This window comes from Ralstonia sp. 25mfcol4.1, assembly GCF_900104095.1.
Lineage (GTDB): Bacteria > Pseudomonadota > Gammaproteobacteria > Burkholderiales > Burkholderiaceae > Cupriavidus.
The window spans coordinates 1-43,387 of sequence record NZ_FNJO01000026.1; the positions used below are offsets into that span (position 1 = coordinate 1).

Sequence of the window (43,387 nt, forward strand, 5' to 3'; positions counted from 1 at the left end):
GTGATCTTGTCGGCGATCGACGACACCACGTTCATGTTGTGCTCGACCATCAGGATGGTGCGGCCAGCCGACACCTTCTTGATCAGCTGCGTCACGCGGTCCACGTCCTCGTGGCCCATGCCCTGCGTGGGCTCGTCCAGCAGCATCAGCTCGGGCTCCATCGCCAGCGTGGTGGCGATCTCCAGCGCGCGCTTGCGGCCGTACGGCAGGTTGACGGTGGTGGTCTCGGCGAACTCGGTCAGGCCCACCTGATCCAGCAGGTCCATGGCGCGCGCGTCGAGCACGTCGAGCGACCGCTCGCTGCGCCAGAACTGGAACGCGGTGCCCAGCTGGCGCTGCAGGCCGATGCGCACGTTCTCGCGCACGGTCAGGTGCGGGAACACGGCGGAAATCTGGAACGACCGGATCACGCCGCGCCGCGCAATCTGTGCGGGCTTCTCGCGCGTGATGTCGATACCGTTGAAAAGGATGGTGCCCGTGGTGGGCTCCAGGAATTTGGTGAGCAGGTTGAAGCAAGTGGTCTTGCCCGCGCCGTTCGGTCCGATCAAGGCATGGATCGAGCCGCGACGCACGCGCAGGTCCACACCGCTGACCGCCGTGAAGCCCTTGAAGGACTTGGTCAGGTTGCGGACTTCCAGTACGTTGGTAGTCATTGGAAAGGGGAAAAGAGGACGCTTGAAAGGCGTCGGTTTTTTCCTCTCTCCCGCAGGTGCCGGAGAGAGGAGCAGCGCGTCGGCCGGTTACTTCTTCACCAGCGGGCAGCGCGATTGCGACAGCGGCTGGAAGGCTTCCTCGGCCGGCACGGTGGCCACGAGCTTCAGGTAGTCCCACGGCGACTTCGAGTCGGCGGGCGTCTTCACTTCCATCAGATACATGTCGTGCATCATGCGGCCGTCGGCGCGGATGTAGCCATTCCTGGCAAAGGCGTCGTTGATCTTCGCCTTCTTCAGCGCGGCCATCACGGTGTCCGAATCGTCGCTGCCGGTGGCCTGCACGGCCTTCAGGTACTGCATCACGGCCGAGTAGGTGCCGGCGTGGACCATGTTCGGCATGCGCTTCATCCGGGCGAAGAAGCGGGTGCCGAACTCGCGCGTCTGCGGGTTCAGGTCCCAGTACCACGCGTCGGTCATCTTCATGCCCTGCGTCAGCTTCAGGCCCAGGCTGTGCACGTCGCTGATCGTCATCAACAGGCCCACCAGGGTCTGGTTCTTCGGCAGGGCGAAGTCGTTGGCCGCCTTGATAGCGTTGATAGTGTCGCCGCCGCCGTTGGCCAGCGCCACGACCTGAGCCTTGGACGACTGGGCCTGCAGCACGAAGGACGAGAAGTCGGACGCGTTCAGCGGATGCTTGATCTGGCCCACCACGCTCCCGCCCGAAGCCTTTACCACATCGGCCGTGGCGGTCTCCAGCGACGCGCCGAACGCGTAGTCGGCGGTCAGGAAGTACCAGCTCTTGAGGCCCTGCTTGACCATCGCCTTGCCGGCCACGTTGGCCAGCGCGTAGGTGTCGTACACGTAGTGCACGATGTACGGCGAGCATTCCTCGTTGGTGTGGCGCAGGTTGGCGCCGCCGGTGATCAGCGAGATGCGCTTCTTTTCCGAGGCGATGCGCGACACGGCCAGCGCGACCGACGAATTGGGCAGGTCGACGATGGCGTCCACGCCGTCACGGTCGATCCACTCGCGCGCGCGGGCGCTACCGATGTCGGCCTTGTTCTGGTGGTCGGCAGTGACCAGTTCGATCTTCTTGCCGGGCAGGCCGTTGCCAAAGTCCTCGATGGCCATCCTGGCGGCTTCGACGGATCCCTTGCCGGCGTAGTCCAGATAGACGCCCGACAGGTCGGTCATCACGCCGATCTTGACGACATCGCCCGAAATGGCGGCGCTGGCGGCGCCGGCAAAGGCGGACAGGCTGCACGCCAGGGCGGCGGACAGCAGGGTGGCTCGCTTCATCTTCTTATCTCCGTGGTGGTGTGGCTCGAAATCAGTCGGGGCGGCGGTATCAGGCCGCCATGTGCGGGTAGCGGTAGTCGGCCGGCGGCACGAACGTCTCCTTGACCGTGCGCGGCGACACCCAGCGCAGCAGGTTCAGCGGGGACCCCGCCTTGTCATTGGTGCCGCTGCGGCGCGCGCCGCCAAACGGCTGCTGGCCCACCACGGCGCCCGTGGGCTTGTCGTTGATGTAGAAGTTGCCGGCGGCAAAGCGCAAGGCGTCGGATGCCTGCGCAATGGCGGCACGGTCGTTGGCGAAGATCGCCCCAGTCAGTGCGTACGGGCTGGTGCCGTCCACCAGCGCCAGCACTTCGGGCCACTGGCGGTCGGCATAGACGTAGATGCTCAGCACCGGGCCAAACAGTTCGGTTTGCATCAGCGTGTGGTGCGGATCGTCCACCTCGAGCACGGTGGGATCGATGAAGTAGCCCACGCTGTCGTCGGCGCGGCCGCCGGCCACCCGCTTCACGCCGCTGTCCTGCGCCGCCCGTTGCAGGTGGCCGGCGATGCGGTCGAAGGCGCGCCGGTCGATCACGGCGCCCATGAAGTTGGCGAAGTCGGTCACGTCGCCCATGCGGATCGTCTCGACCATGGCCACCAGGCGCTCCCGTACCTTGGGCCAGAGCGAAGCCGGGATGTACGCGCGCGACGCGGCGCTGCATTTCTGGCCCTGGTATTCAAACGCGCCGCGCAGCAGCGCCACGGCCAGCGTTTCCACGTCCGCGGACGGGTGCGCCAGCACGAAATCCTTGCCGCCCGTTTCGCCCACCAGGCGCGGATAGCCGCGATAGCGCGACACGTTGCGGCCGACCTCGCCCCACAGCGTGTCGAACACGGCGGTCGATCCCGTGAAATGGATGCCGGCCAGTTCCGGCCGCGCCAGCACGGCGTTGCTGACCGCTACCGGGTCGCCGGGCACGAAATTGATGACCCCCTTGGGCAGGCCGGCGGCCTCCAGCAGTTCCATGAACAGGTAGTTCGACAGCGACGCCGTGGCCGCCGGCTTCCACAGCACGGTATTGCCCATCAGCGCCGGAGCGATGGCCAGGTTGCCGCCGATGGCCGTGAAATTGAACGGCGTGACCGCGTAAACAAAGCCTTCCAGCGGGCGGTATTCAAGGTGGTTGCGCAGGCCCGGCGACGAAATCGGCTGACCGGCGGCCAGTTCGTGGGCGAACTGAACGTTGAAGCGCAGGAAGTCGATCAGCTCGCAGGCCGCGTCGATTTCGGCCTGGTAGGCAGTCTTGCCCTGGCCGAGCATGGTCGCCGCGTTCAGCCTGGCGCGCCACGGGCCGGCCAGCAGGTCGGCCGCCTTGAGGAAGACGGCCGAACGGTCGGCCAGCGTGGCGTGGCTCCAGTCGCGCTGCGCCGAGATCGCGGCGCCGATGGCGGTGTCGATCGTGGCCTGGTCGGCGTTGTGGATGCGGCCCAGGCGCTGTGCATGGGCGTGGGGCGCGCATACGTCAGTGGTGTTGCCGCTGGTCACGCGCTCGCCGCCAACCACGGCGGGAATCTCCTGGATGCGGGTCTGCTGGGCGCCCAGTTCGGCCACCAAGGCCTGCCGCTCAGGGCTGCCTGGCGCGTATGACAGGACGGTTTCGTTGATGGCTTTCGGATAAAGATTGTTTGCTGACATATACGTCTGTAATGCTATTGGATATGTGTTTAAGAAATTGGATCCAATATAACAGCGCAAATATTCAGGCACAATAGGGACCTCACTCGAATCGCACACCGATCTCCAGCACTTCCCATGTCCACACCAACGGGCCGCGCAAGCGCCCCTACCAAGGGTTTACCCCAGATCATTCGCGACCAGCTTCGCTTCGACATCCTCAAAGGCACGCTGCCGGCCGGCGCGCAACTGCGCCAGGACGCACTGGCCGAGCGTTTCAACGCGAGCCGGATTCCGGTACGCGAGGCGCTGCGCCAGCTTGAAACGGAGGGGTTGGTGACCTACCAGCGCAACCGTGGCGCGGTGGTGTCAGGCATGGACGTGACGCAGATCTGCGAACTGCTTGATATCCGCGTGGCGCTGGAATGCCATGCGGCGCGGCTGGGCGTGCCGAACATGGTCCAGCAGGATTTCCAGCAGATGCAGGAAATCCTCGATGCGTACTCGCAGTCGGAATCGCTGGTGGAGTGGGCCGAATACAACAGGCGCTTTCACCTGGCGCTGTGCGCGCCGGCCAACAACCGCAAGCTGCGCCGGCTGATCGAGGAGTTCTGCCTCAATACGGACCGCTACACGCACGAGCAGATGTCGCTGGCCACCGGCAAGGAAGGGCCGCAGGCCGATCACTACCGCATCCTGGAAGCGTGCAAGGCGCGCGATGCGGAAGAAGTGGCGAAACTGCTGGAGGAACACATCCTCGAGACCAAGCGCAACCTGCTGGCCAGCGAGCGGATGAAGGAAGAGGATCTGGCGGATTGAACGCGAGCCGGCGCGCGGGCAGGAAGGCGCAGGGCGAGGGCGGTCGGCCTCCAGCCGGCCCGGCGGCTTAGCCCGGATGCACGACGACCAGCAGCGCCGTCGCCACGCTCTTGCCCGGATTGGCAATCGCATGGGTCACATCCGCGCCGTAGCGCGCGGTTTCGCCATGCTTCAGTTTCTTTTCATCGCCGGCTGACCGCACGGTCATGGCGCCGCCCAGCACCGACAAGTGCTCTTGCGTGCCCGCCTCGTGCGGCTCGGACGCCAGCACGCCGCCCGGCTGGATCGTCAGTTCATACCATTCAAAGCGCCCGGCCAGGTCGATCGGACCCAGGATGCGCAGTTCGCAGCGCCCGTCGGGGCTCTTCAGCGCCGGCACAGCGTGCGCCTGAACCACCGTCACGGCGGGCGCCGGGGCGGATTCCGACCCCTGCGCAAGAAAATCGGTCAGGCTCACGCCGAGCGCATTGGCCAGCCGCCACAGCACCGCCACGGTGGGATTGGCCAGGTTCCGTTCGATCTGCGACAGCATAGACTTGGAGACACCGGCGCGGCGCGACAGGTCGTCCAGCGACAGTTGCTGGCTTTGCCGCAGCGCCTGCAGGGCGCTGCCTACCGCCGGCGGGCCGTCGACGGCCGCGGGCGGCTTGGCGGGTGAGGGTTGCGTCATCGACATCTGTTCGTTATAGTACACGTCACGTTCGATATATAGAACACGTTCGATTTATCGATCGAACGATCCGAGACACTACCACCGGGAGTCTGGCCATGTCGAGTGCCGAGGCTTTTTATGCGTCGATCCGTGCCGAAGTCGATGCCATCCGCGCCGCGGGGCTGTACAAGCGCGAGCGCATCATCGCCACGCCGCAGGGCGCCACCATCCGCACGGCGGACGGGCGCGAGGTCATCAACCTGTGCGCCAACAACTATCTTGGGTTGTCGTCGCACCCGAAGGTGATGGAGGCCGCCCACGCCGCGTTGCGCACGCATGGCTACGGGCTGTCGTCGGTGCGCTTCATCTGCGGCACGCAGGACCTGCACAAGGAACTGGAAGGCCGCCTGGCCAGCTTTCTCGGCACCGAAGACACCATCCTGTACGGTTCGGCCTTCGATGCCAACGGCGGTCTGTTCGAAACGCTGCTGGGCCCCGAAGACGCCGTGATCAGCGACGAACTGAACCATGCGTCGATCATCGACGGCATCCGCCTGTCGAAGGCGCGCCGCTACCGCTACAAGCACAACGACCTGGACGACCTGCGCGCGCAACTGAAGCAGGCCGATGCCGAGGGCGCACGCTTCAAGCTGGTGTTCAGCGACGGTGTGTTTTCGATGGACGGCACGGTGGCGCGCCTGGAGGAGATGCGCAAGATCTGCGACGAGCACGGCGCGCTGCTGGGCATCGACGAATGCCATGCCACCGGCTTCATGGGCCAGCGCGGCCGGGGCACGCACGAGGCGCGCGGCGTGTTCGGCAGGATCGACATCATCACCGGCACGCTGGGCAAGGCGCTGGGCGGGGCATCGGGCGGCTTCACCTCGGGCCGCAAGGAAGTGATCGAGCTGCTGCGCCAGCGTTCCCGGCCGTACCTGTTCTCGAATACCGTCGCGCCAGCCATCGTGGGCGGCAGCATCGCCGTGCTGGACCTGCTCGAAGCCAGCACCGAACTGCGCGACAAGCTGGAGCAGAACACGAAGTTCTTCCGCGAGGGCATTGTGAAGCTGGGCTACGACATCAAGCCCGGCGACCATCCGATCGTCCCGATCATGGTGTACGACGCCGAAAAAGCCCAGAAGCTGGCCGACCGCCTGCTGGAACTGGGCGTCTACGTGGTGGGCTTCTTCTACCCCGTGGTGCCGAAGGGGCAGGCGCGCATCCGTGTGCAGATGAGCGCCATCCATGATGAAAGCACCTTGCGTCCCGCGCTGGACGCATTCGCCCAGGCCGGGCGCGAGCTGGGACTGATTCCATGACCGATGCAGCGGACAATGCGGTGCCGAAGATCCTGATCATCGGCGCCAACGGGCAACTGGGTTCGGAACTGGCGCTGGCGCTGGCCGAGCGTTACGGCCGCGAGCAGGTGGTGACGTCGGATGTGGTGCCCACCGGGCGCCACGTGCACATCGCCCATGAAATGCTCAATGTCACCGACCGGGGCGAACTGACCACGGTTATCGAGCGGCACGGCATCACGCAGATCTACCTGCTGGCGGCGGCGCTGTCCGCCACTGGCGAAAAGGCGCCGCAATGGGCCTGGAACCTGAACATGACGGGCCTGCTGAACGTGCTGGAGGCCGCGCGTCATCATGGCATCCAGCGCGTGTTCTGGCCCAGTTCGATTGCCGCGTTCGGGCCCACCACGCCGCGTGTGAATACCCCGCAGAAGACCGTGATGGAGCCCACCACGGTCTACGGGATCTCCAAGCAGGCCGGCGAGGGCTGGTGCCGCTGGTACTTCGAGAATCACGGCGTGGACGTGCGCAGCGTGCGCTATCCGGGCCTGATCTCGCACAAGACCCCGCCCGGCGGCGGTACCACGGACTATGCGGTCGACATCTTCCACTACGCGGTGCGCGGCGAGCCCTATACGTGCTTTCTCGATGCCGACGAGCGGCTGCCGATGATGTACATGCCCGACGCCATCCGCGCCACACTGGAATTGATGGAAGCCCCGCGCGATGCGGTGAGCGAGCGCGGCAGCTACAACCTGGCCGGCATGAGCTTCACGCCGGCCGAGATCGCCGAGGCGATCCGCAAGCGCGAACCGGGCTTCGAGATCCGCTACGAGGCCGACTACCGGCAGGCCATCGCGCAAGGCTGGCCCGATTCGATCGATGACAGCGCCGCGCGGCAGGATTGGGGCTGGCAGCCGCAATATGGCCTGCAGGAGATGGTCGACGACATGCTGGAAAACCTGCGGGCAACGGCTGGCCCGGTGGCTACGCCGGCCGCCGCGGGATAACGGCGGGGCTGATTCACTCGGTGCCCGACTGTCCGGGCCACCAGGCGAAACGCCAGTCCGCGTAGCTGCTGGCCTGGGCAAAGGCAGTTTCCTCGGCCGCGAAGTTGTCCTGCCTGAGCGGCCGAAGCGCCGACGTGCTGTGCACGCCCAGGAAGCCGTCGCCGGGCGCCGGCAGATATTGCCAGTCGTCGCCGGTCATGGGGTCGCGCCAGGCGCGACGCAGCCATCGGCGTGGCTCGCTGCCGCGCTGATCGTCCACCAAATCGTCGAGCGTGCGCGGGTAGCTGCCGTCGCCGTTCTCGACATATCGCTGGATGGCCACCCGGATCTCGCGCCCAACGTGGTGCAGTTCGAACTCCCGCTCGCGCTGGGCGCGGGTCTGCCAGACATCCCCCACTTTCATCAGGTAGATGCCGGTCACTGCCACGGCTGCCAGGCATAACACCAATGCAAAGCCGGCCGGGCGGCCGATGCTAGAGATCCTGGAACGGCGTGCCATCGCGGGTCTGGCCGGGCGCGGTACTGCGGACATCGAAAACGCCTTCGGGCGCCTGGCGGCTGTAGGGTGTGCTGTCCGACGTCGGCGGCGAGACCAATCGCCAGGCCGTGGTACTGCGCAGGATGGGGTCTACCGGAATCTGGCGCAGATACGACTTCGCCACCAGCGCCTCCAGCGAGGGCGGGTAATCGCCATGATCGGCGTGGAATCGGTCGATCGCCTCGCGCATCGCCAGCAGGTTGTGCCGCAGCACCACCTCTTCGGCGCGGTCGGTCTGTGTGGCATAGCGGGGCACGACCAGCGTCATCAACGCGGCCATGATGGCCAGCACTACCAGCAGTTCGATCAGCGTAAAGCCGGCCCGGCGTTCGTTGGCGAAAATACGACGTCCCATCTACCAGTCCTTGTAAGGCACGCCGTTGGTGCCGACATCCACCGATGTCGAATAGACGTCGAAGACGTCGTCACCGGCTTCGGGCGCATCGGGTGGGCTTGCGTAGGCGCGCAGGCCCCAGGTATCCGCGTCGGGCGTGCCAGGACAGCCACACATCGGATCGCGCGGGATGCGGCGCAGAAAATAGAGCTTGGCGCCGGCCGGGTTGCGAACGTCGGTCACGCCCTCGACCAGCGCGGCCAGCGTGGGGGGATAGCCGCTGGCGCCGACCATGCGGGTCAGGCGGCCGCCGTCCATGGCCGCCTTGTGAGCGTCGATCGCTTCACGGATCTGCCACAACGCCCGGCGCAATTCGGCCTCGCGATTCTGCTGCGCGGCGATGCGGGCCAGTGGCCACGCGATCATGGCCAGCGTGGCCAGCAAGGTCAGCGTCACCAGCACCTCGATCAGCGTGAAACCTGCGGACCGTGCGTTGGCCGATGCGCCGGGGCGTGTTGCAGCGCGTCTCATTGGCTGAACTCGAAGGTCGGCGCTGGCTTGGCGGGTACGCGCGGCGCGGCAGCGGGCGCCGGCTGCAGCACCAGCGGGGCGGTGGTGATTGCGCCCTGGGGCCCGCTGTTGAATTCGGTGACGTGCGCGGCCGGCACGGGAAGATTGCGCACGATGCGCGGCGTGATCAGCAGCACCAGCTCGGTGGTGGTTGTCTTTGTCTCGCGGGTGCCGAAGACCCGGTCGAGAATCGGAATATCGCCAAGTCCCGGTATGGCGTGGCCGCGCGCCTGCTCATTGCGGTTGATCAGTCCGGCCAGCACCTGGGTTTCGCCGTCGCGGGCAGTCATGTTCGTCTCGGCCTTGCGCGTGCCGATCTGGTAGGCCATCAGCCCGGTCTGGGTCTTGATCGTGCTGACGACATTCGACACTTCCAGCGCCACCTTGACACTGATCTCGCCGTCCTGCGACAGCGTCGGCGTGACATCGAGCTGCAGGCCCACGTCCTGATAGCTGACCGATTCGGTGACCACACCATTGCCGTTGACGGTCGTCACCACGGGCAGCCGGTCGCCAATCATGATCTTGGCTTTTTCCCGATTCTTGACGCGAATGCGTGGATTGGCCAGCAGTTGGCCCTGGCCTGTCTCGCGCGCCAGGTTGGCGGTGACCACCGGATCGCCAAGATTGACGCCCACCTTGTCGCCGTTCAGATGCCGCAGTTCGTTCCATGTCAGCGTGCCGGCCTTGCCGGCGGCCCCGGCGACCGATGCGGAGATGCTCGATGGATAGCGAATGCCAAGGTTCAGGGCGTCGGAATTGTTCACTTCCAGAATCTGCACATCGAACATCACCTCGGATTGCGGCAGGTCATGAGCGATCACCAGACGCTCGGCCACTTCCACGGCTTCGGGGGTGTCCCGGACCACCAGCATGCCTAGCCGTTCGTCCACGTAGACGTCTTTCGTCTTCACGATCTGCTTGATCATGCTCATCACCTGCTTGGGATCGGCGTTGCTCAGGTAGAACGTGCGCGTGGTCAGATCGCGGTATTGCTGCTGCTTGTCGGCCACCTTGGGGTAGATCAGCAGCGTGGTGTCATTAAGAATCTTCTTTTCGAGGTGGTTGGTGGCCAGCACCAGGTCGACGATGGCCTCCACCGAGGTGTCGTTGGCGGACACCGTGGCACGCAGGTCCTGCGGCACATCCTTGTCCAGCACGAAGCTGAGCTTCGACAGCGTGGAGATGGTGGTCAGCACCGTGGACAGCGGCTGGTCGCGAAACTGTACGGAAATGGGCTGGCGCAGCGACGCGGCCAGTGTGCGCGCCGGGCGGCCCCGCTGGCGTTCCTGCGTCACCACCAATTCGTCGCGCAAGGCGCGCGCCTCGGCGTGCCGGGCATCGGTGGCCAGCGCGTCGTTCAGCGTGTCGATGGCGCCGGCCGGGTTGACGTCTGCCTTTGCCTGTGCCCGTGCCGCTTCGACCGCTGCAGCCATCGGCTGCGCGCTGGCGGCGCGCTGGGCGCCCTCCAGCGCACGCGCGTTGGCGGGATCGATCGACAGGGCTTCGGCAAACGACGCCGCCGCCGCATCCACGTTCCCGAGATCGAGCTGCGCCGCGCCTTGCTGCACGAGCGTCCAGATACGCCGTTCGCGCTCCACGCGATAGCGAAGCTGGCTGGTGACATCGTCTGGCGCCGCGACGGCGTCAGCGGCGGCCTTTTCGAGCGCCGCGCCGGGGTGCGGTGCCGCGCCTGGCGCTGGGCCGGGCAAGGCCGCGCAGCCGGCGAGCAAGAGCGCGCTGACTGTCATGGCGCTCAACTGCATGGGGACATTCAAGGTAGGACTCTCCTGGGGTCGGGGGCGTCAGGCGGGTACGCCCAGATGCATGCGATTGCCTGTCGACAAATCGGTCACGGTGGCACCCGACGCGTCGATGGCGTCGAGCCGGTATCCCTTCCATCGTTCGCCGGGACGTAGCCGGCCCGGCGTCGCGCACTGCTCGCAGGCGATGCGGGTGGCCTCGCCGAGTGTGAGCACGACCATCACCCCCCGGGTGTCGCGCCAGATCGCGCTGGCCTCAAGGGAGGCGCGGGCCGTGGCGCCCGCCGATTCCGCCGCCCGCGCGGGATCGGCTTCCGCGTATGGCTCCAGCGAAGGCGTCATCGCGCCAAGTCGCCAGCCTGGTGGTGCGAAGAGATCCACCGATCGGCGCGGTTCTGGCGTTTCGACTACGTGGCCGGACGGCGTCTGCGGGGCGCGTGCCGGCGCCGGCTGGCGTCTCGCGGCATCCGTCGCATTGGCGGCTTCGTCGGACTGGCCGATCCAGGCCGCGTACAGCGATGCGCAGACCGTGGCCACCAGCAGGTACTGCAGTGATCGGGAAAGCTTCATGGTCCGGTCTCCACGAGATAGCTGAGCTGCACCAGCGCGTTGACCGTCCGGCTGGCGTCGGATTGGCGCATGAACGATATCGATTCGACCCGTACCCCCGCGATCTCCTCCAATGTCGCGAGGTAGTCGCGCAGTTCGGGGTAGCGGCCTTCGACGGTGTAGCGCATCGTATGGCGCAGCAGCCGCTGGCCGGCTTCGGCGCGGGACGTGTAGTCGATCTCCGTCAGGGCAATCGAGCGGGCCGTGGCCAGGGCCGCGTGGGCGCGCAGGAATTCGGTGTACGTGGAGGCGTCGGGCAGGGTGTGCTGGCGAGCCGGCTTCACCCTGGTCGCCAACTCGTGCGCCAGCCTGGCAACGTGCTGGGTCTCCTGCTGCAATGCGGCGGTTTGCGCCGTGCGCTCTGGCCGGATATGCGTGGCGACGGCCACGACACACCCCATGGCGAGTGCGAGGCCGGCCGCGCCCAGCCATCCGCATGAGTGCCGCCAGCGGCGGAGCATCCAGACGACGCGGTTCATCGGGCGGGCTCCTGCCAAGCCTGCCAACGCAGCCGAAGCTCGGCCTCGACGGCGTGGTCGCCTTGCCGCTGGCGGGTCAGCGATACGGTGCCGACGGCGGGCGTGGCCGACAGGCGGTCGACCAGCATCAGCAGCGCATCGGCATGCTCGGCTTCCAGTTCGATCCGCTGCGTGCGCGCCGCGCCGTCCACGTCAAGGCGCGCGATGGCCACGTCATCGGCCCAGTTCTGCTCCAGCCAAGCCAGGGTCGGCACGAGCTTTTCCGCCTGTCTGGCGACGATGTCAGTCTGCTGGGCCGCCGTGGCAGGGGGCCGGGCTGCCAGCTTGCGGCGCAGCGTGGCGCTTTCGGCTTCCATGGCGACCACTTCGGCGCGCAGCGTCGCGAGGGCGCGGTGTTCGTGCATGGCCCAGGCGGCAACGCCGATGCCGAGGCCGAGCAGTCCGGCGCCGAGCGATACCCGGTGCAACCAGCCGCGCGGCGTCGCGGCCAGAAGGTTCGGCGGTCGCGCCATCATGCCGAACCTCCTTCGCCGGCAGGGCACAAATGGTCGCCCAACCAGCGGATACGGTCGTCCGGCTCTGCCGCGCCGCCGATCAGGGCGACCGTTTCGGGCGCCGGCGCCGACGCCGACAGCGCGAGGCAGCGCAGCACGGCATGGATTTGTGGCGATAGGTCTGACTGTGCGGCCACCGTGGTAATCGCCGTGATGGAAGGTCCGTCTCGCAACGCGCATGTCAGCATGCCGCGTTCATGCACCGCCAGCGCGCAGCCACTGACCGCCAGCTCGCATCGATAACGGTGCAGCGCATAGGCGAACGTTGACGTCGCGGCGGTCAGGCGCACGCGATGCGATTTGCACTGTGCGATCAGGGCGGTCAGCAGTGGTGTATTGCCAATGATGGCCAGGCGTGGGGCGCCATGGCGGGCTGGCGTCAGCGCGATATGCTGGTTGTCGAGGCCATCGCCAAGCCCTGCGCCGGGCTCCGCGCCGGGTTCGTCGCAGGCTGCGCGAGCCCACGTCAACCATTCGGCTTCGCCGATCAACCGCGGATGCCAGGGTACGACGACATGCCGCGTCCACGGAAAGCCCAGGCGTACCGTGACGCTGTGGCCTGATAGCGGTGCGAGCAGGGCATCGGTGGCCTGCAGTGCGTCTTCGATGCCCGCCGTTTCGCGGTAAGGGGCCGGTGCCTTATGCACGGCCGTGCCACCTTCGGCGCGCAGGAAGACGGCGTCACGCAGAATCCAGAGGCCATGTTTATTCGACAAACGTGACACGGTTTGCCTCCTGTAGGGTGGTGACGCCCTGGGCCACCAGGGCCAGCGTGGACTGTCGCAGCGAGGCAAAGCCGCCCGCCCGCGCCAGGGCACGTTGTTCGCCCGAGGGCGCTTGTCCGAGGATGGCGTCGCGCAGTGCATCGTCGATGCGCAAGACTTCGGCCACCGCGCGGCGTCCGCGATATCCGGTGCCGTGGCAGGCGTCACAGCCCCGGCCGGCGCGAAAACGCCAATTGGCAACCGATGAAGCAACCAGACCCGAGCGCGCCAGCAGTTCGGCGCCCGGCCGGAAGGATTCGCCGCAATCGGGGCAGATCGTCCGGACCAGTTGCTGGGCCACGATGCCGATCAGCGATTCCACCAGGCTGTGGGCTGAGATGCCCATGTGCAGAAACCGGTCAACCACCGAGAACGCGCCATTGGCGTGGACGCTGGTCAGTACCAGGTGGCCGGTCAGCGCGGCCTGGACGGCAATGCTGGCGGTTTCGCCATCGCGGATCTCGCCCACGAGGATCTTGTCGGGGTCGTGCCGCAGGATCGAACGCAGCCCGCGCGCGAAGGTCAGGCCCTTGCGATCGTTGACCGGAATCTGCAGCACGCCCGGCAGTTCATACTCGACGGGGTCTTCGATCGTGATGATCTTTTCCGCACCCGTGTCGAGTTCGGACAGCGTGGCGTAGAGCGTGGTGGACTTGCCCGAACCCGTGGGGCCCGTCACCAGCAGGAGCCCGTGCGGCATGGCGGCCAGCGCACGGATGGCCGCCACTGCCTGCGCGTCATGGCCGAGCCGGTCCAGGCTCAGGCGGCCGCCTGCCGCATTGCCGCCCCGCTTGTCGAGCACACGCAGCACGGCATCCTCGCCATGGATCGACGGCATGATCGACACCCGGAAATCGATTTCGCGGCCATCGACGGTTGCCTTGAAGCGGCCATCCTGCGGAATGCGGCGCTCGGCGATGTCCAGCTCCGCCATGACCTTGAGGCGCGATATGGCCTGTTCGGCGATATCGATGCCGGCCGCGGTGGCTGCATCGAGCAGCACGCCGTCGATGCGGTATCTGACCGCCAGCGCGTCTTGCCGCGTTTCGAGATGAATGTCCGACGCGGCCATGCGCAACGCATCGTAAAGCGTGGAGTTGACCAACCGGATAACCGGGCTGGTGTCCTGTGCCAGGCTGGCCAGCGAGATGCCGGCGTCGGGTAACGCGTCCACAGGCGCCCCGGGGGCCGTGGCAACATGATCGAGCGCGCGCTGGCGCTCGCCATGGTTGTCGAGCATCGCACGCACGCGATGTGTGGCGCCCAGGCATTCGGCGCAGGACAGGCCGCCCAGCGCCAGTCGCCGGGCGACATGCTGACGCACGGCCAGGCGCGTGGGGTCGGTCAGGATCAATGTCAGGGCGGGCGACGCAGGTTCGAGCTGCGCCAGCACGCAGCCGCCGGCGACGGCATCGGCGTAGGGAAACAGGTCGAAGCGTGGCACGGCGGCGGCCAGCGCCACGGCATCGACCAGCGGCAAGCCGAGCAGGTTGGCGACGTGCGCGGCGCAGGCGTCCGGCGGCAGGCCGCTGGCTTGCGCAACCACGTCCTGCAGGTCCCGTCCGGGGGCGGCATCGCGCATGGCCTGCAGAGCCTGCAGGGTCGGCGCGGGAGGGGATGCTGGCGTATGCGGCGTCATTGCATGCTCCCGGCAAGCTCGAAGATGGGCATGTAGAGCAGGAAGACGATGCCGCCGACCAGGGCGCCAACCACAAGCATCAGCAGCGGTTCCACCAGTTTGGTGGCGGTGTCGATGGCGCGGTCGATGGCCTCGTCGCAGAATTGAGCGGCGCGTTCGCACATCTCGGGCAGTTCGCCGCTGCGTTCACCCACGCGCAGCAGCCGTTCGGCCACGGGTGTGGTCAACTGGTGCCGGGCCAGGGTGTCGGCCATCGGCTTGCCGGCTTCGATCTCTGCAATGGCCCGCGACATGGCGCCGTGCAAGTGCCCCGGCAGAAGCGGCGCGGCCAGCCGCAGCGCCGGGATGGCGGCCATGCCGCCGGCCAACAGCAGGCCAGTGGTCCGGTATAGCCGGGTCAGCGCCAGCAGGTGCTGGAACGCGTGGAGGCGGGGAACGTGCCAGCTCAGTGCGGCCATCCGGCGAGCCAGTTGTACTTGCCGGGCGGCGACAACCAGCAGCAGGGCCGAAACCACCATCCCCAGCGCCATCGTGCCGCCGTGCGCATCGACGGTCTGGCCCCACCCCAGGAGCCAGCGCGCGGCGGTGGGCAGCTCGCGCATCGATGCGTAGACCTGGCTGAAGCGCGGAATCACGAAGAACAGCAGGAACGCCATGATGCCCGCACCGATCGCAATGACCACGGCGGGGTAGATCATCGCACTGGCGACTTTCCGGCGGACCACGCCGAGGCGGGCCTGGTAGTGGTGATAGCGCGCCAGTGCGTCGGCAAGATGCCCGGTCCGCTCGGCCGAAGCGACCGTGGCCACGTAGAGCGACGGGAAGTGGCCGGGCAGGCCCGCCAGCACGCCGGAGAGCGGCAAGCCTTGATAGAGGCCGTCGACGATCCGGTCGAGCACGGTGCGGGCGGCGGTCTCCGACGCGCCGCCGGTCTTGTCACGCAAGGCCTCGACGGACTCGACCAGCGACAGCCCGGCGCGCAGCAGGGCGATCAGTTCCTGCGTGAACAGGGCGATGCCGAAGGGCGCTTGCCGTCGCAGCGTCAGGATGCGGCGGCATGCCAGCACGTGGCCGCCATCCATCTGCGCTTGCCGCCGGGCATCGGCCGCGGTGGGAGCGAATATCCGGATGTCGTGGATATGGCCGTCGCGGGCCACGGTGAGGCGGAACTGCATCGGACACCCTTACCAGGCAATGTCGCTGGCGTAGCCGGTGCCACCGGGCTTGCCATCGGCGCCATGGGAAAACAGGTCGTAGTCCTTGCCGTCGCTGCCGGGCTGCCGGTACTGGTAGGGCTGTCCCCAGGGATCGGCGGGGATGTCGCGGGTCAGGTAGGGCCCGTGCCAACGGTTGCCGGCGTCCGCCGGCGGTTCGACGAGCGCGGTCAGGCCGGCTTCTGTCGAAGGGAAATGTCCGGTGTCGAGCCGGTAACGATCCAGCGCGTCGCCCAGCGCCTTCAGTTGTCCGGACGCGGTCTTGACCTTGGCTTTGTCGAGTTCGCGGAACAGCCTGGGGCCGACGAAGCCCGCCAGCATGGCGATGATCAGAAGGACCACCAGCAGTTCCAGGAGCGTGAAGCCACCCGGTGGGCGGCGGCGGGATGCGATGTGCGAAAGCGAGGACATGGACAACTCGGAAGAATCGGGGGCGCCGCCGAGGCAATGTGTTGTGACGGCCGCGGCGGCGGGTGAGGCGAACCGCTTGTGGCGGTTCGCCTCGGGCAATGCGCAGGTTCAGCGCTTGATGCGTTCCATGGTGTTGATCAGCTCGGCCTTGTCGTCCGCGCCGAGGTCGCTGGCGTACATGCCGGCAGCCCGGGTCTTGCGCACGGCGTCGACCTTGGCCTTGACGATGGCGGGCGTGTCGTAGGACCAGAAGGTCCAGCCGTCATAGCGCCAGGCGCCCCGGGACGCGGCATCCGAAAACAGCTTGCCGTTCGGCATGCGCTTGATGTCGCGATAGTCACGCCGGGCTGGACCATGGCGGACCGGCGCACCGGCCATCCACAGGCCGTTGCTGCGTCCCGGCTTGACCGACGTCCAGCCGTGGCCATGGAATGGCACGCCAAAGACCTGCTTTTCCTGCGGGATGCCGAACTCGTACGCGTCCCAGATGGTGCCCATCAGGCTGCGCTGCTTCATACCCTGGACGCGGGTCCATGGCGAGTCGCGACCGACCTGCAGCGCGGAGGCGTGGCCGGTGCTGGCATCCCATCCGCCCGTGAAGTCATAGGCCTGGATGTTGACCCAGTTCAGCTCGGCGGCGATGGCGACTGCCGTCTTGGCGTCCGGCGCGCTTTCGGCGAGGTTCATGGTGGATGTCAGCAGGTGCCGGCTGTCCTCGCGTTCGAGCGCGTCGCGGAAAGCCCTGACCAGCGCCAGATAGTTGCCCCAGTCCACGGCATCGGCCTGGCCGTCACGCACTTGCGCCGCGCGTGGGGCCAGCCATTCCAGGTTGATGCCATCGAAGACACCCTTCGCCAGCCCCTTGCCGCCCGCGCTCGACCGGCTGGCCGCGAGGTTGCCCTTGATATAGACGTCCACGCAGCTCTCGGCCAGCGCGTTGCGGCCTGCCTCGGTCCGGGCAGCCTGGTTGAAGCGGTCGCTCAGACCTGGGCCGCCAATCGAGATCAAGGTCTTGACCGGATAGGTTTGCTTCAGCTTGAGGATCTGGTTGAAGTTGCCGCGCAGCACGTGCTTGCCTGCCGGGTCGGCCTTGCCGTCCACCGATTCCGTGGCGCTGAATCGCTTGCCATAGTCGGCAAACGGATCGCTCGGGCCGCGTGTGTCGCCGCTCTGGCAGCGGTAGAGTCCATCGTCGCCGCGATGCAGGTTGGCGCTGCCGTAGTTCAGGTACGTCAGCTTGCGCGCCGCGCCAGACCGCGCCACATCGCGGATCAGGTAGTTGCGCCGGTAGATGCTGGCTTGCGTGTAGGTGCCGCCAAGCTGGCCGGCCTTGGGCGCCGGTACTGCCGAGCGCGGCGTGACCTCCGGTCCGTCCGCGGGATCGCCCGGATCGGCCGGATCGCCCGGATCGCCCGGATCGCCCGGATCGCCTGGATCGCCTGGATCGCCTGGATCGGCGGGGTCTGCGGGATCGGTCGGGTCAGGGTCGGCAGGGTCGGTGGGGCCTGTCGGGTCGGTAGGGTCCTTCGGGTCCACCGGAGCCTTTGGGTCCACCGGGTCCTTCGGTTCCACCGGGTTTTTCGGTTCCACCGGTTCCTTTGGATCCTTCGGGTCGACAGTGGGCGGTACGGCCTCCACCTTTTCGACAGTCATGTCGAGCTTGATGTCGAGGGTCTGGTAGGACTGGTCGGCGTCCTGTCCCGCTGCGTTCCGCACGGCAATCCGGTACGGGAACGCGTTGCGGATCCTGTTGCCCACCGACGTCGAGAAGAGTGTCGGGTTGTCCTCGGGGCGAAGCTCGAACACCAGCGATTCGGTACCAGTGGTGCTGGGCAGGCGGCAGGCGACCGTCGTGCCTGTGCCGGTGCCGTCTGCGCTGGCTGCCTTGTAGGCGCGCAGCATCACCGGGAACGGCACGTTGTTCTCGTCAACCGCGGTCACGCGGAAGATATCGGTGGCGTTCTCGGGGCAATGGCCCGTGCCGTGCTCGCGGCCCGTGGTCTGCTGGTGCGTCGTGGCATACCAGGCGCTGCGGCCCTGGTCGGTCCGCAGAGGCAGGACAAAACGTGCCTGCTTGCCGTCGAACTTCACCGTGGTTGCCTTCGGCGCGCGATGGACGATATCGATGCCCAGGGTGAAGGTCTTCAGCACCGGGCGATTCGGCAGATCGTTCCCCACGGCCTGGATGTTCACGCGGTGCATCGTCGGCGTGCGGTAGCGCGTGCCGGGCGTCAGACGCGGGTTGTCGGCGGGTTCGTACCAGACCACCAGCGCGCCGGGGCCAGCAGGGCCGCCGTTGCCGTTGATCTGCGCGCGGGTGCCGTCGTAGCCCGTCCCGGTCATATTGCGCTGGGCGCGCAGCCGGACGGGCGCCAGCCGGCCCGGCATCGAAACGTCTTCCGCCATGACATCGATGAAGGAAAACTCGCCTTCGAGGGCCGGCCGGTTGCTGTGGCGCGTATTGCCGTGCAGCGGCGTCACGAAATGCACGCTGGTCTTTTCCTTGTTCGGCACGACGTAGACCACGGGCTTGCCCGGGTCGGCGGCCTGAATTGTCACGAGCAGGTCCGGCGTGGCGGACGGCGGCACGTAGTCGCCGATATCGAACCAGAGCTGTGCGGTGGGACTGCGGGGAGCGCCGAAGTAGATCGCATGATCCACGCCGGGGCGTTGGCCGGGGTGCGCAAAGCGGTCGTTCGACCAGACGCGTTTTTCGTATGCCACGCAGCTTTCGGGCGGATAGCGCTCGAAGCCGGTCCATTCCGAAATCGTGCGACAGGCATCCGGAGTCGTTGGCCGGGCGGCGTCGGCGCCGCCTGCGGTGGTCAGCAGCAAGGCGAAGGCGGCAGACGGAATGGCTGCGCGCCGCAGGGATGTGCTTTTCATGTCCATGGTCCTTGAAAAGTTGTTTTCAGGTCGCCGGAACCGGTTCGGCGACCAGACTGTGGGCCATGGACGAAAGGCCGGAAATCGTCGTTTGCTGAAAGTGGGGGCCGATTGCGCGCGGTTAGCTGAATCAACGACGTTTCTGGGAACGGCGCGACAGGGCGGGACCTGGAGGGCCTTCAATGTGCCGACTAAAACACTCAATGTGAACTAGTTCGTAAAGAAATCATTTGCATCCTAATTAATTCACGTCTATCATTCGGCCCATGCCACAAATCGATGCCCTCCGATTCGCCTTCACCGGCCAGCTGATGCTGTCCGGCCGTCAATGGCGACAGATCAGCCAGGCCGCTGTTACCGCCCACGGCATTTCGGCCGCGGCCGCCGCGCCTTTGCTGTTTATCCGTCGCCTTGGCGGCGGCGTACGCCAGGTCACGCTGGCCGACTACGTGGGCGTGGAAGGTGCCACGCTGGTGCGGCTGGTGGATCAGCTTTGCGCGGCCGATCTGGTACGCCGCGAGGTGGACCCCAGCGACCGCCGCGCCAATGTGCTGTCGCTGACCGATGCCGGCGAGCGCATGGCCGAGCGTATCGAGGCGGAACTCAAGCAGCTGCGCGCCAAAGTGTTCGCAGACGTGAGCGAAGCCGACATGGCCGCCGCGCTGCGGGTGCTTGACGCACTGTCGCGCGCCGCTGCGGCCGCTTCGGCATCGGGCAAGCAGGAGTCCTGAGCGCCATGATGAGTTGGCCGTCCGCCCGGGACTGGGTGTTCTCCTTCAAGGCGTTCATCGCCGCGATGCTGGCGCTTTACATTGCGATGTACCTGGGACTGCCCCGTCCGTACTGGGCGATGGGCTCCGTCTATATCGTGGCGCACCCGCTCACGGGCGCCACGCGCTCCAAGGCGCTGTACCGCGTGCTTGGCACGCTGCTTGGCGCCGCTGCCGGCGTCGCCATGGTGCCGCCGCTCGTGAATTCGCCCCCCTTGCTGATGGGCGCCGTTGCCATCTGGGTGGCATGCCTGCTCTATGTGGCGCTGATGCACCGCACGCCGCGCAGCTACGTCTTCATGCTGGCCGCCTACACGCTGCCGCTGGTGGCACTGCCGTCGGTCGATAATCCGGTCGGGATCTTCGACCTGGCCGTGGCCCGTTCCGAGGAAATCTGCCTGGGTATCCTGTGTGCGGCCGTGGTGGGCGCCGTCATCCTGCCGGCCAGCGTGGCCAACGTGCTGCGCGACAAATCCCGCCAGTGGATGGCCGACGCCACGCTATGGGCGTCCGACATGCTGTCGCCGGCGCCGGGCGCATCGGTGTCGCGTCATCACAGCCGCCATCGCCTGGCCGCCGACATCCTGGCGCTGGACCAACTGATCAGCCAACTGAGCTACGACGCCGAGAGCGCCGCCCGGGTGCGTGCCGCGCGCGAACTGCGCGGCCGCATGACCATGCTGCTGCCGGTGATGGCGTCGTTCGCGACCATCGTCGAATCGCTGCAGGCCGCGGGCGGCCTGCCCCCGCCGCTGGCCGCGCAGATGCGGGCCGTGAAGGACTGGATCGAGGCAGGCGCTGCCGCCGACGCGCGGCCGGTGCTTTCGGCATCGCCCGTGCAGGCCGGCTGGGACGCCGCCCTGGTGACGGCGGCGGAAGACCGGCTGCAGCAGATGCTGGCGCTCTGGCACGACTGCGTGACGCTGTGCCGGCGCCTGGGCGACAAGCACATCGAAGGGCAATGGGTGCCCGAATTCCTGCGCTGGGAGGTGGGCCGCGCGCGTCACTACGACCACGGCATGCTGCTGTTTTCGGTAGTGACCGTGGCCATGGCGATCTACGCGATGGGCATGGTGTGGATCCACACCGGCTGGGCCGATGGGGCTGGCGCGGTGGCACTGGGTGCGATTTCCTGCTGCTTCTTCGCCGCGCTGGACGAACCTGCGCCGATGATCCGGTCGTTCTTCAACTGGAACGTGGTCTGCCTGCTGATCTCGCTGGTGATGCTGTTTGCGGTGCTGCCCGTCGCGCATGATTTCGAGATGCTGGTGCTGATGTTCGCCGTGCCGTACCTGATCATCGGCCTGCTCGTGGCGCAGCCGCGCCTGGCGATGATCGGCATGCCGCTGGCGGTGGTCACGGCCAACGACATCGGCATCCAGGGCGCGTACAGCGCCAATTTCCAGTCGTTCTTCAACAGCAATGTGGCCGGCATCGCGGGCATCGCGTTCGCGCTGGTGTGGACGCTGGTGGTGCGGCCGTTCGGCACCCGGGCCGCCACGCGCCGTCTGGTGCGGGCCGGCTGGAGCGATATCGCCGACAACGCGCTGGGCAAGAACCCCGACTCGCATACCGTGCTGCGCGCCCGCATGCTCGACCGCCTGGCGCAACTGGTGCCGCGGCTGGCCGCCAGCGACAGCGAAGTCTCGACCGATGGCTTCAGCGAAGTGCGCGTGGAGCTGACTGCGCTGGCCCTGCAGCGCGAGATGGCCGATATGCCGGCCGACGAACAGCATGCCGTGCGCCGCGTGCTGCGCAGCATTTCCACCTACTACAAGGCGCGGCTCGATGGCACGGCCGATGTGCCGCCCGCCGCGCTGCGCACGCGCCTGGCCAACGCGCGGGACAAGGTGCGCTCGCGCGTGGCGCTTGCCGCGCTGGTCGACATGCAGGTGGCCCTGTTTCCGCCGGCGCTGCCGGCAACCGTTTCCGGAAAAGCATGATGCCCGGTGAAATCAGTATCTATGGCGTGTTCATCCCCAGCCTGCTGGTGTGGATGCTCGCGGCCTTTCTCATCACGAGTGCCGCACGCGCGGTGTTGTCGCGCGTGGGCTTCTACCGGCTCGTGTGGCACCGATCCCTCTTCAATCTGGCGCTGTACGCGATCATCCTCGGTGGGGTGGTGGCCATGGTGCCGTGGCTGCAATCATGAAACTCAGACTCTCTTCGCTCGGGCCGGTCGTGTTGACGCTGGCCGTCACGGCCGCTGGCGCGGTCGTTGTCAAACACCTGTGGGACTACTACACGGTGGCCCCGTGGACCCGCGACGGGCACATTCGTGCCGACGTGGTGCAGGTGGCACCTGACGTTTCGGGGCTGGTCACGCGCATCGCCGTCAAGGACAACCAGCACGTGAAGGCCGGCGACGTCCTGTTCGAGATCGACCACGAACGCTATGCGCTGGCGCTGCGCCAGGCCGAAGCCACGGCCGCGGCGGTGCGCGCCAACCTGTCCCAGGCGCGCCGCGAGGCGTCGCGCAGCCAGAAGCTGTCCGACGTGGTGTCGAAGGAAATCATTGAAGAAGGCCTGGCCAAGGTGCAGCAGGGCGAAGCCCAGCTTGCCCAGGCCGACGCGGCCATCGGCGTGGCGAAGCTGAACCTGGCGCGCACGAAGGTGCTGAGTCCGGTGGAGGGCTACGTCAACGACCGCCTGCCGCGTCTGGGCGACTACGTGGTGACTGGCAAGCCGGTGCTGTCGATGGTGGACTCGAACTCGTTCCACGTGGAAGGCTATTTCGAGGAAACCAAACTGCAGGGCATCCATATCGGCAGCTCGGTCGACATCCGCATCATGGGCGAGAAGCGCGTGCTGCAGGGGCATGTGCAAAGCATCGCGGCCGGCATCGAGGATCGCGACCGTACCAACGGATCGAACCTGCTGCCGAACGTGAACCCAACGTTCAACTGGGTGCGACTGGCCCAGCGTGTGCCGGTGCGCATCCAGTTCGACCAGATGCCCGAGGATGTGCGCCTGGTGGCGGGCCGTACCGCCACGGTGTCCGTGAAGGCGGATGGCCAGTCGAATGACAAGCCTGCCACGCCGGCGGCGGCTGAGAGGACTGCCTCGCATGACAAGGTCGCGCTGGCCGGCAAGGGCGCGTCCACAACCGGAGTGCTGCAGTGAAACGCTTTGCCCGTGCCACGCTGGCGGCGATGTTGCCGCTGGCGCTGGCCGCCTGCATGACCGTCGGCCCCGACCACAAGGTGCCCGACGACGCGGCCGTGAAGTCTGCGGCGGCCAACGGCCCGTTCGCCCACAGCGACAGCGACGCCGTGTCCATTGCCGACGTGCCGAACGACTGGTGGCGCCTGTACGACGATCCGCATATCGACGACCTCGTGCAGCAGGCGCTGGTGGCCAATACCGACCTGCGCGTGGCGGCGGCCAACCTCAAGCGGTCGATCGCGGTCTACCACGAGGTGGAAGCCGAGAACCTGCCCGAAGTGAAATTCAAGGCCAGCGCCGAGCGCGGCCAGATTGCCGGCGAGCCGCTGCTGCACGAAGAGAAGATCCCGGCGATGAACTTCGGCGACATCGGTTTCCAGGTGTCGTACCTGATCGATTTCTGGGGCAAGCTCAAGCGTGCCGACGAGGCCGCGCTGGCAGCCGCCCAGGCCAGCCACGCCGCACTGGACCAGGCACGCGTGGGTGTGGTGGCCGAGACCGTGCGGGCCTATGTGCAGGGCTGCACGGCCACGCATGAACTGCACGTGGCCCAGCATCAGCTTGACCTGCAGGAACGCGGCGCGCAACTGGCGCAGAAGCTGGTCGATGCCGGACGCGGCCAGCCAACCGATGTGCTCCGTGCCCAGGCCCAGGCCGACACGCTGCGTGCGGTGCTGCCGAAGTATCGTGCCGAGCAGGAGGGCGCGGCATACCGCCTGGCCGTGATGCTGGGCAAGCCGCCGATGGCACTCGATGTGAAGAGCGTGGCCTGCGAACACGTGCCCGCGTTGAAACAGCCGCTGCCCGTGGGCGACGGCACGGCGCTGCTCAAGCGTCGCCCCGACGTGCGGCAGGCCGAGCGCGAACTGGCGTCCGCCACGGCCAAGATCGGGGTGGCCACGGCCGACCTGTTCCCGCAGATTCGCATTGGGGCATCGGCCGGCTTCACCGGCATTCTCGACCACCTGGGCCAGGCGCCGACCGCGCACTGGGGCTGGGGTCCGGCGCTGTCGTGGACCATCCCGACCAGCGGCACGCGGGCGCGTATCCACAACACCGAGTACGGTGCCGAGGGTGCGCTGGCGCATTTCGACGGTGTGGTGCTGAAGGCCCTGCGCGAGACGCAGACGGCGTTGTCGGCCTATACGCATGAACTGGAGCGCAACCAGTCGCTGCGCGCGGCGCGCGACAAGGCCGACGAAGCCGCGCGCCAGAACCGCTTGCTGTGGCAGGCCGGCAGGTCGCCCTATCTGCAAAGCCTGGACGCCGACCGCACGCTGGCCAACACCGACGCCGCACTGGCCGCATCGGACGCCCAGGTGGCCATGGATCAGGTGAATCTGTTCCTGGCGCTCGGCGGCGGCTGGCAGAACGCTCCGGCCATCGCCAGCCGTCCGGTGGTCAAGGAAGCCGGCACAAAGGTCGAGCATCAACCGGAAGCGCATTGAGGTAAGCTTGCGCCTCGGCCGTGCCTACCCGGTGCGGCCGCTCCTCGATTCCCAGGACAACAATACCTATGAAGATGCTCTCGATCACGAAGACCCTGGCTGCCGCTACCGTGGCACTGGGCATGGTAGCTGCCGGCAACGCGGCGGCACAGGAACAGACGGTCCGCGTGGGTACCGTCAGCGGCCCGGACGCCGAAGTCTGGCAAGTCGTGCAGAAGGTGGCGAAGAAGAACGGACTGAACGTGAAAGTCGTGGAATTCAACGACTACGTGCAGCCGAATGCCGCACTCGATGCCGGCGACCTGGATGCCAACAGCTTCCAGCACCAGCCGTATCTGGACAGCCAGATCAAGCAGCGCGGCTACAAGATGGTCAGCGTCGGCTACACGTATATTTCGCCGCTGGGCATCTATTCGAAGAACCTGAAGTCGCCGAAGGACCTGCCGCAAGGCGCCAAGGTGGCCGTGCCCAACGATCCGTCGAACGAAAACCGTGCGCTGCTGCTGCTGGCCGCCCAGGGGGTCATCAAGCTGAAGCCGGGCGTCGGCACGAATGGCGTGAACGCCACGCCGCTGGACATCGCCGAGAACCCGAAGAAGCTCAAGATCGTGGAACTGGACGCCGCCCAGCTGGCCCGCGCGCTGCCTGACGTGGCTGCCGCCGTGATCAATACCAACTACGCGCTGGCTGCCGGCCTGCAGCCGACCACGAGCGCCATCGCGCTGGAAGACATCCACAGCCCGTACGCGAACATCATCGTGGTCCGTACGCAGGACAAGGACAAGCCGTGGGTGAAGAAGCTGGTGGCCGCCTATCAGTCCGAAGAGGTACGTCAGTTCATGAAGGCGCAGTTCAAGGGCGCCATGGTGCCCTCGTTCTAAGCCGGCTCGTGCCATTCGCGCAGTTTGCGCAATGGCGAACGGCATTGCTGCAGCAAGCGAAACGGCAGCCCGGATTCACGGCCGGGCTGCCGTTTTCGCATCTATGCATATTTGAATTGGTTCGTTCGCATCGGCGGACGACGGCGCTAAGGTACGAGGAATGCCTTTTCGCCCCCGGAGATAGATAGTGTCCACGCCGCTGAAAGTTGTCGCCGTCAATGGCAGCGCCCATCAACCGTCGCGCACGCTGGTACTGATCCAGGCGCTGCTGGCCGAACTGGAGCAGCGGCTCGTCCTCGATACACGGATCGTTGACCTGAGCGAGATCGCGCGCCCGCTGGGTGCCGCGCTGACGCGCCAGGAACTGCCGGCGGACATCGAGGCGCAGGTCGCGGCCATCGAATCGGCCGATCTGCTGATTGCCGCGGCCCCCGTGTATCGCGGCTCGTTCCCGGGGCATTTCAAGCATCTGTTCGACCTGGTGGGCATGGATGCCCTGGCCGACAAGCCGGTACTGCTGGCGGCCACCGGCGGCAGTGACCGCCACGCGCTGGTGCTGGAGCATCAGCTGCGGCCGCTGTTCAGCTTTCTGCAGGCGCTCACGCTGCCGATCGGGGTGTACGCGTCGACTGCGGATTTCGATGGCTACCAGGTGGGCAGCGGCGCGCTGGCCGATCGCATCAAGCTGGCCGCAGACCGGGCCGCGCCGCTGTTTGGCGCGTCGGCACGGCAACTGCGGCGTGTGGCCTGACGCGTTGCCGTCTTAACCGTCGATGGCCGGCGGCAGCCGGTCGTTGACCCAGTCGCGTGCGCGCTCGTAGGCCGCTGCCAGGCACAGCACGCTCAGGTCGTCGCGTGGGCGGCCGATCAGTTGCATGCCCATCGGCAAGCCCTCCGCATTGAATCCCACCGGCACGCTGATCACCGGGCAGCCCGACAGCGTCCACGCCACCACCACTTCCATCCAGCGGTGATAGGTGTCCATCTGCCGCCCGGCGATGGCCTTCGGCCAATGCTGGTCGACATCGAACGGAAACACCTGCGCGGTCGGTACGGCGATGTAGTCGAACGTCTCGAACGTGCGCAGCAGCGCCTGATACCAGGCACTGCGCTGCGTACTGGCGGCGTAGAGATCGCTGGCCTTGAGGTCGAGCGAACCCTCGATTTCCCAGATCGCCTCGGGCTTCAACTGCGCGCGCGTTGCCGCGTTGTTGTAGAGCGCCAGCCGCGCATTGCCCGTCAAAAAGTGACGATGCACGAGCCACGTCTGCCAGATTTTCTCGGGCGGGTAGGGCGGTTGGATCGCGTCGACCGTCACGCCGAAATCGGGGAAAAAGCGCAGCGCCTGTTCGCACAGCGACAGGATGCCGTCTTCCATCGGCAGATAGCCGCCCCAGTCACCCAGCCACGCCACGCGCTTGCCCGACATGTCCGCATCGAGTACGTTGCCGACGTTTTGCGGCGTCAGCGTGGCCAGCGTGGGGTCTTGCGGCAGTGCCTGCGGCGTGCGGGCGTCCGGGCCGGACTGGGTGGCCAGCAGCAGCGCCAGGTCGGCCACGTTGCGGGCCATCGGACCCTCGCAGCCCAGTTGCGGCAGGAACAGCTCCGGCGCCGGGCCATAGGGAACACGGCCCGCGGACGGCCGGAATCCGAAGACGTTGCAGTACGCGGCCGGATTGCGCAGCGATCCACCAAAATCGCTGCCATCGGCCACGGGCAACATGCGCAGCGTCAGCGCCGCCGCTGCGCCGCCACTGCTGCCGCCCGCCGACCGCGTGGAATCGTACGGATTGCGCGTGGCGCCGTAGACCGGATTGAACGTGTGCGAGCCAAGCCCGAATTCCGGCGTGTTGGTCTTGCCGATCAGGATCGCTCCGGCCTGGCGCATGCGTTCGACGATCACCGAATCGCTGGCCGGCACGTTGTCCTTGAAGATCGGCGAGCCGAACGTCGTGCGGATGCCGCGCGTCATCGCCAGATCCTTCGGCGCCTGCGGCATGCCGTGCATCCAGCTCTTTGATTCCCCACGCGCCAGGGCATCGTCGGCAGCCTGCGCGGCCTGCATCAGCGTGGCGTCGTCCTGCTGCGCCACGATGGCATTGCATGCCGGATTCACGGTAGCGATATGCGCCAGATAGGCCGCCATGACTTCGCGGCTCGATACCTGCTTCGCGTGGATCGCCTCGGATAGCTGGCGGGCGGTCAGCATGACGATGGGGTTGGGGCGGTAGGGGGTCATGGCGGTATTGTGCTGGGTCCAAGGCGTCACGGGAGCCGGTCCGTCGGCCTCGCGGAAAGGTCGGCCGCATGCCGTATCATGGCGCGCAAAAGCAAAAAAGAACAACTCAGGGAGAATCCATGCGCAAGCTGATGCTGGTCGCCGTGCTGTGCGTTGCCGGGTATTACTACTACCAACATCACCGGCCGGCCCCGCTGGAACAGATGGCCGACGCGGTGGCGGAGCAGCCAACTGCACCGGTCGTCGCGCCGCGTTCACAGCCGGTCAGCGCGCCGGCCTTCCGCTGCGAAGGCAAAACCCGCTGCCACCAGATGACCTCATGCGAGGAAGCGAAGTTCTACCTGCGCAATTGCCCCGGCGTGAAGATCGACGGGGACAACGATGGCGTGCCTTGCGAGCGCGAGCACTGCAGCGCCGGCTAAAGTCGGCTCGCCCGGCGTTGCAGTCCTTACAGCCGTTCCGCGTGATGCCGGATATGGTCGGCCATGAAGGTCGAGATGAAGTAATAGCCGTGGTCGTAGCCCGCGTGCCGGCGTAGTGTCAGTGGCTGGCCGGCTTTCTCGCAGGCCGCCTCGAACGCTTGCGGGTGCAGCTGATCGGCCAGGAATTTGTCGGCGAGGCCCTGGTCCACGAGGATACCGGCGGGGAACGGTGCCGATGCCTGTCCGGCCATCAGCGCGCTGGCGTCGTGCTGCGCCCAGCGGCTGCGGTCCTCGCCCAGGTAGCCCGTGAATGCCTTGACGCCCCACGGACATTGCGATGGCGCGGCGATTGGCGCGAACGCCGACACCGATCGGAACCGTTGCGGGTAGCGTTGCGCCAGCACCAGCGCGCCATGCCCGCCCATCGAATGGCCGAAAATGCCGACGCGTGCAGCGTCGGCTGGCAGTTCGCTGGTCACCAGGTGGAACAGTTCGTCCGCCACGTAGCTTTCCATGCGCCAGTGCATGCGCCACGGCGCCTCGATGGCATCGACATAGAAGCCGGCGCCCACCCCGAAGTCCCAGGCATCGGCCTCGCCCGGCACGTGCGCGCCGCGCGGGCTGGTGTCGGGCGCCACCAGGATCAGGCCGTACTGCGCCGCGTACTGCTGCGCGCCGGCCTTGATCATGAACGTTTCCTCGGTGCAGGTCAGGCCGGCCAGGTAGAGCAGGGTCGGCAGCGGCTTCGCGTTGGCGGCAAGCGCCTGCGGCGGCAGGAAGACCGAGAACCGCATCGGCAGCCCGATGGCCGCCGACTGGTGCTGGTAGAAACGCTGGACGCCACCGTGGCAGCCGTGTTCAGACAGCAGTTCCATGGGCCGCTGCCTCAGTACAGGACGACCGAGCGGATCGACTCGCCGCGCTTCATCAGGTCGAAGCCCTCGTTGATGCGCTCGAGCGGCAGCGTGTGCGTGATCAGGTCGTCGATGTTGAGCTTGCCTTCCATGTACCAGTCGACGATCTTGGGCACGTCGGTGCGGCCACGTGCGCCGCCGAACGCCGAACCCTTCCACTCGCGTCCCGTCACCAGCTGGAACGGACGCGTCGAGATCTCCGCGCCGGCCTCGGCCACGCCGATGATGATCGACTTGCCCCAGCCCTTGTGGCAGCACTCCAGCGCCTGGCGCATGACCTGCGTATTGCCGATGCACTCGAACGAATAGTCGGCGCCGCCATCGGTCAGTTGCACGATGTGGTCCACCACATTCTCGACGTCCTTCGGGTTGATGAAATGGGTCATGCCGAACTTGCGGGCCATGGCTTCGCGGCCCGGATTCAGGTCGACGCCGATGATCTTGTCGGCGCCCACCATCCTGGCGGCCTGGATGACGTTGAGGCCGATGCCGCCGAGCCCGAACACCACCACGTTGGCACCAGCTTCGACCTTGGCCGTGAACAGCACCGCACCCACGCCCGTGGTCACGCCGCAGCCGATGTAGCAGACCTTGTCGAACGGTGCGTCGGGGCGGATCCTGGCCAGCGCGATTTCCGGCACCACGATGTGGTTGGCGAACGTCGACGTGCCCATGTAGTGGAAGATCGGCTTGCCGTCGATCGAGAAGCGCGAGGTGCCGTCGGGCATCAGGCCCTTGCCCTGGGTCGCGCGGATGGCCTGGCACAGGTTGGTCTTGCGCGACAGGCAGAACTTGCACTGGCGGCATTCGGGCGTGTAGAGAGGGATCACGTGATCGCCCGGCTTCAGCGAGGTCACGCCCGGGCCCACGTCGGTGACGATGCCCGCGCCTTCGTGGCCCAGGATGGCCGGGAAGATGCCTTCGGGGTCGGCGCCGGACAGCGTGTAGTAGTCGGTATGGCAGATACCGGTGGCCTTGATTTCGACAAGCACTTCACCGGCGCGCGGGCCGTCGAGATCCACCTCTTCGACGGTGAGCGGGGCGCCGGCTTTCCAGGCGATGGCGGCTTTGGTCTTCATGAGGCAACTCCTGTACGAATGGGGTAGGGCGGCATGTGCCGCCAACACGGCAAGAACTATACGGGCATCGGCGCAATGCGGCCAGAGCGGCGCGCGATTATCGGCTGGCCTGGTGGGTGGCCGTCATTGACCTTCCTTTGCCGGCCGGGCCAGCACCGGCGGCGCGGTGCCGGCTTCCGCCACCATCAGCTGGCCTTCATGCCGCCGCCCCAGCCACAGCCCCAGCCATGCCCAGCCGATGGCCAGGGCGGCGCCGGCCAGCGCCACGGTGGCGGGATGTCCGGACAAGGCGTCGATGGCGGTGCGCACCCAAGCGCTGACCGCGTCGCCCGCGCGATAGATCGCGGTGTCGATCACGTTCTTGGCCTTGTACTTGGTCTCGGGGTCGACCACCGTAAACAGCATCTCGCGGCCCGGCCGCAGCATCGCGTATTCGCCCACGCGCCGCACGATCATCGCCGCGGCCAGCACGCCGAACGTGGGCCACATCGCCAGCAGCAGGAAGCCGCCGGTCACGGCCAGCGGCACGGCCGTCAGCAGCGCCGTCACGCCGTAGCGCCGCGCCAGCCGTCCCGAGAAGAAGATCTGCACGAGGATGGTCAGCGCCTGCACCGTGGCATCGAGCGCGCTGAACACCTGCGTCTGCTGCGCCCGCGTGGGAAAGGCCGCCGCCACCAGGCGGGCCTGCTCGAAATACAGGAACGTGCTCGACGTGGCCAGCAGGATCACGAACAGGCTGATGCCGAGCAGGTAGCGCGAGCGCAGGACCATCGACAACCCGGCCCATAGCCCACCGCCGACCGGCTGGGCGGGGTCCTGGGCGGCAGGGCCGCCGTGTGCCATGCCATCGGCCACGCCCGCCCCGAGCCTGCGCCGCCACGCGAACAGATAGCCGACCACGGGGAGCGTGGCGGCCAACAGCGCAGCCGATAGGAGCATCAGGCCGGTCAGGCCAATGCGGCCCACCAGCCAGCCGCCCATGACCGGTCCGGCCAGGCCGCCGGCACTGGCGCCTGCAGCGATCAGCGCGAACAGCCGCCGCGCCTGCTCGGGGCGGAACACGTCGGCCATCAGGCTCCAGGCCACGGATACCACGAACAGGTTGAACACCGACAGCCATACGTAGAACACGCGCGCCAGCCAGACGCTGTCCGGCAGAGCGCGCGTGACCCCGGCAAACGCCAGCAGGTTGGCGATGAAGAACGCGTAGACCCACGGCACGAAGCGCCGGCGTGGCAGCCACTTGCAGCAGGCGCCATAGAACGGGATGGCCGCCAGCATCACCACGAAGGTGGCCGTGAACAGCCATTGCAGGTTTTGCACGCCGCCTGCGATGCCCATCGTCTCGCGCACGGGCCGCAGCATGAAGTAACTGGCGAACAGGCAGAAGAAGAACACGAAGCCGGCCACCACGGCGGCGCGTTCGCCGACGCGCAGGCCCAGCACGGTGCCCTGCGGCGGTTCGTCGGGTCCGGTGTCGGGGGACGGGTCCGGTGTGTGCATGCGCCGATCGGAGCCGGGCGTCAGCGGGATCAGGCCAGCGCCGCGGCGATGCGCGCGCGTTCGCGGGTGTCGGGCATGCGTCCGAATGCCGCGCCCAGGTTGTCGGCCATGTTCTTCGGCTTGGAGGTGGCCGGGATGGCGGCCGTCACGGCGGGATGGCTGACGATGAACTTCAGGAACAGCTGGGCCCACGACGCGCAGTCCACCTCGCCGGCCCAGTCGGGCACCGGCTTGCCGCGCACCGCCGAAAACAGCCGGCCGTCCTGGAACGGGCGATTGACCAGCACGGCCACGCCGCGTTCCTCGCACAGCGGCAGCAGCGTGTTTTCGGCGTTGCGCTCGCCCAGCGAATAGTTCACCTGCAGGAAGTCGAGCTTTTCGCTGCGCAGGATCTGCGCCAGTTCCGCGTGCGCATCGTCGCGGTAGTGGGTGATGCCGATATAGCGCGTCTTGCCCTGCTCCTTCCACTGCCGCAGCAGCTTCAGGTTGTCGCGCCAGTCGATCAGGTTGTGCACCTGCAGCAGATCGACGCTGTCCGAATGCAGCTCCGCGCGGGATCGCGTGAACTGCGCCATGGCGTTGGCTGCACTGGTGGATATCTTGGTGGCCACGAACACCTTGCCGCGCGCGCCGGCGTCCTGCAGCAGATCGCCGGTCACGGCCTCGGCGCTGCCGTAGCTGGGCGCGGTGTCGATCACGGCCTTGGGAATGCGCTGCAGCAGCGCGGCCAGGACTTCGGTCAGCGCCGCGCGGTCGTCGCTGCCCCGGCCCACATTGAATGTGTCGGCCGTGCCCATGCCGATCACCGGCAGCGCCTCGCCCGACGCCGGCACCTTGCGGCGCATCGGTGCTTCCACGGTGGCGGCTTGCGCGGCGGCGGCCAGCGCGGGCCCGGCCGGCAGCGCGGCCAGCCCGGCGGACATCCCCAGAAAGGTGCGGCGGTCGATTGGCATGACGGTTCGTCCCTTGGCGGCGGTCCGAATGACCATAACGCGTGCGACAGTCGATGTAAACCCAACGCTCCCGAGAGCCACGGGGCCAACCCGCGTGGCGTCCGGTCCGGCGACAGGCGCCGCCCGGGTCCGGCCCGATTGCAAAAAAGCGGCGCCCACTGAACAATCGGCGCGGTATTTCCCCAAGCCGCAGCGATCATCCACCCCATCCACCCATACCGAGGACCGGATCGTGATTTCGAGCTTGCCCGGCGTGCTGTTCGACGGCGTGACATATGGCAGCCTGCTGTTCCTGATCAGCATCGGCCTGTCCGTAACGATGGGGCTGATGAACTTCGTCAACCTGGCGCACGGCGCCTTCGCGATGCTGGGCGGCTACGTGGCCGTGGTGCTGATGAACCGGCTGGGCGTGCCGTTCCTGACGGCGCTGCCGGCGGCCTTCCTGGGCGCCGCGCTGGCTGGCTGGGTGCTGGAGCGCACGCTCTATCGGCGGCTGTACCGGGCCAGTCATCTTGACCAGGTGCTGTTCTCGATCGGCCTGACCTTCATGGCAATGGCTGGCGCCACATGGTGGTTCGGCCCCGGCCAGCAGCCGGTGGTGCTGCCGGCCTTCCTGATCGGGCAGGTCAGGGTGGCCGGGCTGGACCTCGGTGCCTACCGCCTGTTCCTGCTGGCGGTGGTGATCGTGATCACGCTGGCACTGGGCTGGCTGGTGGCGCGCACCCGCTTTGGCGCGCAGGTGCGCGCGGCGGTGGATAACCAGCAGGCCGCCAGCGGCCTGGGCATCGACGTGGGGCGCGTATTCAGCCTGACATTTGCGCTGGGTTCCGGTCTGGCGGGCCTGGGCGGCGGCCTGGGCATCGACGTGCTGGGGCTCGACCCGTCGTTTCCGCTCAAGTACATGGTCTATTTCCTGCTGGTGGTGGCGGTGGGCGGCGCGGGCAGCATTCGCGGGTCGCTGGTGGCGGCGGTGGTGCTGGGCGTGGCGGACGTGGCCGGCAAGTACTACGTGCCCGCGGTGGGCGCCTTTGTCATCTACGCGATGATGGTAATGCTGCTGGTGGCGTTTCCGGCCGGCCTGTACGGGAGGCGCGCCGCATGATCCGTCACCGCCTTGCCGATGGCCGCTGGCACCGGGCTGAAATCGTCTTCTGGCTGCTGCCGGTGGCCGTGTTCTTCGCGCTGCCCGACTACCTGATCCTGGGCAGTCAGATTCTGATTACCGGGCTTTTCGCGCTGTCGCTGGACCTGATCCTGGGCTATGCCGGCATCGTGTCGCTGGGCCATGCCGCGTTCTTCGGGCTGGGTGCCTACACGGCCGGGCTGCTGGGCGCGCATGGCTGGGGCGAGCCGGTCTCCGGCCTGCTGGCTGCCGCGGCGGTGGCGGCGTTTGCCGGCTGGCTCTGCAGCTTCCTGGTGGTGCGCGGCGGCGATCTGACGCGGCTGATGGTCACGCTCGGCATCGGCCTGATGTTGTTCGAGGCGGCCAACAAGGCGGCCTTCCTGACCGGCGGCGTCGATGGGCTGTCCGGCGTGACCATGCGCCCGCTGCTGGGCATGTTCGCGTTCGATCTCTACGGCAAGACGGCTTACGTCTACAGCCTGGTGGTGCTGTTCGCGATGTTCGTGCTGGTGCGGCGCACCGTGGCGTCGCCGTTCGGCTTGTCGTTGCGTGGCGTACGCGAAGGCGCGCGGCGCATGCCCGCGCTGGGCGCCAATGTGCCCCGGCGCCTGCGCGCGGCCTTTACCGTGTCGGCGGCCATTGCCGGGGTGGCCGGCGGCCTGCTGGCCCAGACCACGCAGTTCGTGGGCATGGACGTGCTGGGCTTTCCGCGCTCGGCGGAGTTGCTGGTCATGCTGGTGCTGGGCGGCACGGGGCGTCTCTATGGGGCGCTGATCGGCGCGGCCCTGTTCATGATTGCGCAGGACGTGCTGGCCGGCATCCATCCCGTGTACTGGCAGTTCTGGATCGGCCTGCTGCTGGTGCTGATGGTGCTGTATGCGCGGGGCGGGGTGATGGGGGCCATAGGGGCCTGGACGGCGCGTCGCCGGGCCACTGCCACGCGCGAACAGGGAGCCGACGCATGACCGCCACGCTGCGTACGGAAGGGCTCTGCAAGTCCTGGGGCGCATTTGCCGCCAATACCGATATCTCGCTGACATTCGTGCCCGGCGAGCGCCATGCCCTGATCGGGCCAAATGGCGCGGGCAAGACCACGTTCATCAATCTGCTGACGGGCGCCCTGCCGCCGTCGGCAGGACGCATCTGGCTGGGCGAGCGCGATATCACGTCGCTGCCGCAGCACGCGCGCGTGAAGCTGGGCATGACGCGCACGTTCCAGATCAACACGCTGTTTCCGGGGCTGACGGTGCTGGAGTCGGTGGTGCTGGCGGTGGCCGAACGCACCGGCGCATCGCGGACGTGGTCCCGCACGGTGGCATCGCAGGCGGCACTGACGGACGAGGCCATGTCGGTGCTGGCGCTGCTGCGGCTGGAGCACGACGCCGATACCGAGACGCGCCAGCTGCCCTACGGCAAGCAGCGCCTGCTGGAAATGGCACTGGCGCTGGCCACCCGGCCGTCGATCCTGCTGCTGGACGAACCGGCGGCGGGCATCCCCGCAGGCGAGAGCGCCGAACTGTTTGCCGTGATCGCGGGCCTGCCGCGCGAGATCACGATTGTCTTTATCGAGCACGACATGGACCTGGTGTTCCGCTTTGCCGAACGCATTTCAGTGCTGGTGGGCGGGCGGTTGCTGACGGAAGGCACGCCGGCCGAGATTGCTGCCGACGCGCGCGTGAAGGAGGTCTATCTGGGGGAGGCCGCCCATGACTGAGCTGCTGCGTGTGGCGGGCCTGAGCGCGGGTTACGGCGATGCCATCGTGCTCGAACAGGTCGACCTGACGCTGGCCGCGGGCGACAGCCTGGCGCTGCTGGGCCGCAACGGCGTGGGCAAGACCACGCTGCTGGCCACGCTGATGGGCATGACGCGCGTGCGCGGCGGCCAGCTGAACTGGCGTGGCGGCGATTTGGCGAAAATGCCATCGCATCGGCGCGCGCAGGCGGGCATCGGCTGGGTGCCGCAGGAACGCTGGATCTTTCCGTCGCTGACCGTGGAAGAGCACCTGACGTCGGTGGCGCGGCCGGGGCCCTGGGATATCGCCGGTATCTATCGTATTTTTCCTAGGCTGGAGGAACGGCGCCGCAACCTCGGCAACCAGCTGTCGGGCGGCGAGCAGCAGATGCTGGCGATTGCCCGCGCGCTGATGGTGAATCCGGCCCTGCTGTTGCTGGACGAGCCGATGGAGGGCCTGGCGCCGATCATTGTGCAGGAACTGCAGCGCGTGATCGCGGGGCTGATTGCCAATAGCGGGATGGCCGTGATCGTGGTGGAGCAACATGCCCGGCTGGCGCTGGCAATGACCCGTCAGGCAATGGTGCTGGATCGCGGCAGGGTCGTGCATCGATCGGACAGTGCCAGCCTGCTGGCCGACGGGGCGCTGCTCGACCGCCTGGTGACGGTGCGCCAGGGCGATGGGCCGCGCTAGACGTTGGCCAGTTTTTTCGGATTCGTCTTATTTCGATGGCATGGCGTGCCGGGCAGAATGGCTGCTCCCGCAGCGTGACCTCCAAACTGCCACACGAACCCCTTTCAGACCGCTGACATGGAAATACGCCCGATCGAGCCCGATGACCTGGAACGGATTTGCCGCCACCGCGAGGCGATGTTCCTGGAGGCCGGCTTTGCCCCGGACACCCTGCGCACGATGACGCGGCATTTTCGCGACTGGCTGCGCCCCCGGCTGGCCGATGACACCTATTTTGGCCTGCTGGCGCTGGACGGCGGCAGGGCGGTGGCCGGCGTCGGGCTGATGCTGATCGACTGGCCACCCCATCCCGCGCATCCGGATCACGACAAGCGCGGTTATGTCCTGAATGTCTATGTCGAGCCGACCCACCGCCGGCGCGGCCTGGCCCGGCAACTGATGGCGCTGGGCGAGGACGAACTGGCGCGGCGCGGTGCCACCTTCACGATCCTGCACGCCACGGAGGCCGGCCGGCCGCTGTACCAGCAGGAAGGCTGGCGCCAGACGTCGGAAATGTCGAAGGTCATCGCCGGCACCGTGCCGCCGCCGGGCGGCGGGCGGGCGCCTTCGGGCACGTGATCGTGCCCGAAGGCTGCCGGAATACGACAGGGCGAGGGCGCGCTACGGCTTGAGACCGCTGTAGAAGGCTGCCAGGTTGGCGATGTCGGCGTCGCTGAGCGGCTTGGCCATCATCGTCATCATCTCGTCCTTGCGGGCGCCGGTCTTGTAGTCCCTGAGCGCCTTCACCAGATACTGCTCGACCTGGCCCGCCAGATTGGGCGCCTCGGGCAGTTTCGACTTGCCGTCGAGCCCGTGACAGGCCTGGCACTGCATGGCCTTGGCCCGGCCGGCCTGGGCGTCGGCGGCCAGTGCGGGGGCGCTGGCCGATACCAGAACCCAGCCCGCCAGCAGCACCGGCGCTGGAATACAGAGTCGCCGGGTCATTTCGCGCCCGAGTACGAGATCCGGTAAATGGCGCCGGCGAAGTCGTCCGAGACCAGCAGCGAGCCGTCCTGCAGTTGCTGGACGTCTACCGGGCGGCCCATGTACTCGCCATTGGGCGTGAGCCAGCCTTCGGCGAAGATCTCGGTCTCGCCAACGGTGCCGTCCGACTTCACCGGGGTGTAGACGATCCGTGCGCCGATCGGCTTGGTGCGGTTCCAGGAGCCATGCTCGGCCGCGAAGACGCCGCCCTGGTACTTGGCCGGGAACATCTTGCCGGTGTAGAACGACATGCCCAGGTCGGCCGCGTGGGGCGCGTATTCCACCACCGGGAAGACAACGTCCTTGGGCGGCTGCTGGTCCTTGTACTCCGCGGTGCGCACCTTGCCGCCGCCATACCACGGAAAGCCAAAGTTCTGGCCCGCCTTGGTCGCGCGGTTCAGCTCGCCGGGCGGCTGGTCGTCGCCCATGCCGTCCACCTGGTTGTCGGTGAACCAGAGCGTCTTGTCGGCCGGATTGAAGTCGAGCCCGACCGAATTGCGCACGCCACGGGCATAGACCTCGCGGTTCTTGCCGTCCTGGCCGATGCGGATGATGCCGGCCAGGCCGTTCTTGTCCATCGCGGCCAGCTTGTCCTTGGGCGGCACGTTCCACGGCTGGCCCAGCGCGATATAGAGCTTGCCATCGGGGCCCACCCGGCACGCACGGGCGCCGTGGTTGAAGCTCTCGAATTCGGTCGGGATCAGCTTGCCCTGCGGCACCACCACGGCAGCGGCCACGTCGGGCCCGCCTTCGCCAAAGAACTGGGCGGCGGGGAAGGCCAGCACGCGGTTCTGCTCGGCCACGTAGAGCACGCCATCCGGCGAGAAGCACACGCCGTTGGGCACCTTCAGGCTGATGGCACTGGCGAACTGGACCACGTCATCGGCCACGCGGCGCTTGGTGCGGTCGGTCACCTGCCAGACGCGGTTCTTGCGCGTGCCGACGAACACCACGCCGGTGGACGGCTCGATGGCCATATGGCGCGCCTCGGGCACCACGGCATAAAGTTCGATCTTGAAGCCCGGCGGCAGCTTGATGGCCTTCAGGTTCTCGCGCAGTGCATCGGCATGCTTGCCGTCCTGGGCGATTTTCTCGGCGGGCGCGGCCCCGGTCTGCTTGAAATTCTGGAGCTTCTGCAGGTTGTCGGTGGGGGCTGCGAGCAAGGGGGAAGCGGCCACGGCCAGCAACGCGGCCAGGGCAACGGCTGAGCTCTTCATCGTGATGTCTCCGGAATTCTTGTCATGTGAGGGCGCGGACAGGCGCCGCCAGACAAGGTTAGGTCAGCTTTTCCCGCAAGGGAATTGCACAATCCTGACTTCGCGATGAAAGATTTCGACAGCGGGGGGCACCCCCGCCCAGGGCCGGACGCCTACTTGCCCGAGTCCTTGACCCCTTCGAACTTGTCGAATTCGACGTTGTAGAGCTCGCCGCCCACCTTTTCCACCTTGCGGATATAGACGGTCTGGATCACATCGCGCGTGGTCGGGTCGATCGTGATCGCGCCGCGCGGGCTCTGGATCTTCATGCCTTTCAGGGCCGCCAGGAACTTGTCGCCGTCGGTGGCGCCGCCGGTCTTCTTCAGCGCGTCGTAGATGGCGGCCATGCCGTCGTAGGCGGCCACCGCCATGAAGTTAGGGCGGCCGGCGCCCGGGTTGGCATCGGCAAAAGCCTTCAGGAAGGCCTTGTTTTCCTTCGAATCGTGCGCCGCCGAGTAATGGAACGACGTGATCACGCCCAGCGTGGCGTCGCCCATGGCCGGCAGCACGTGGTCGTCGGTCAGGTCGCCGGTGGCGATCACGCGGATCCCGGCGTCGGCCAGCCCGCGCTCGCGGAAGCCCTTCATGAACGCCACGCCCTGCTCGCCGGCCGGCAGAAACAGAAACACCGCCTCTGGACGGGCGTCTTTGATGCGCTGGATGAATGGCGCGAACTCGGGGTTGCGCAGGGGCACGCGGATCGATTCGACGATCTGGCCGCCGCCGCCCAGGAAATTGGTCTTGAACGCGGTCTCGGCGTCGATGCCGGGCGCGTAGTCGGCCACCAGCGTCACCACCTTCCTGACGTTGTGGCGCACCGCCCACGTGGCCATGGGGGCGGAAATCTGCGGCAACGTCATCGACACGCGCGCGATGTAGTTCGACTTCGTGGTGATGACCGACGAGGCCGCGTTGAAGACCACCATGGGCTTTTTGGCCTGCTCGGCGATCGGCGCCACGGCCAGTGCCTCCGGCGTCAGGCCGAAGCCGGCCAGGATGTCCACCTTGTCGCGTACCACCAGTTCCTGGGCCAGCCGCTTGGCCACCTCGGGCACCGGGCCAGTGGTGTCCTTGACGATGATCTGGACCTTGCGGCCCGCCACGGTGTCACCGTTCAGCTTCTGCCAGGCCTTGATGCCGCCTTCCATCTGCTTGCCGTAGTCGGCAAAGCTGCCCGAGAACGGCGCAATCAGCCCAATCCTTACCGGTTCGGCGGCGTGGGACAGCGGGGAATGCGTGAGAAGGGCAAGGGCGCCGCACGCCATCATGGCGCGCCGTAGCGGACTGAACGTCATGGAGGTCTCCCGGAAGTGCAGCATCGGACGGCTGCATCGATCAGGGAGTGTAGGAGGGGCGCGGGCTTTGTGCTACCCGGGTTTTTTCTCCCCCTCCCTCGGATTTAACTTGATCCCGCTTCCGATTTATCCGTGAGCCGTGGCAAGCAGTCCTGTCCGGAGGTCGATCGCTTCATTTTCATCAATCGTATTACGACGAAAAGCGGCAGCCATTGCGTCGAGTTAATGCCTGGCTTTGTCAGCAACTTCCCGAGGCGGAGTCGGTGTAGGGTGCCTCGCGCCCCAGCCTCTCACCGACAAGGAGCCGCCAACATGAGTCGGAATCCCATCACGACGCCGATTGCGCTGTCGCGCACGCGCACGGCCACGATCGCCTTGAAGTGGTTTGTGGAACGTTCGGAATATGACCCGGCGCAATGCACGTTCAAGCCGCTTGTGAACGGCGAAGAGGCGTTTGGCGAGGTATACGACGCCATCCTGGCCGCACGGCGCTCGGTGGACATCATCTGCTGGGGTTTCCAGCCCTCGATGTACTTCAAGCGCGGCCATGCGGATGTCATGACCATCGGCGAGCTGCTGGCGCACAAGGGCGCGCAAGGCGTGAAGGTTCGTCTGCTTTGCTGGCAGGACGACCTCGCCGTGGCGGCCTGGAGCGAAAACAACGCACCGGGCAACAACCTGGCAACGTACGTCAAGCCGCACTTGCCTGACTGGATGGTGTCGGGCATGGCGCAACGCGACTACCAGAGCAAATTCCAGCGCGAGTTCGACCGTGCATGGTATGCGCGCGCCAATGGAAACAACGTGACGCGAGGGGGCGGTCTGGACGAGGAAGCGGCGCGCCGGGTGCTGCGCCAGATGGCCCGCGCAGCGGGCACGACGTTACCCGGCATCGAATTCGCGACCCGCGGCTTCTCGCTTTGGGACCGTGCGGAGATCGCCTACCGGACCTTGCTGCAGGGCGACCACAAGGAGAGCGACGGGCGTACCAAAGCGAAAAACGCGGCCGTCATGACCGCCATTCCCACGCATCATCAGAAGATGGTGGTGATCGACTATGAGGAGCCCGAGCATGCCGTGGGCTTCGTCATGGGCCACAACATGCTCGATACCTACTGGGACCGGGACGACCACAGCTTCCATCGACAGCACCCGAGACTGGGCCGGAACGGTCTGCACCCCCGGCAGGACATTTCTGCCCGCGTCGCAGGCCCGGTGTTGAAATACCTCAACAAGAACTTTTGCGAAGCGTGGGATGGCGCGACGGGCCAGCGGCTGACGGAGGTGAGGCAGCCCCTTGCCAGGCGCCTCACGTTGCGGCGCGACGGCAACACGCCGGTGGTGGGGCAGCTGCTGCGGACCAATCCCGAGGGAAACCGGTTCGATATCGAGTCCCTGTACCTGCAGGCGGTGAACAACGTCACGCGATTCATCTATATCGAGAACCAGTATTTCCGGCTGCCGATGCTTGCCGAGAAGATCAAGCAGGCGGTGGCGGCCCAACTGCGCGGCGGCCGCGACCTGAAGAAGCATGGCCCCATCTACCTGTTCGTGGTGACCAATTCGAGCGACGAAGGGATGGGTCCGGGGGCACTGAAGACATACCGGATGCTGGAGGCGCTGGGCAAGGCCGACGCGATGCCGGCCGTGGCGAAGCTGGAACGCGAGGACGCGCGCCAGGCCGATCTGCGCCGCCAGCACAAGGAGGCAGGCGCGCAAGCCAGGGCCGCTAAACAGGATATGGACGAGGCGAATGACCTGGCGCGTATCGACAAGGCATTCGCCATCAAGAGGCTGCACGAGGCGCGGGAACGCTTTGGCAAGGCGCGCCAGAAACAGGCCGATCTGGAAGCGGAAATGGCCAAGCCCGCCGAGGAAGTTGGACCGCCACCCGAAATCGAAGGACTCAAGGTGCATGTCTGCACGCTGGTGGCACCCGATTCTCCGCCCGGCAAATGGGATTACGTGTACGTGCATTCCAAACTGATGATCGTCGACGACGTATTCATGACGCTGGGCTCCGCCAATATCAATACCCGCAGCATGATCGGCGATAGCGAATTAAATATCTGCCACGAACATTCTGGGGTGACCACGCCATTACGCAGACGGTTATGGGCGATTCATACGAAGGGGATGGGGGCGCAGGAGGATGTGGGGGAGGCGTTTGAGGCGTGGAGGTCTATTACTGACAAGAACTGGAAATTTTGGATTTCCGGGAGAGAAATTCCCTACGCGTCACTCGTGCGGTTTTACAGAGATTCACCGAAACGCACCAATCTGGATTGACCGATGAGAATCGTCATTATTTTTACTCTTCCCCTCGCTTTTTTACTGGGTTCGTGTTCGAAAGAGATACCTGCCATGTCGTCATTGCCCGATGTCAGTAGTGTAAGAATCAATCTCGCCTTTGATTGTGCTCATGAAAATAAAGTCTTGCCCGATATCGATCCGGACGCCGACGCGCTATTTCGCTACGCCCGATATTTGCAAAAGAAGCAGGGGCCGAAAGATTATGAGTCGATGGCGGTCTACTATCGTATCGCGGCAGCACATGGCCACTACAAGGCAAACCGGAATCTGCAGAATTTGCTGGCTTACGGTCAGGCATATTCACCGTTTCGGTCCAAGGAGGTGATCGATCTTGCCAATCAATTAATTGAACTCGGAGTACCTGGCGGATACTACGATATCGGTCACTATCTGGAAATCGGTTATGGGTTGAAGCAGGACAGGGAGATGGCGCTGCGCTTCTTTCGAAAAGCGGCGGATTTAGGTAGCCCTGACGCCCAGTTCTATGTCGGAGAGTTGCTTGCGCCCTGGGACAAGGCCCCAGAAGTTTCCGAGCAGATGTGGCAGTGCGCGTCGGACCAGGGATTCGCCAAAGCTTCACGGATGCTTGGAGTGAGCCTGCAAACCGACAGGAAATACACCCCAGCAGTAACGGCCTTCCAGCAAGGGGTCATGGCTGGGGACTCGTCGTCTGCGTTCGCATTGGAGCACGGATTTGAAGGGCCACCACAGACTGACAGACTCTATTACCTTTCATTGAAAGCAGACCCGGAGCGTTCCCTTCGATACAAGCAGATCGGAAAATTCCTACGAAACTACGAACACCTCAATCCCAAAATCCCCGACATCGACCAAATCGTCCCGTTGCCGCCGGCCAAGCTGCCGCCGTGGGACGGCACATTCCAGTGGGTACGGGAGCATGACGCTGCGGTGCCGCCCGAGAAGCCGTCCGAGGAACTGGTCAATCGTCTGAGCCAGGCAAAGAATCTCGATCCAGCGACTGGTTTGCCGCTGCCACCGCCACCGAAACTGCCGTTGGGTACCCGCGCCAAAACCGGTCAGCCTTGTCCGGAAAGCGGTATCTGGTGCGTGCCGGAGGCTGCAACTGTATTTGCCGGGGCAACGCGGCATTTCCGCAAGGGTGACGTCCTGCCGGAATTCGAGATGCCCAAGCCTCGCCGGCTGTCATGGCTGGACGACCTGCTGGGGGAGCGGGTCGCGTACTGGAACGTGTCGTGGAAGCTGATTTCGTACGACGAGAAGGGTTGAATCATGTCGATATCGAATCGCTGTCTGCAACCCGTCGTCGGTCTGGTTCTTCTCGCCGGCTTGCTGGGCGCCTGCTCGAGCCAGACCACCGAATATCCGCCGTTGCCAGATGTCAGTGCCGTCCGGACGGACCTCGCCTTCACATGCGCACACGAGGCCAATGTCCTGCCGCCACTGGACGGC

42 protein-coding genes and 1 pseudogene are annotated in these 43,387 nt (G+C 66.5%); 19 read left to right on the forward strand and 24 right to left on the reverse strand.

From position 1 onward, the window contains the following. The 3 genes from BLQ58_RS27450 to pruA all read right to left on the reverse strand — a co-directional run. Positions 1-653: ABC transporter ATP-binding protein (locus BLQ58_RS27450; RefSeq protein ID WP_092603555.1), on the reverse strand; the 653-nt coding region annotated here is incomplete at its 3' end. 87 nt (positions 654-740) lie between these two features. Continuing rightward, positions 741-1,952 (reverse strand): ABC transporter substrate-binding protein, encoded by a 1,212-nt coding sequence (locus tag BLQ58_RS27455; protein ID WP_092603557.1) that lies wholly within the window; start codon positions 1,950-1,952, stop codon positions 741-743. A gap of 49 nt (positions 1,953-2,001) precedes the next feature. Further along, positions 2,002-3,627 (reverse strand): L-glutamate gamma-semialdehyde dehydrogenase, encoded by a 1,626-nt coding sequence (gene pruA / locus BLQ58_RS27460; protein WP_092603559.1) that lies wholly within the window; start codon positions 3,625-3,627, stop codon positions 2,002-2,004. 117 nt (positions 3,628-3,744) lie between these two features. Between pruA and BLQ58_RS27465 the strand changes: the two genes are divergently transcribed. Beyond that, positions 3,745-4,425: a GntR family transcriptional regulator gene (locus tag BLQ58_RS27465; RefSeq protein ID WP_061958440.1), complete on the forward strand. Its 681-nt coding sequence runs from the start codon at positions 3,745-3,747 to the stop codon at positions 4,423-4,425. 67 nt (positions 4,426-4,492) lie between these two features. Here BLQ58_RS27465 and BLQ58_RS27470 read toward each other — a convergent pair whose 3' ends face one another. Next, positions 4,493-5,095 (reverse strand): helix-turn-helix domain-containing protein, encoded by a 603-nt coding sequence (locus tag BLQ58_RS27470; RefSeq protein ID WP_092603628.1) that lies wholly within the window; start codon positions 5,093-5,095, stop codon positions 4,493-4,495. A gap of 98 nt (positions 5,096-5,193) precedes the next feature. Between BLQ58_RS27470 and kbl the strand changes: the two genes are divergently transcribed. Then, complete coding sequence (kbl, locus tag BLQ58_RS27475; protein ID WP_092603561.1) at positions 5,194-6,396, forward strand: glycine C-acetyltransferase; 1,203 nt, start codon at positions 5,194-5,196, stop codon at positions 6,394-6,396. After that, on the forward strand, positions 6,393-7,385 hold the full coding sequence (locus BLQ58_RS27480) for an L-threonine 3-dehydrogenase (protein ID WP_092603563.1): 993 nt from the start codon (positions 6,393-6,395) through the stop codon (positions 7,383-7,385). The genes kbl and BLQ58_RS27480 overlap by 4 nt, the downstream gene beginning before the upstream one ends. 13 nt (positions 7,386-7,398) lie before the next feature. Here the strand turns inward: BLQ58_RS27480 and BLQ58_RS27485 are convergent, their stop codons facing one another. The 12 genes from BLQ58_RS27485 to BLQ58_RS27540 all read right to left on the reverse strand — a co-directional run bounded on the left by BLQ58_RS27485 (position 7,399) and on the right by BLQ58_RS27540 (position 19,146). After that, a complete protein-coding gene (locus BLQ58_RS27485) occupies positions 7,399-7,806 on the reverse strand; it encodes a type II secretion system protein (protein ID WP_254776216.1) in 408 nt (135 codons plus the stop codon). Positions 7,807-7,858: 52 nt separating this feature from the next. Continuing rightward, on the reverse strand, positions 7,859-8,278 hold the full coding sequence (locus BLQ58_RS27490) for a type II secretion system protein (protein WP_092603567.1): 420 nt from the start codon (positions 8,276-8,278) through the stop codon (positions 7,859-7,861). Continuing rightward, complete coding sequence (locus BLQ58_RS27495; RefSeq protein ID WP_092603569.1) at positions 8,279-8,788, reverse strand: type II secretion system protein; 510 nt, start codon at positions 8,786-8,788, stop codon at positions 8,279-8,281. After that, entirely contained in the window at positions 8,785-10,605 is a 1,821-nt protein-coding gene (locus BLQ58_RS27500) for a secretin N-terminal domain-containing protein (protein ID WP_139186186.1), read from the reverse strand. Before BLQ58_RS27500 ends, BLQ58_RS27495 begins: the two co-directional genes overlap by 4 nt. Positions 10,606-10,632: 27 nt before the next feature. Further along, positions 10,633-11,160 carry a hypothetical protein gene (locus BLQ58_RS27505; RefSeq protein WP_092603573.1) on the reverse strand — a complete coding sequence of 176 codons (528 nt, stop codon included), beginning with the start codon at positions 11,158-11,160 and terminating at the stop codon, positions 10,633-10,635. Then, the gene (locus tag BLQ58_RS27510) at positions 11,157-11,678 is read right to left on the reverse strand and encodes a hypothetical protein (RefSeq protein WP_092603575.1); all 522 of its coding nucleotides are present in this window, start codon (positions 11,676-11,678) and stop codon (positions 11,157-11,159) included. Before BLQ58_RS27510 ends, BLQ58_RS27505 begins: the two co-directional genes overlap by 4 nt. Further along, positions 11,675-12,193, reverse strand: coding sequence for a hypothetical protein (locus tag BLQ58_RS27515; protein WP_092603577.1), 519 nt, complete (start codon positions 12,191-12,193; stop codon positions 11,675-11,677). Before BLQ58_RS27515 ends, BLQ58_RS27510 begins: the two co-directional genes overlap by 4 nt. Then, positions 12,190-12,957: a hypothetical protein gene (locus BLQ58_RS27520; protein WP_139186187.1), complete on the reverse strand. Its 768-nt coding sequence runs from the start codon at positions 12,955-12,957 to the stop codon at positions 12,190-12,192. Before BLQ58_RS27520 ends, BLQ58_RS27515 begins: the two co-directional genes overlap by 4 nt. Then, positions 12,938-14,635 (reverse strand): GspE/PulE family protein, encoded by a 1,698-nt coding sequence (locus BLQ58_RS27525; protein WP_254776218.1) that lies wholly within the window; start codon positions 14,633-14,635, stop codon positions 12,938-12,940. Before BLQ58_RS27525 ends, BLQ58_RS27520 begins: the two co-directional genes overlap by 20 nt. Then, complete coding sequence (locus tag BLQ58_RS27530; RefSeq protein WP_092603581.1) at positions 14,632-15,810, reverse strand: type II secretion system F family protein; 1,179 nt, start codon at positions 15,808-15,810, stop codon at positions 14,632-14,634. The genes BLQ58_RS27525 and BLQ58_RS27530 overlap by 4 nt, the downstream gene beginning before the upstream one ends. 9 nt (positions 15,811-15,819) lie before the next feature. Then, positions 15,820-16,260: a type II secretion system major pseudopilin GspG gene (gene gspG / locus BLQ58_RS27535; RefSeq protein ID WP_092603583.1), complete on the reverse strand. Its 441-nt coding sequence runs from the start codon at positions 16,258-16,260 to the stop codon at positions 15,820-15,822. A gap of 108 nt (positions 16,261-16,368) precedes the next feature. Further along, positions 16,369-19,146: a glycoside hydrolase family 18 protein gene (locus BLQ58_RS27540; protein WP_139186188.1), complete on the reverse strand. Its 2,778-nt coding sequence runs from the start codon at positions 19,144-19,146 to the stop codon at positions 16,369-16,371. Positions 19,147-19,412: 266 nt separating this feature from the next. Here BLQ58_RS27540 and BLQ58_RS27545 point away from each other — a divergent pair, with 266 nt between their 5' ends. The 7 genes from BLQ58_RS27545 to msuE all read left to right on the forward strand — a co-directional run bounded on the left by BLQ58_RS27545 (position 19,413) and on the right by msuE (position 26,161). After that, a complete protein-coding gene (locus BLQ58_RS27545; RefSeq protein WP_092603587.1) occupies positions 19,413-19,877 on the forward strand; it encodes a MarR family winged helix-turn-helix transcriptional regulator in 465 nt (154 codons plus the stop codon). A gap of 5 nt (positions 19,878-19,882) precedes the next feature. Next, the gene (locus BLQ58_RS27550; RefSeq protein WP_092603589.1) at positions 19,883-21,859 is read left to right on the forward strand and encodes an FUSC family protein; all 1,977 of its coding nucleotides are present in this window, start codon (positions 19,883-19,885) and stop codon (positions 21,857-21,859) included. Continuing rightward, a complete protein-coding gene (locus BLQ58_RS27555) occupies positions 21,859-22,068 on the forward strand; it encodes a DUF1656 domain-containing protein (RefSeq protein WP_066740578.1) in 210 nt (69 codons plus the stop codon). The genes BLQ58_RS27550 and BLQ58_RS27555 overlap by 1 nt, the downstream gene beginning before the upstream one ends. Next, on the forward strand, positions 22,065-23,039 hold the full coding sequence (locus BLQ58_RS27560; protein ID WP_175460030.1) for an efflux RND transporter periplasmic adaptor subunit: 975 nt from the start codon (positions 22,065-22,067) through the stop codon (positions 23,037-23,039). Before BLQ58_RS27555 ends, BLQ58_RS27560 begins: the two co-directional genes overlap by 4 nt. Then, entirely contained in the window at positions 23,036-24,529 is a 1,494-nt protein-coding gene (locus tag BLQ58_RS27565; protein ID WP_092603593.1) for an efflux transporter outer membrane subunit, read from the forward strand. Before BLQ58_RS27560 ends, BLQ58_RS27565 begins: the two co-directional genes overlap by 4 nt. 122 nt (positions 24,530-24,651) lie before the next feature. Continuing rightward, entirely contained in the window at positions 24,652-25,410 is a 759-nt protein-coding gene (locus BLQ58_RS27570; protein WP_254776221.1) for a MetQ/NlpA family ABC transporter substrate-binding protein, read from the forward strand. 187 nt (positions 25,411-25,597) lie between these two features. Further along, positions 25,598-26,161, forward strand: coding sequence for an FMN reductase (msuE, locus tag BLQ58_RS27575; protein WP_092603597.1), 564 nt, complete (start codon positions 25,598-25,600; stop codon positions 26,159-26,161). Between the two features lie 12 nt (positions 26,162-26,173). Here the strand turns inward: msuE and BLQ58_RS27580 are convergent, their stop codons facing one another. Continuing rightward, entirely contained in the window at positions 26,174-27,649 is a 1,476-nt protein-coding gene (locus BLQ58_RS27580) for an amidase (protein WP_092603632.1), read from the reverse strand. 119 nt (positions 27,650-27,768) lie between these two features. Here BLQ58_RS27580 and BLQ58_RS27585 point away from each other — a divergent pair, with 119 nt between their 5' ends. Further along, on the forward strand, positions 27,769-28,071 hold the full coding sequence (locus BLQ58_RS27585; RefSeq protein ID WP_092603599.1) for an excalibur calcium-binding domain-containing protein: 303 nt from the start codon (positions 27,769-27,771) through the stop codon (positions 28,069-28,071). A gap of 26 nt (positions 28,072-28,097) precedes the next feature. Here the strand turns inward: BLQ58_RS27585 and fghA are convergent, their stop codons facing one another. The 4 genes from fghA to BLQ58_RS27605 form a co-directional block, all read right to left on the reverse strand. Continuing rightward, positions 28,098-28,946, reverse strand: coding sequence for an S-formylglutathione hydrolase (gene fghA, locus BLQ58_RS27590; protein ID WP_092603601.1), 849 nt, complete (start codon positions 28,944-28,946; stop codon positions 28,098-28,100). Positions 28,947-28,957: 11 nt separating this feature from the next. After that, positions 28,958-30,064 carry an S-(hydroxymethyl)glutathione dehydrogenase/class III alcohol dehydrogenase gene (locus tag BLQ58_RS27595; RefSeq protein ID WP_092603603.1) on the reverse strand — a complete coding sequence of 369 codons (1,107 nt, stop codon included), beginning with the start codon at positions 30,062-30,064 and terminating at the stop codon, positions 28,958-28,960. Positions 30,065-30,187: 123 nt separating this feature from the next. Next, the gene (locus BLQ58_RS27600; protein WP_092603605.1) at positions 30,188-31,567 is read right to left on the reverse strand and encodes an NTP/NDP exchange transporter; all 1,380 of its coding nucleotides are present in this window, start codon (positions 31,565-31,567) and stop codon (positions 30,188-30,190) included. Positions 31,568-31,596: 29 nt separating this feature from the next. Continuing rightward, positions 31,597-32,520, reverse strand: coding sequence for an aldo/keto reductase (locus tag BLQ58_RS27605; RefSeq protein WP_092603607.1), 924 nt, complete (start codon positions 32,518-32,520; stop codon positions 31,597-31,599). 232 nt (positions 32,521-32,752) lie between these two features. Between BLQ58_RS27605 and BLQ58_RS27610 the strand changes: the two genes are divergently transcribed. The 5 genes from BLQ58_RS27610 (at position 32,753) to BLQ58_RS27630 (ending at position 36,687) form a co-directional block, all read left to right on the forward strand. Then, complete coding sequence (locus BLQ58_RS27610) at positions 32,753-33,622, forward strand: branched-chain amino acid ABC transporter permease (protein ID WP_092603609.1); 870 nt, start codon at positions 32,753-32,755, stop codon at positions 33,620-33,622. Beyond that, complete coding sequence (locus BLQ58_RS27615) at positions 33,619-34,608, forward strand: branched-chain amino acid ABC transporter permease (RefSeq protein WP_092603611.1); 990 nt, start codon at positions 33,619-33,621, stop codon at positions 34,606-34,608. The genes BLQ58_RS27610 and BLQ58_RS27615 overlap by 4 nt, the downstream gene beginning before the upstream one ends. Continuing rightward, entirely contained in the window at positions 34,605-35,357 is a 753-nt protein-coding gene (locus tag BLQ58_RS27620; protein WP_092603613.1) for an ABC transporter ATP-binding protein, read from the forward strand. Before BLQ58_RS27615 ends, BLQ58_RS27620 begins: the two co-directional genes overlap by 4 nt. Further along, a complete protein-coding gene (locus tag BLQ58_RS27625; protein WP_092603615.1) occupies positions 35,350-36,069 on the forward strand; it encodes an ABC transporter ATP-binding protein in 720 nt (239 codons plus the stop codon). The genes BLQ58_RS27620 and BLQ58_RS27625 overlap by 8 nt, the downstream gene beginning before the upstream one ends. A gap of 117 nt (positions 36,070-36,186) precedes the next feature. After that, complete coding sequence (locus tag BLQ58_RS27630) at positions 36,187-36,687, forward strand: GNAT family N-acetyltransferase (RefSeq protein ID WP_092603618.1); 501 nt, start codon at positions 36,187-36,189, stop codon at positions 36,685-36,687. Positions 36,688-36,729: 42 nt separating this feature from the next. On the opposite strand, the gene BLQ58_RS27635 is transcribed toward BLQ58_RS27630, so the two are convergent. The 3 genes from BLQ58_RS27635 to BLQ58_RS27645 form a co-directional block, all read right to left on the reverse strand. Then, positions 36,730-37,053 carry a c-type cytochrome gene (locus BLQ58_RS27635; protein ID WP_092603620.1) on the reverse strand — a complete coding sequence of 108 codons (324 nt, stop codon included), beginning with the start codon at positions 37,051-37,053 and terminating at the stop codon, positions 36,730-36,732. Beyond that, the gene (locus BLQ58_RS27640; protein ID WP_092603622.1) at positions 37,050-38,309 is read right to left on the reverse strand and encodes a PQQ-dependent sugar dehydrogenase; all 1,260 of its coding nucleotides are present in this window, start codon (positions 38,307-38,309) and stop codon (positions 37,050-37,052) included. The genes BLQ58_RS27635 and BLQ58_RS27640 overlap by 4 nt, the downstream gene beginning before the upstream one ends. Before the next feature lie 152 nt (positions 38,310-38,461). Then, complete coding sequence (locus BLQ58_RS27645) at positions 38,462-39,643, reverse strand: ABC transporter substrate-binding protein (RefSeq protein WP_092603624.1); 1,182 nt, start codon at positions 39,641-39,643, stop codon at positions 38,462-38,464. A 312-nt stretch (positions 39,644-39,955) separates the two neighbouring features. On the opposite strand from BLQ58_RS27645, the gene BLQ58_RS27650 reads away from it, so the two are divergent. The 3 genes and pseudogenes from BLQ58_RS27650 to BLQ58_RS29360 all read left to right on the forward strand — a co-directional run. Further along, entirely contained in the window at positions 39,956-41,932 is a 1,977-nt protein-coding gene (locus tag BLQ58_RS27650) for a phospholipase D-like domain-containing protein (RefSeq protein ID WP_092603626.1), read from the forward strand. A gap of 3 nt (positions 41,933-41,935) precedes the next feature. After that, positions 41,936-43,204 (forward strand): SEL1-like repeat protein, encoded by a 1,269-nt coding sequence (locus BLQ58_RS27655; RefSeq protein ID WP_254776220.1) that lies wholly within the window; start codon positions 41,936-41,938, stop codon positions 43,202-43,204. Between the two features lie 3 nt (positions 43,205-43,207). After that, positions 43,208-43,387: pseudogene (locus tag BLQ58_RS29360) on the forward strand (hypothetical protein); the annotation flags it as partial.

Coding starts and splice junctions, on each gene's coding strand:
- BLQ58_RS27650 (WP_092603626.1), top strand. CDS start 39,956: ATGAGTCGGAATCCCATCACGACGCCGATTGCGCTGTCGCGCACGCGC.
- BLQ58_RS27585 (WP_092603599.1), top strand. CDS start 27,769: ATGCGCAAGCTGATGCTGGTCGCCGTGCTGTGCGTTGCCGGGTATTAC.
- BLQ58_RS27625 (WP_092603615.1), top strand. CDS start 35,350: ATGACTGAGCTGCTGCGTGTGGCGGGCCTGAGCGCGGGTTACGGCGAT.
- BLQ58_RS27555 (WP_066740578.1), top strand. CDS start 21,859: ATGCCCGGTGAAATCAGTATCTATGGCGTGTTCATCCCCAGCCTGCTG.
- BLQ58_RS27495 (WP_092603569.1), bottom strand. CDS start 8,788: ATGAGACGCGCTGCAACACGCCCCGGCGCATCGGCCAACGCACGGTCC.
- BLQ58_RS27530 (WP_092603581.1), bottom strand. CDS start 15,810: ATGCAGTTCCGCCTCACCGTGGCCCGCGACGGCCATATCCACGACATC.
- kbl (WP_092603561.1), top strand. CDS start 5,194: ATGTCGAGTGCCGAGGCTTTTTATGCGTCGATCCGTGCCGAAGTCGAT.
- gspG (WP_092603583.1), bottom strand. CDS start 16,260: ATGTCCTCGCTTTCGCACATCGCATCCCGCCGCCGCCCACCGGGTGGC.
- BLQ58_RS27480 (WP_092603563.1), top strand. CDS start 6,393: ATGACCGATGCAGCGGACAATGCGGTGCCGAAGATCCTGATCATCGGC.
- BLQ58_RS27470 (WP_092603628.1), bottom strand. CDS start 5,095: ATGACGCAACCCTCACCCGCCAAGCCGCCCGCGGCCGTCGACGGCCCG.
- BLQ58_RS27545 (WP_092603587.1), top strand. CDS start 19,413: ATGCCACAAATCGATGCCCTCCGATTCGCCTTCACCGGCCAGCTGATG.
- BLQ58_RS27570 (WP_254776221.1), top strand. CDS start 24,652: ATGGTAGCTGCCGGCAACGCGGCGGCACAGGAACAGACGGTCCGCGTG.
- BLQ58_RS27490 (WP_092603567.1), bottom strand. CDS start 8,278: ATGGGACGTCGTATTTTCGCCAACGAACGCCGGGCCGGCTTTACGCTG.
- BLQ58_RS27605 (WP_092603607.1), bottom strand. CDS start 32,520: ATGCCAATCGACCGCCGCACCTTTCTGGGGATGTCCGCCGGGCTGGCC.
- BLQ58_RS27620 (WP_092603613.1), top strand. CDS start 34,605: ATGACCGCCACGCTGCGTACGGAAGGGCTCTGCAAGTCCTGGGGCGCA.
- BLQ58_RS27640 (WP_092603622.1), bottom strand. CDS start 38,309: ATGAAGAGCTCAGCCGTTGCCCTGGCCGCGTTGCTGGCCGTGGCCGCT.
- BLQ58_RS27515 (WP_092603577.1), bottom strand. CDS start 12,193: ATGATGGCGCGACCGCCGAACCTTCTGGCCGCGACGCCGCGCGGCTGG.
- pruA (WP_092603559.1), bottom strand. CDS start 3,627: ATGTCAGCAAACAATCTTTATCCGAAAGCCATCAACGAAACCGTCCTG.
- BLQ58_RS27635 (WP_092603620.1), bottom strand. CDS start 37,053: ATGACCCGGCGACTCTGTATTCCAGCGCCGGTGCTGCTGGCGGGCTGG.
- BLQ58_RS27560 (WP_175460030.1), top strand. CDS start 22,065: ATGAAACTCAGACTCTCTTCGCTCGGGCCGGTCGTGTTGACGCTGGCC.
- BLQ58_RS27455 (WP_092603557.1), bottom strand. CDS start 1,952: ATGAAGCGAGCCACCCTGCTGTCCGCCGCCCTGGCGTGCAGCCTGTCC.
- BLQ58_RS27540 (WP_139186188.1), bottom strand. CDS start 19,146: ATGAAAAGCACATCCCTGCGGCGCGCAGCCATTCCGTCTGCCGCCTTC.
- BLQ58_RS27505 (WP_092603573.1), bottom strand. CDS start 11,160: ATGAAGCTTTCCCGATCACTGCAGTACCTGCTGGTGGCCACGGTCTGC.
- BLQ58_RS27595 (WP_092603603.1), bottom strand. CDS start 30,064: ATGAAGACCAAAGCCGCCATCGCCTGGAAAGCCGGCGCCCCGCTCACC.
- fghA (WP_092603601.1), bottom strand. CDS start 28,946: ATGGAACTGCTGTCTGAACACGGCTGCCACGGTGGCGTCCAGCGTTTC.
- BLQ58_RS27600 (WP_092603605.1), bottom strand. CDS start 31,567: ATGCACACACCGGACCCGTCCCCCGACACCGGACCCGACGAACCGCCG.
- BLQ58_RS27580 (WP_092603632.1), bottom strand. CDS start 27,649: ATGACCCCCTACCGCCCCAACCCCATCGTCATGCTGACCGCCCGCCAG.
- BLQ58_RS27550 (WP_092603589.1), top strand. CDS start 19,883: ATGATGAGTTGGCCGTCCGCCCGGGACTGGGTGTTCTCCTTCAAGGCG.
- BLQ58_RS27465 (WP_061958440.1), top strand. CDS start 3,745: ATGTCCACACCAACGGGCCGCGCAAGCGCCCCTACCAAGGGTTTACCC.
- BLQ58_RS27510 (WP_092603575.1), bottom strand. CDS start 11,678: ATGAACCGCGTCGTCTGGATGCTCCGCCGCTGGCGGCACTCATGCGGA.
- BLQ58_RS27645 (WP_092603624.1), bottom strand. CDS start 39,643: ATGACGTTCAGTCCGCTACGGCGCGCCATGATGGCGTGCGGCGCCCTT.
- BLQ58_RS27615 (WP_092603611.1), top strand. CDS start 33,619: ATGATCCGTCACCGCCTTGCCGATGGCCGCTGGCACCGGGCTGAAATC.
- BLQ58_RS27655 (WP_254776220.1), top strand. CDS start 41,936: ATGAGAATCGTCATTATTTTTACTCTTCCCCTCGCTTTTTTACTGGGT.
- BLQ58_RS27630 (WP_092603618.1), top strand. CDS start 36,187: ATGGAAATACGCCCGATCGAGCCCGATGACCTGGAACGGATTTGCCGC.
- BLQ58_RS27525 (WP_254776218.1), bottom strand. CDS start 14,635: ATGACGCCGCATACGCCAGCATCCCCTCCCGCGCCGACCCTGCAGGCT.